We start from the raw sequence: 57,671 nt of genomic DNA on the forward strand, positions 1-57,671 counted from the left end.
GCTATAAGGGTAAGAGCGCAACTCCAGTGACGCTATCATACGCACTAATCAATGCGGCGCAAGACTGCGAAATTGTCTTTTTTTACGCTACAATCCCATAAATTTACCTGGTAAATAGTGAGCGAACGTTTCATCAATTTCGCTTTCGTGCACTCATTTTTAACGTTTTGATAATCATGATGAATTCCCGGGAATATAAATTATGAGGTATATAGTTGCCTTAACGGGAGGCATTGGCAGTGGCAAGAGTACCGTTGCCAATGCGTTTGCTGATCTCGGAATTAACGTCATTGATGCCGATATTATTGCGCGTCAGGTGGTTGAACCAGGTGCACCTGCGCTACATGCCATTGCTGATCACTTTGGCGCTAACATGATTGCTGCTGATGGAACATTGCAGCGCCGGGCCTTGCGCGAGCGGATCTTCGCCAACCCGGAAGAGAAAAACTGGCTTAACGCCCTGCTGCATCCGCTGATTCAGCAAGAGACGCAACACCAGATCCAGCAAGCTACTTCCCCCTATGTACTGTGGGTTGTGCCATTGCTGGTAGAAAACTCACTGTATAAAAAAGCGAATCGAGTGCTTGTGGTGGATGTCAGCCCAGAAACGCAACTTAAGCGCACCATGCAGCGCGATGATGTAACTCGCGAGCATGTCGAACAAATCCTTGCTGCTCAGGCAACGCGCGAAGCCCGCCTTGCCGTGGCAGATGACGTCATTGATAATAACGGCGCACCGGATGCTATCGCATCGGATGTTGCCCGCCTGCACGCACACTATTTGCAGCTTGCGTCGCAGTTTGTCTCACAGGAAAAACCGTAATGCAGACCCAGGTCCTTTTTGAACATCCACTAAATGAAAAAATGCGTACATGGCTGCGCATTGAGTTTTTGATTCAGCAACTCACCGTTAATTTACCCATCGTTGACCACGCTGGCGCGCTGCATTTCTTCCGTAATGTCAGTGAATTACTGGATGTTTTCGAGCGCGGCGAAGTCCGCACTGAGCTGTTGAAAGAACTTGACCGGCAGCAACGTAAACTCCAGACCTGGATTGGCGTGCCTGGCGTGGACCAGAGCCGTATTGAAGCATTAATTCAGCAGTTAAAAGCGGCGGGGAGCGTATTAATTTCCGCGCCGCGTATCGGGCAATTTCTGCGTGAAGATCGTTTGATTGCTCTGGTGCGTCAGCGACTGAGCATCCCAGGCGGCTGTTGCAGCTTTGATTTACCTACATTGCACATTTGGCTGCATCTACCCCAGGCGCAGCGCGACAGCCAGGTAGAAACCTGGATTGCCAGCCTGAACCCGCTCACCCAGGCACTTACCATGGTGCTGGATTTAATTCGCCAGTCGGCCCCCTTCCGTAAACAAACCAGCCTGAATGGTTTTTATCAGGATAACGGTGGCGATGCCGACTTGCTGCGCCTGAATCTGTCGCTCGATTCACAGCTTTATCCGCAAATTTCCGGACATAAGAGCCGTTTTGCCATTCGTTTTATGCCGCTGGACACTGAAAACGGACAGGTACCGGAACGTCTGGATTTCGAACTGGCCTGTTGCTAAGGAGTAAAAATGTCAGAAACTATTACGGTGAATTGCCCAACCTGCGGGAAAACGGTGGTGTGGGGTGAAATCAGCCCGTTTCGGCCATTTTGCTCCAAACGTTGTCAGCTGATCGACCTCGGAGAATGGGCTGCTGAAGAAAAACGAATCCCCAGCAGTGGCGATCTTTCCGAAAGCGATGACTGGAGCGAAGAACCAAAGCAGTGACATTTGTCTGATGCCGCACGTAGGCCTGATAAGACGCGGACAGCGTCGCATCAGGCATCTTGTGCAAATGTCGGATGCGGCGTGAACGCCTTATCCGACCTACAAAAACAAATTTATCAATGAGTTAGAAATCCCTTTAGGCCTGATAAGACGCGCCAGCGTCGCATCAGGCATCGTGTGCGAATGTCGGATGCGGCGAAAACGCCTTATCTGACCTACAGACGTTTAAGCTTCGCAATTACCGGTTCATTGGCTGGCGGAAAATCATCGGCATTAAGACCGACCAGCGACATCCACTCACCGGGTTGCCCTTCTTTACCCCACGGCTCCCCTTCCCAGCGTTCGACCAGCCAAAACCACAGTGTTATATGCCTGTCCGGGAATTCATATTCCAGTTTTTCAAATAGCGAAAAATGTTGGGGGGTAATCCCGACTTCTTCCTGAAGTTCACGCACCACCGCCTGTTCCGGCGTTTCACCCATTTCAATTTTACCGCCGGGAAACTCCAGTTTATTCGCCATGTGCGCATCTGCTGCGCGACGCGTTATAAAGATTTCATTGTTCTCGTTGCGAATAATACCTACCGCAATTTGCAGCTTTTTCATTGTCTTAAACCTATAAAAAAGGCGCAGAATCCTGCGCCTTTTACTTCAACAGTTAGCTTTTATTGCAGGCGGCCATGGCACTGCTTGTATTTTTTACCAGAACCGCACGGGCAAGGATCGTTACGTCCTACTTTGCGCTCTCCGGTTTGCGCCGCCAGTGCAGCTGCGGCTGCAGAGTCGTCATCCTGATGGCTAAGCTGCTGCATTTGCGCTAAACGCTCGGCTTCCATACGACGCTGTTGTTCCAGCTCCTCAACCTCTTCAGGCATACGTACCTGAACTTTGCTCAGCGTACTGATAACTTCATATTTCAACGACTCCAGCATCGCTGCAAACATGGAGAACGATTCACGTTTGTATTCCTGCTTCGGATCTTTCTGTGCGTAGCCACGCAGGTGGATACCCTGACGCAGATAGTCCATCGCTGCCAGGTGCTCTTTCCACAGGGAGTCAAGCGTTTGCAGCATGACGCCTTTCTCGAAGTGACGCATCATCTCAGCACCAACCACTTCTTCTTTACGCTGATACACTTCGATGGACTGCGCCAGAATGCGCTCACGCAGCGTCTCTTCATGCAGTTCTGGTTCTTTATCCAGCCACTCGGCAATTGGCAAATCGAGGTCGAAATCGTTCTTCAGACGTTCCTGCAGCCCCGGAATATCCCACATTTCTTCCAGCGACTGTGGTGGAATGTAGGCATCAATGGTCGCTTTGAACACATCTTCACGAATGCTGTTAATGGTTTCGCTCACATCGCTGACATCCAACAGTTCGTTACGCTGGGAGTAAATGGCGCGACGCTGATCGTTAGCCACGTCATCATATTCCAGCAGTTGCTTACGAATGTCGAAGTTACGGCTTTCAACTTTACGCTGGGCGTTGGCAATCGCTTTAGTCACCCACGGGTGTTCAATGGCTTCGCCTGGCTTCATACCCAGTTTACGCATCATGCCGGATACTCGGTCGGAAGCAAAAATACGCATCAGCGCATCTTCCATCGACAGGTAGAAACGGGAAGAACCAGCATCCCCCTGACGACCAGAACGACCGCGCAACTGGTTATCGATACGACGGGATTCGTGACGCTCGGTACCGATGATATGCAGGCCACCTGCTTCCAGTACCGCATCGTGACGTACCTGCCAGTCGGCTTTAATTTTTTCAATTTGCTCTGCGGTCGGATTTTCCAGCGCGGCAACTTCTGCCTGCCAGCTACCACCGAGCACAATATCTGTACCACGACCCGCCATATTGGTCGCGATAGTCACCGCAGCCGGATAACCTGCCTGAGCAACAATCGCCGCTTCGTTGGCGTGGAATTTGGCGTTCAGGACGTTGTGCTTAATACCGGCTTTGGTCAGTTCGTTTGACACCAGCTCCGATTTTTCGATGGAGATAGTACCCACCAGCACCGGCTGGCCTTTCGCAGTACGTTCTTTGATATCTTCAATGATCGCCTGAATTTTTTCCGCTTCAGTCATGTAGACCAGGTCCGGCAGATCTTTACGAATCATTGGACGGTTGGTCGGAACAACGACGGTATCCAGCTTGTAGATTGAGCTAAATTCGAAAGCTTCGGTATCAGCAGTACCGGTCATCCCCGCCAGTTTTTCATACAGACGGAAGTAGTTCTGGAAGGTGATCGAAGCCAGCGTTTGGTTTTCGTTCTGGATCTGCACACCTTCTTTCGCTTCCACAGCCTGGTGCAGACCATCGGACCAGCGACGGCCCTGCATGGTACGACCGGTGTGTTCGTCAACGATGATAACTTCACCATCTTTAACGATGTAGTCGACGTCACGGGTAAACAGCGCATGAGCGCGCAGCGCCGCCGTTACGTGGTGCATCAGCATGATGTTGGCCGGAGAGTACAGAGACTCCCCTTCATCCATGATGCCCTCTTTCACCAGCAGTTCTTCAATCAGCACCAGACCACGTTCGGTCAGGTTCACCTGGCGAGATTTTTCGTCCACCGAGAAGTGGCCTTCGCCCTGGAAGGTTTCGGAGTCTTCTTTTTCCTGACGGATCAGGTGCGGAATAATTTTATTCACGCGTTTATACATTTCCGAGCTGTCTTCTGCCGGGCCGGAAATGATCAGCGGTGTACGCGCTTCATCGATCAGGATGGAGTCCACTTCGTCCACCAGCGCATAGTGCAGTTTACGCTGTACACGTTCTTCAGGGCTGAACGCCATGTTGTCGCGCAGGTAGTCAAAGCCGTATTCGTTGTTCGTACCGTAAGTGATGTCAGCTGCGTAAGCTTCGCGCTTTGCCGGTGCTGGCATGCCCGGCAGGTTGATACCGACAGTCAGGCCAAGGAATTCAAACAGCGGACGGTTGTTTTCGGCGTCACGTTGCGCCAGGTAGTCGTTGACGGTAACTACGTGCACGCCTTTACCGGTTAGTGCGTTCAGGTAAGCAGGCAGCGTTGCGGTCAGGGTTTTTCCTTCACCGGTACGCATTTCGGCGATGCAGCGTTCGTTAAGAACCATACCGCCGAGTAACTGAACGTCGAAGTGACGCATACCAAAGACGCGCTTACTTGCCTCACGTACCACGGCGAAAGCTTCCGGGATCAGATTTTCCAGCACTTCGCCTTTTTCCAGACGTGCACGAAACTCTGCGGTTTTCCCTTTCAGTTCTTCGTCGGAGAGTTTTTCCATCTCCGGTTCCATGGCATTGATGATGTTGACCACTTTGCGCATCCGGCGCAGGGTGCGATCGTTACGACTACCGAAAACTTTAGTTAACAATTTGATTAGCATAATAAAATCTCAAACGCCCCGCGTTGCGGAGTTAATAAAATGAAGTAAAGGTTTATTGTTGTTAGGTGAGGCGTTGAGGGCCAGCACGGATGCCTTGCGCCTGGCTTATCCAGACGGGCGTGCTGAATTTTGCTTGTGGGGTAAAATGCGCATAATCAATGCGATAACCCTTTTCAGACGGCGTGCCTTCCTGGGTCAGCAGCGCGCTGAGCGTATCCAGTAATGCAAGATGTTGCGCCTGAAGAGGCAAAGATTCTTCAGCAACGGGCAGTGTTTGCGGTGCCATTGCGAAAGAAAGATGACGGATTACCGTGCGAATGGCATGTTGATGCCAGTAATCAACGGAATAGTTCGAATTCGGGCGGCGTGTGTTCGCTTCCAGCAAGGCCAATTGACCAAAGTTAACTTTGGCTGAAGGCTCGTGGTTGCGGGTTGTCGCTTTTGCGGGCGCGTTTGGTTCGGCGGCGTTGCTGAGCGCAGGCAAACCTAAACTCGCCGCAACCATCCCTAATAAGAGATGCGGCCAGAAGTAGCGTTTACCAAACTGTCGCCAGCGCGTCAGTATTCCACTCACGTTATTGCCATCCCGATCATATTCAAACGTATTTAGCGCACAAATCTTATCATTAAAGCCTGCAGTCCACAGCACGAATGAAGATAAGTTGTGCGGAAAAGTGCTTAAGAAAACAGCGTTCGCACCGTTTTTTATAGCTCTTATAAAATTCAAAAAAAAACGACTGGTTCACCTGGCCGGAGAGAGTGCCAGATTTGCCAGTCGAATTTTATACGACAGTATAAATGTCGTTATGCCAGTACAGCTGAAGGCGCTTTGAAGGCCAACGGCAGTTCTGCGTCGTCCTGGAAGGTCACATATTCCCAGGCTTCCTGTTTCGCCAGGACAGCCTGCAGCAGTTTGTTATTCAGTGCATGACCGGATTTATAAGCGGTAAATGCACCAATAATATTGTGACCACACATGAACAAGTCACCGATCGCATCGAGCATTTTGTGACGCACAAATTCGTCTTCAAAACGCAGGCCGTCTTCGTTCAGTACGCGATAATCGTCAACAACGATGGCACAATCGAAGCTGCCGCCCAGGCACAAACCACGGGACTGCAGATATTCGATATCACGCATGAAACCGAACGTACGCGCACGGCTGATCTGGCGCATAAACGCATCAGCGGAGAAGTTCATCGCATAGCGCTGGTTGCTGGAATCAATAGCCGGATGGTTAAAATCGATGGTGAAATCCAGCGAAAAACCATTGTACGGCTTAAATTCAGCCCACTTATCGCCATCTTCGACACGAACAGTCTCTTTGATGCGAACAAATTTTTTGGCGCAGTTCAACTCGTCGATACCGGCGTCAAGCAGCAGGTATACAAACGGAGCGGCGCTGCCGTCCATGATCGGGATTTCCGGCGCGTTAACTTCGATAACAATGTTATCGATGCCCAAGCCCGCGAGAGCAGCATTGAGGTGCTCTACGGTTGAAATCCGTACATCATGCTCGTTGACCAGACACGTACAGAGCATGGTATCACGCACAGATTTGGCATCGGCCGGGAAATCTACCGGTGGATTCAAGTCGGTGCGACGATAGATGACCCCGGTGTTGGCCGGCGCAGGGCGTAACGTCAGGGTGACTTTCTTGCCGGTATGTAAACCGACACCCGTCGCCTGAACGATACGTTTAAGTGTCCTTTGTTTGATCATCGTATTATCTCGCCAAATTACCTATCCAACCGAAGTGTACTATACATTCGGCGGGCCAGTTTAGCACAAAGAGCCTCGAAACCCAAATTCCAGTCAATTCTTAATCAGCTTGCTTACGCAGGAATGCTGGGATATCCAGATAATCCGGCTCTTTCGCAGTTTGCGGCGCATTGTCATTCACGACTTTAGCAACCGGCTTCTGCTCCTGGGTCAGCGGAGCCATCCCATGCTGCTGGTAGCGATCCATCACTGGCTGCTGAACCTGCTTATTGGTCACCAGAGTGATTTCAGGACGTTTGTCCATGCCGATACCTGTCGCAACAACGGTTACGCGCAGCTCGTCATTCATATCCGGGTCAAGAGAAGTACCGATAACCACAGTCGCGTTGTCGGAAGCAAATGCACGGATGGTGTTACCTACCGTTTCGAACTCATCCAGACGCAGGTCGAAGCCCGCCGTGATGTTAACCAGCACGCCGCGCGCGCCAGACAGGTCGATATCTTCCAGCAGCGGAGAAGAGATAGCCATTTCAGCAGCTTCTTCCGCACGGTCTTCACCGCTCGCCACGCCAGAACCCATCATTGCGTAGCCCATCTCAGACATTACGGTGCGTACGTCTGCAAAGTCCACGTTCATCAAACCCGGACGAGTAATCAGTTCAGCGATACCTTGCACAGCGCCTTTCAGTACATCGTTCGCTGCGCCAAACGCATCCAGCAGGGAGATACCGCGGCCCAGAACTTTCAGCAGTTTGTCGTTCGGGATAGTGATCAGAGAGTCCACATGCTTGGACAGTTCAGTGATCCCCTGCTCCGCGAATGCCATACGCTTCTTGCCTTCAAAGTTGAAAGGCTTAGTGACGACAGCAACGGTCAGGATACCCAAATCTTTTGCCACTTCAGCGACGACTGGTGCTGCACCTGTACCGGTACCACCACCCATACCCGCAGCAATAAAGACCATGTCTGCACCTTCCAGCGCCGCACGCAATGCATCGCGATCCTCATCAGCCGCATTGCGGCCAACTTCTGGATTAGCGCCAGCGCCCAGTCCTTTGGTGATACCGCTACCGATTTGAATCGTCTGTCCAACCGCTGTTTTACGCAGCGCTTGTGCATCGGTATTTACCGCGAAGAATTCAACACCTTCAATGCGCTCGCGCACCATGTGTTCAACAGCATTACCGCCGCCGCCGCCGACGCCGATGACTTTAATCACCGCGTCATTGGTAAGTTCCATTGGTTCAAACATAGTTTCTCTCCGATTTGTGCCTGTCGCCTGAGGCCGTAATCATCGTCGGCCTCATAAAAATTAAAACTCTTTTCGCAGCCAACTATTGAGTCGCTTGATCCACGAGCCAACTGATGCTGTAACACGTTTTTCTACTTCAGCTTCACCGTTAAGATGTGACTCTTTCCCATAGTGAAGCAATCCCACCGCCGTCGAATAATACGGCTCCTGAGCATAATCCGTTAAACCGGTAATGTTCAGCGGCGCGCCGATACGCACTTGCGTATGAAACACGCGCTGAGCACAGGCTGCAAGACCTTCGATCTGCGCTGCGCCACCGGTTAATACAATGCCTGCCGCCAGGTGATGTTTAACCCCTTGTTGGCGAAGCTTTTCCTGCAACTGCAATATCTCTTCGTTGACCAGGTTGAGCAGCTCGGTATAGCGCGGCTCGATCACCTCTGCCAGTGTCTGACGTTGCAGACTCCGTGGCGGACGACCACCTACGCTCGGCACTTCCACGCTCTCATCTTTTCCAACGATGGAACCCAGCGCACAACCGTGGCGAACTTTAATCGCTTCGGCGTCGCTTGGCGGCGTGCCAAAGGCGTAAGCGATATCACTGGTCACGACATTGCCAGCATAAGGAATTACCTTAGTGTGGCGCAATGCCCCACCGGTATAAACGGCGATATCCATTGTACCACCACCGATATCGACGACGCAGACACCCAGTTCACGTTCATCTTCCGTCAATACCGAATAACTTGATGCCAGTCCGGCAAATATCAGTTGGTCAACTTTCAGCCCACAACGTTCAACCGCTTTGACGATGTTTTTCGCCATATCGTTGTGACATGTGATCAGGTGCACTTTTGCCTGCATCCGCACGCCCGAAAGTCCTACCGGATTCTTGATCCCTTCCTGATAGTCAATCGCATACTCTTGCGGGATCACATGCAGCACACGATGCTCATCGCGCACACGCACCGATTTCGCGGTATGGACGACGTTTTCCACATCTTCTTGCGTCACTTCTTCTTCAGAAATAGGCACCATACCAATTTCATTCTGGCAGCTGATGTGCTTACCAGAAAGCGCCAGATATACCGAAGAGATCTGACAATCTGCCATCAATTCTGCCTGGTCAATGGCGCGTTGTACGCACTTGACCACGGATTCGAGGTCGTTCACCCCGCCTTTATCCATACCACGCGACGGGCAGCTGCCCACGCCAATGATATTGACCATACCGTCGGGCAGAACTTCCCCTACTAAAGCGGCAACCTTCGCGGTACCAATCTCCAGTCCTACTACCAGTTTTCTGTCCGTCGCCTTGATCATTGTTGTTCTGCCTGTGCCTGATTTTGTTGCTGAGTAGATTCCTCTGGCGGCAAGGGCGCCCAGCCTACTGCCGCTCCAGAGTCATAACGCAAATCAACGTAGCTAATCCGTTTGCCATCGGTTTGCGCCTGCTGCTGTAAAACCGGATAAAGTTCTACAAAGCGAGCCAAACGTTTCATCGTATCGCCCCGGCCAAGATTGAGCTTAATATCGTTATTCAGCGTCAACTGCCAGGAACGCCGCGCGGTCATCGCCGCTTCCTTCAGAGTAAATCTGTCCTTTGCCAGCATCTGCCCCATTTCGCGATAGCCCTGCAACACTTCATTGGCGCTGCCTTCCGGGCCATACAGCATTGGAAGCACCTGCTTGCTGGTGCGTTCTGGCGGCACGCTGAAGGTATTTCCTTCCGCGTCTACCATATGTTGATCATTCCACCGCGCAATCGGCACATATTCAACCAGATGAATCTTCAATTCATCAGGCCACTGCTTTCTGACGCTCACCTGCTTAATCCACGGCAGGCGTTGTTCTATTTGCGTCTGGATGATGTTGACATCCTGGGTCATAAAGGTACCCGGCTCACCCAATGCCAGGATCGACTGCCGGATATCGTCATTACGTGTGTAATGGCGTTCACCGGTCAACACCAGCTTTGAGAGCGGCAGGCGTTGCGCATCTTCCATCCAGCCCAACACGACCCAGCCGCTCACCAACACTGTCGTTAAAACGGTCAGCAGGAAAAGGATCCCCGCCAGACGCGTTCCATTATTGCGGCGAGAAGAAACCTCTTCTTCGCTGTTTCGCGTGTTCAGAGCAGCCTGCGACATATTAGTCCGCCAGTTCCAGAATTCGTACTACCAACTGCGAGAAGCTCATACCTGCCTGACGTGCCGCCATCGGCACCAGGCTGTGGCTGGTCATACCCGGTGAGGTATTGGCTTCCAGCAGATAAAACTGTCCATCGCTGTCCAGCATAACGTCAATACGTCCCCATCCTTTGCAACCTAACGTCGTCCATGCTTTCAGCACTAATGCCTGCAAATTGGCCTCTTGTGACGCTTCCAGACCTGCGGGGCAGAAATACTGTGTCTCATCAGAGAGATACTTCGCCTCATAATCATAGAAGGTTCCGGACGGTTGAATACGTATTGACGGTAAAATTTCTTCACCGAGTATCGCAACCGTGAACTCCGGCCCACTTAGCCATTTTTCAATCAATACTTCTTCATCGTGCTGAAATGCCAATCTTAATGCATCTTGTAGAGCATTTTCTGCTACTACTTTTGACATTCCCACACTGGAACCTTCGCGGCTCGGCTTAACGATAACCGGCAAACCCAGAGCAGAAATTTCTGCTAACTGCTTATCGCTCAGGCCTTTTTCAAACTCTGCGCGGGTTAACGCTACCCACGGCGCGACCGGTAAACCGGCACCTTGCCATAGAAGTTTGCTGCGTAGTTTATCCATTGAAAGCGCAGATGCCATCACTCCGCTTCCGGTATAAGGCAAGCCCATCAGCTCGAGCATCCCCTGCAGCGTACCATCTTCACCGCCGCGACCGTGTAGCGCGATAAACACTTTCTGAAAGCCCATCGACTTCAGTTGCGTCACGTCGACTTCTTTCGGGTCGACAGGATACGCGTCAATACCGCCTTCACGCAGTCCGGCTAACACCGCTGCGCCAGAATTCAGAGAAACTTCCCGCTCAGCGGAGGTCCCACCCAACAGGACCGCGATTTTATCAGTCATGTTGTTCTTCCTCCGGAGTTTGCGGCTTCAGTTTGATTTCAGCTAAAGAACGGGCAATTTTTCCAATATTACCAGCCCCCTGAACGAGAATCAGGTCGTTACCGGTTAATACCGGTGCCAGCATCTCGGCTACCCGCGCCGGATCCGGCACCAGAATGGGATCAATTTTCCCACGTCCACGAATTGTGCGACACAGCGAACGGCTGTCCGCTCCCGGAATTGGCGCTTCGCCAGCCGGATACACTTCCAGCATCAACAGGGTATCAACCTGCGTCAGCACATTGGCGAAATCATCATACAGGTCGCGCGTACGGGTAAAACGGTGCGGCTGAAACAGCATTACCAGGTTTTTATCCGGCCAGCCTGCGCGCGCCGCTTTAATGGTGGCGTCCACTTCCGTCGGGTGGTGGCCGTAGTCATCGACCAGCATTGCCGTACCGCTTTTACCATTCACTGGCTCCAGCGGGAATTCACCGAGGAAATCAAAACGGCGACCAGTCCCCTGGAAGCTTTCAAGCGCCCGCAAAATAGCCTCGTCGTCAATGCCCTCTTCCGTAGCAACCGCAACCGCAGCTGCGGCGTTCAGCGCGTTATGACGACCTGGCGCATTCAGGGTGACGCGCATCGGCTCTTTGTCCTGGCGCAGCAGCGTAAAGTGCCCCTGCGGGCCAATCTGCTGATAATCTTCTACACGCACGTCGGCATCTTCGCTGAAGCCGTAAGTCGTGGTCTGACGCCCCACTCGCGGTAACAATTCGCGGATCACCGGATCATCAACACACATCACCGCACGACCGTAAAACGGCAGGTTGTGCAGAAAATTAATAAAAGTCTGTTTTAAATTCTCAAAGTCGCCCTGGTAGGTATCCATGTGGTCGGCTTCGATATTGGTGACAATCGCCACCATCGGTTGCAGATGCAGGAACGATGCATCACTCTCATCTGCTTCGGCAATCAGGTACCGACCATGCCCCAAACGCGCATGAACCCCCGCCGCTTTTACCAGCCCGCCGTTAACGAAGGTTGGGTCGAGCCCCGCTTCTGCGTAGATGCTGGAAACCATCGCGGTGGTTGTCGTTTTGCCGTGCGTTCCGGCAATGGCGATGCCATGACGAAAACGCATTAACTCAGCCAGCATTTCGGCACGACGGATCACCGGAATACGCGCTTCATGAGCGGCGACAATTTCCGGGTTATCGGCAGAAATCGCGCTGGAAACAACGACCACGCTGGCATCACGTACGTTTTCCGGGCGATGGTTGAAATAAATCGTCGCACCCAGATTCATTAACTGCTGCGTGACCGGATTTGGCGCTAAATCGGAACCACTGATCTGATAACCTTCATTGGCCAGAACTTCGGCAATACCGCCCATACCGGCACCACCAATGCCGACAAAATGTATGTGCCGAACGCGACGCATTTCGGGCACGATGGAACGCAGTTTTGCCAATTGTTGTGTATTCATTCTTTACGCCATTAACTTCTTAAATTCATACGATGCAAAAGGCATCGCTACAATTACGCCCGGGCAACCCGGCTCACTTCATTTGCCACTCGCTCGGTGGCATCCGGAATGGATGCAGCGCGGGCGCGTTCTGCCATGGTTAATAAGGTTTCTCGCGACCACCCGGCCAGGGTGTTGGCGACAGCATCCACGCTAAGCTGTGGCTGCTCGATAATTTTGGCTGCGCCCGCTTTTTCCAGCGGTAGCGCATTCCAGTATTGCTGGCGGTCTTTATGTTGAAACGGCACAAACAACGCCGGTAGTCCTGCCGCGGCGATTTCACTCACCGTTAACGCACCGGAGCGGCAAACGACGACATCCGCCCACGCATACGCCGCCGCCATATCATCAATAAATTCCGTCACTTTATGCTGCGGTTGCCCCGCTTCGGCATACGCCTGTTCAACGGATTGTTGCGAACCTTTGCCGCTCTGATGCCAGATAGTGACTGAATCACCCAGTTTCGCAGCAACCTGCGGCATTGTCTGGTTAAGAATGCGTGCGCCCTGAGAACCACCCACTACCAGCACACGAACCGGACCTTCACGTCCAGCCAAACGTTGCTGCGGCAACGGCAGCGCCAACACATCGGTACGCACCGGGTTACCCACTACTTCCGCATTAGGGAAAGCACCTGGAAACGCCTGCATCACTTTGGTGGCAATCTTCGCCAGCCATTTATTGGTTAAGCCCGCAATACCGTTTTGTTCATGAAGTACAACCGGAATGCCTAACGACCACGCGGCCAGACCACCTGGACCTGACACGTAGCCTCCCATACCGAGCACCACGTCAGGTTTGTACGCTTTCATAATCGCCCGCGCCTGACGCCAGGCGTTGAAGATACGCAGCGGGGCAGCTATCAGTGCTTTTATACCTTTTCCACGCAGACCAGAGATACGAATGAAATCAATTTCGATGCCATGTTTTGGCACTAAGTCCGCTTCCATACGGTCGGCAGTCCCCAGCCAGCGAACTTGCCAACCCTGAGCCATTAGATGGTGCGCAACCGCCAGTCCCGGGAATACATGTCCACCGGTTCCGCCTGCCATCACCATTAATCGCTTTCCTTGACCACTCATCGTGAACCTCGTACAAACGCCTGCGCTTTCTCCAGACGCGTTTCATAATCAATACGCAACAGCATCATGATGGCTGTCGACATAATCAGTAAGCTCGAACCACCGTAACTGATCAGCGGCAATGTCAGACCTTTGGTCGGTAACATCCCCGCCGCCGCGCCTACGTTAACCAGCGCCTGGAAGCTAAACCAGATGCCAATAGAACAGGCGAGAAAACCGGAAAAACGGTGGTCAATTTCTAATGCTTTACGGCCAATCGACATCGCGCGAAAAGCGACGAAGAATACCATTAAAAGTGCCAGCACCACACCGACATACCCCAGTTCTTCGCCGATAATGGCGAAAATAAAGTCAGTGTGCGCTTCCGGCAGATACTCCAGTTTTTGTACCGAGTTACCTAAACCTTGCCCCCAAAGTTCGCCGCGACCAAACGCCATCAGCGATTGCGTTAACTGATAGCCGCTGCCAAAGGGATCTTCCCACGGGTTCCAGAATGCGGTAACACGGCGGATACGGTACGGTTCGGCGAGTATCAGCAACACAACCGCTGAAATGCCCATACCGATAATGGCAATGAACTGCCACAATTTCGCTCCCGCCAGGAACAACATCGCCAGCGTAGTCACAAACAACACCACCACCGTACCAAGGTCTGGCTGTGCCAGCAGTAACACTGCCAACACCAGAATCACGCCCATCGGTTTCAGGAAGCCGCGCAGGTTATTACGTACTTCGTCGCCTTTACGCACCAGATAGTTGGCGATATAGCAAAACAGCGACAGTTTTGTCAGCTCCGCAGGCTGGATACGCAGCAAACCGAGATCGATCCAACGCGATGCCCCTTTAACCGAGCTACCCACTACCAGGACGATCATCAGCAGGATGATAGATCCGAGCAGCATCGTGGCACTGTAGCGTTGCCAGAACTCCATCGGCAGACGCAGCGTAATGATCGCCAGAATAAACGCCAAAATCAGATAGACACCATCACGCTTCGCGAAGAAGAACGGATCGTTGGTTAAGCGTTGCCCTATGGGCATTGACGCCGAGGTCACCATGATAAAGCCAATCGCCGCGAGGCCGAAGGTCAGCCACAGTAAGGTGCGATCGTACATGATCAGGCTGTCGGTATCTTTTTCCCGCGAGCCCATCACCCAGCCCTTTAGCGCCGTGGAGATCCAGACCAGGATACTGAATCCTGGCAGGCGCGGCATTTTCAGGCGAGGGAGAGATAAACGCATCAACCTAACTCCTTCGCCAGACGGGCAAACTCATTGCCTCGTTGTTCAAAGTTCTTGAACTGATCAAGGCTGGCACAGGCTGGGGAGAGCAGAACCATATCGCCCGGCTGAACACGCGGAGCCAGCAAGCGCATCGCCTGTTCCATAGTTTCGGTTTGTTCTGCCACTTCCGGGCGTAGCGCCGCCAGCTGCGCGCCGTCACGACCGAAACAATACAGACGTACGTTATCGCCATTCAGGTAACGCGCCAGTGGGCTAAAGTCCGCCGATTTACCATCGCCACCCAGCAACAAATGCAGTGTGCCGTCTACGTGCAGGCCATTCAGCGCCGCTTCCGTACTGCCGACGTTGGTCGCTTTCGAATCGTTAATCCAACGTACGCCGTTATGCTCCAGCACAACTTCAAAGCGATGCGGCAGACCAGTGAATGTGGTTAACGCTTTCAGGCTGCTGGCACGCGGTAACCCTGCAGCATCTGCCAGCGCCAGCGCCGCCAGCGCATTGGTGTAGTTATGCTGCCCGGAAAGTTTCATCTCTTTCACATTCAGCACTTTCTCGCCTTTAACCCGCAGCCAGGTTTCGCCCTGCTGATGATTCAGGTGATAGTCACCCATGTTGACGCCAAAGCTGACGCAGCGTTCATCCGCACCGCGAATCGGCATTGTTAAGGCATCATCAGCATTAACCACGCAAACTTTCGCGTTTTCGTAAATGCGCAGTTTTGCTGCACGATACTGTTGTAAACCAAACGGATAGCGATCCATATGATCTTCAGTCACGTTCAGAATGGTCGCTGCTACCGCCTGTAAGCTGGAGGTGGTTTCCAGCTGGAAGCTCGACAGTTCCAGCACGTACAGTTCACACTCATCATCCAGTAGCATCAACGCAGGCAGGCCAATATTGCCACCCACACCAACGTTAACCCCCGCCGCTTTCGCCATTTCACCCACTAGCGTGGTGACCGTGCTTTTGCCGTTAGAACCGGTAATCGCCACAATCGGTGCTTGTGCTTCGCGACAGAACAGCTCGATATCGCCAACGATTTCGATTCCGGCATCAGCGGCAGCGCTTAAGGATGGATGCGCCAGTGCAATACCGGGACTGGCGACAATCAGATCTGCCGCCATCAGCCATTCATCATTCAGACTGCCCGTGTGGCGTTCTACGGCTTCGGGTAATTTATCCAGGCCAGGCGGTGTCATACGCGTATCCATAACGCGCGGCGTCACACCGCGAGCGAGGAAAAAGTCCACGCAGGAAAGCCCGGTGAGGCCCAGGCCGATAATGACGACATTTTTACCCTGATAATCAGCCATGATTAACGTACCTTCAGCGTTGCCAGACCAATCAGAACCAGCATCAGCGAAATAATCCAGAAACGCACAATGACGCGCGGTTCCGGCCAGCCTTTCAGTTCATAGTGGTGATGAATCGGTGCCATGCGGAAAATACGTTGTCCGCGCAGTTTAAAGGAGCCGACCTGCAGGATGACAGAAAGCGTTTCTACCACGAACACGCCCCCCATAATCACCAGCAGGAATTCCTGACGTAGCAGTACGGCGATAATGCCTAACGCACCACCTAACGCCAGCGAACCTACATCGCCCATAAAGACCTGCGCCGGATAGGTGTTAAACCACAGGAAGCCCAGTCCTGCCCCGACTATCGCGGTACAGACAATAACCAGTTCCCCGGCGTGTCGCAGATACGGTATATGCAAGTAGCTGGCAAAGTTCATATTGCCGGTCGCCCACGCCACCAGCGCAAAACCACCGGCGACAAATACGGTCGGCATAATTGCCAGGCCGTCGAGACCATCGGTCAGGTTTACCGCGTTGCCAGTACCCACAATGACGAAGTAAGCCAGCAGAATGTAGAACAGCCCCAGCTGCGGCATCACATCTTTAAAGAATGGGACCACCAGCTGCGTTGCGGGCGTGTCTTTGCCGGCAAGGTACAGGGCGAAGGCGACACCCAGCGCAATGACCGACATCCAGAAATACTTCCAACGAGCGATCAACCCTTTGGTGTCTTTACGCACCACTTTGCGATAATCATCAACAAAGCCAATAACACCGTAACCTACCAGCACCACCAACACGCACCAGACGTACGGATTGGACGGGTAAGCCCACAGCAGTACGGAGATCACAATCGCCGTCAGGATCATAATCCCGCCCATGGTCGGCGTACCGCGCTTGCTGAAGTGTGATTCAGGACCGTCGTTACGCACCACCTGACCAAAGGAAAGTTTTTGCAAATGAGCAATCATACGCGGGCCCATCCACAATGAGATGAACAGCGCGGTCAGCAGGCTGACGATGGCGCGAAACGTCAGATAGGAAAAGACGTTAAAGCCGGAATAATATTTGACCAAATGTTCGGCCAGCCAAACTAACATGTCCCATTCTCCTGTAAAGCGCGTACTACCTCTTCCATGGCGGCACTACGTGAACCCTTAACTAAAATCGTAATTACCTGTTGCTCAGCAATCAGTAATTTAAGACGCGTAATTAACGCAGTTTTATCAGCAAAATGTTCGCCAACGCCGCTGGCGGTGCTGATAGCATGGCTTTGTTTACCCACGCTTAACACGCGGTCAATACCAGCAGCTTTTGCCGCCTCGCCCACCTGTACATGGCAGGCTTCGCTTTCAGCGCCCAGTTCCGCCATATCGCCCACCACCAGCACGCGGTAGCCCGGCATTTCAGCCAGTACCTGGACTGCTGCAGTCATTGAACCGACATTGGCGTTGTAGGAGTCGTCGAGCAGCAACTGGTTTTCTGCCAGTTGGATGGGGAACAGACGGCCTGGAACAGCTTTCAGATTTGCCAGCCCCGCTTTGATAGCATCAAGCGTTGCGCCCACGGACATGGAGAGCGCAGCGGCTGCCAGCGCATTCGCAATATTGTGACGCCCCGGCAACGGCAGCAGAACATCGACGCTACCGGTTGGGGTTTGTAGGGTAAATTCCGTACCGTGCGAGGTCACATGGATATTGGTGGCGGTGAAATCGCTGTTGGCGGCATTGGGTGAGAAACGCCACACTTTGCGTGAGCCAATTACGCTCTGCCAGTTCAGCCAGTCGTTGTTGTCGGCGTTCATAATGGCGATACCGTTTTCCGGCAGGCCGCTAAAGATTTCACCTTTCGCTTTCGCGACACCCGCAAGCGAGCCAAAACCTTCCAGATGCGCCGCTGCCAGGTTGTTGACCAGCGCAGCTTCCGGGCGAGTCAGACTCACAGTCCAGGCTATTTCGCCCTGATGGTTCGCGCCAAGTTCAATAACTGCGTAATCGTATTCCGGCGTTAAGCGCAACAGCGTCATCGGTACACCGATGTCGTTGTTGAGATTGCCTGCCGTATAAAGCGTGTTGCCGCACTGGCTTAAAATCGCCGCCGTCATCTCTTTAACGGAGGTTTTGCCGGAGGACCCCGTCAGAGCAACCACGCGCGCCGGAACTTGCTGGCGAACCCATGCAGCCAGTTCACCAAACGCCAGACGCGTATCCTTGACGATTAACTGCGGCAGGTCGATGTCCAGCGGACGGCTAACCAGTAGTGCGCCTGCGCCGCCAGCTTTCGCCTGGTCGGCAAAATCGTGGGCATCAAAACGTTCGCCTTTCAGGGCAACAAACAGGCAGCCCGGCGTCAGTTTTCGGGTATCAGTGGTTACAGCATCAAGGGTGATATCTGCACCTTGCAGTTCACCGTTGAGAATGTCGGTAAGTTGGCTAAGGGTTACGCTAATCATGCAATCACCCCCAGCAGACGCGCCACCGTGACGCGATCGGAGTAGTCCAGACGCTGATTGCCAACAATCTGGTAATCTTCATGGCCTTTGCCCGCGACCAGTACCACATCATTCTCTTTAGCCTGCATAACGGCGCAAGTCACCGCTTCAGCACGGCCTTCCATCACTTTGGCATGTCCGGCATCTAACATTCCCGCCAGAATATCGTTGATGATGGCACGCGGTTCTTCGGTACGCGGGTTATCGTCCGTCACCACCGCCACGTCAGCAAACTCTTCGGCAATTGCGCCCATCAGTGGACGCTTACCTTTATCGCGATCGCCACCACAGCCAAAGACACACCACAGCTTGCCCGCACAGTGCAGACGCGCCGCCTGTAAGGCTTTTTCCAGTGCATCCGGCGTATGCGCGTAATCCACCACCACCGTCGGTTTGCCTGGCGCAGTGAACACTTCCATACGTCCGCAAACCGGTTGCAGACGCGCGGCGGTTTTCAGCAGATCAGCCAGTGGATAGCCGAGTGCCAACAGTGTCGCCAGCGCGAGCAGCAGGTTGCTGACGTTAAAAGCGCCCATCAGATGGCTTTCAATTTCGCCATCGCCCCAACTTGAGCTAAAGCGAATCGTCGCACCGCTGTCGTGATAGTTCACTTCGGTCGCTTTCAACCAGCGTCCGTGACAGTTCGGATTAATATGATCTTCCATTGATACCGCAACCGCGTCCGGCAGTTTTGCCAGCCAGCGGCGGCCCACTTCATCGTCGGCGTTAATAATCGCCTGACCGCAATGATGCTCAGAATAAAGCAGCCATTTCGCGGCTTCGTAGTGTTCCATATCACCATGATAATCAAGGTGATCGCGGCTTAAGTTGGTAAAGACCGACGCCGCAAATTTCAATGCCGCCACACGGTGCTGTACCAGCCCGTGGGAGGAAACTTCCATTGCGCAAAACGTCGCGCCCTGATCCACCAGCCCCGCCAGCTCATGCTGAACATCGACTGCCGAACCGGTTGTATTTTCTGTCGGGATCACTTTCCCCAGCAGGCCGTTACCAACGGTGCCCATTACCGCGCTGATTTCGCCAAGCAGTTGGCTCCACTGCGCCAACAGCTGGGTAGTCGTGGTTTTGCCGTTGGTGCCCGTTACGCCCACGAGACGTAAATTGTCAGAGGGTTCATGGTAAAAGCGGCCCGCCAGTGCAGATAAACGCTCGTTGAGCTGGCTGAGATAGATGACCGGTACGCCGTGCATTTCACGGATTTCACCATCGGTCGCCTCATCTTTCGCCTCTGCAATAATGGCAGCCACACCTTGCGCTATCGCCTGCGGGATATATCGACGCCCGTCCGCCTGATGACCTACTACAGCTACAAAGAGATCGCCCGCCGCAGCCACACGGCTGTCGAGTGTCATCTCTCGCAGTGCTCGCGAAGGTGCGTCTGGCACCCACGGAGCAAGAAGGTCGCGCAAATTACGATCTGCCACCTGTCCCCTCGCCTTGATTAATCACAAATTCATTTTTATCGCCCGTTGTCAGCGCATCCGGCTCGATGTTCATGGTACGCAATACGCCGCCCATGATGGCACCAAAGACCGGCGCGGAAACGGCGCCGCCGTAGTATTTACCCGCCTGCGGATCGTTGATAACAACAACCAGCGCGAAGCGCGGCTGACTCGCAGGCGCAACGCCTGCGGTATAAGCAATATATTTATTGATGTAGCGACCGTCCGGCCCGACCTTTTTCGCGGTACCGGTTTTAATGGCGATACGATAGCCTTTAATCGCCGCCTTCACGCCGCCGCCGCCTGGTAGCGCCACGCTTTCCATCATATGCACCACAGTGCGGACAATGGATTCCGGGAAGACACGTTCACCGGGAACCGGGGGGTCAACTTTGGTAATCGACAGTGGGCGATAAATGCCGTAGCTGCCGATAGTTGCGTAGACTCGCGCTAACTGTAATGGTGTTACCATTAGCCCGTAGCCGAAAGAGAAGGTGGCCCTCTCTATGTCAGACCACCGTTGTTTTTGAGGATATAAGCCACTGCGTTCTCCGACCAACCCCAAATTGGTCGCTTTTCCCAGTCCAAAACGTGAGTAAGTATCTACTAACGCTGAGGACGGCATCGCTAACGCCAGCTTGGAAACACCGACGTTACTCGACTTCTGTAATACCCCGGTCAGGGTTAATTCGCTGTAGCGTGCCACGTCTTTGATTTCGTGGCCGTTAATTCGATAAGGAATGGTATTGAGTACCGAGTTTTCCCGCACCACGCCACGTTGCAACGCGGTCATTACCACCATCGGTTTAACCGTTGAGCCCGGTTCAAACACGTCGGTGATGGTACGGTTACGCATCGCCTCTTTCGGCGTGCCGCTCAGATTGTTAGGGTTGTATGACGGGCTGTTAGCCATCGCCAGCACTTCACCGGTGTTGACATCCACCAGCACGGCGCTACCAGATTCAGCCTTGTTAAAGGCCACCGCGTTGTTCAGTTCGCGATAAACCAGCGCCTGCAGGCGTTCATCAATACTCAGCGCCAGGTTGTGCGCTGCCTGGCTGTCAGTAGAAGAAATATCTTCAATTACGCGACCATAGCGGTCTTTACGCACAATGCGCTCACCCGGCTGCCCGGTAAGCCATTTATCGAAACTCTTCTCAACGCCCTCAATCCCTTGACTATCGACGTTAGTAAAGCCGATGAGGTGAGCAGTCACTTCGCCGGACGGATAGTAACGGCGAGACTCTTCACGCAGATGAATCCCCGGCAGTTTCAGTTTTTTGATGTAGTCCGCCATGTCAGGGTTCACCTGACGCGCCAGATAAATAAAGCGCCCTTTCGGGTTGGCGTTAATGCGGGCTGAAAGCTGATCCAGCGGAATATTGAGCGCGTTAGCCAGCGCCTTCCAGCGGTCACCGACGCTGATACCGCCAGCGTCATGCACTTCTTTCGGGTCAGCCCAAATCGCTTTTACCGGCACGCTCACCGCTAACGGGCGACCAGAACGGTCAGTAATCATGCCGCGGGAGGTGGAAACTTGCTGAACGCGAAGAGAACGCATGTCGCCCTCTTTCACCAGCATATCCGGGGAGATAACTTGTAACCACGCTACGCGTCCGAGCAGAAAAGCCAGCGCCAGGAGAATACAGCCGCATAACAACGCAAAACGCCAACTGATAAAGTTGGCATGTTCTTCCTGACGTTTTGGTTTCTGCGTTTTCGCCGCTGCTTTCATGCGTCGCGTTTATCCTTATTTTTGCACTACGATATTTTCTTGTGACGGATCAACATGCTGCATTTGCAGCTTTTCCGTGGCGATCCTTTCCACCCGGCTATGGTCGCCGAGCGCATTCTCTTCAAGGATCAGGTTGCGCCATTCAATGTCTAAAGCATCTCGCTCCAGCACCAGTTGTTCGCGCTGAGCGGTCAGTAAACGGGTATGGTGCGCCGTGGTTACCACAGTCACCGCCGTCAAAATAATGCAAATGAACAGGCAGAGTGGCAGCTTCCCAAATCGCAAAAGATCGTCACCGATAACACCAGGCAATGCATGGCGCTCGTGGCTTCCCATCGATCCTTTAACTTTGCTTAGAGCTTCTGTCACTCTGCTGATCATGCATTCGTCCTCTCTGCAATACGCAGAACTGAACTACGGGCACGAGGGTTCTCAGCCACCTCTTCTTCGCCCGGCATTAACTTGCCTAGTGCTCGCAGCTGACGGCCACCCAGTTTTTTGAGCTGCTCTTCAGTCATCGGTAACCCTGCCGGAACTTGCGGACCGCGGCTGTTTTCACGCATAAAACGTTTCACAATACGGTCTTCCAGCGAGTGGAAGCTGATGATCGAAAGCCGCCCACCCGGGGCCAGCACGTTGAGCGAGCTTTTTAGCGCCTGCTCTATCTCCTCCAGTTCACTGTTTACCCAAATGCGCACCGCCTGGAAGGTACGGGTCGCGGGATGTTTAAACTTATCTTTCACCGGCGTTGCAGCAGCCACGACTTCCGCCAGTTCTTTGGTGCGGGTCATCGGCTGTTCGCGGTTACGCTCGACAATGGCGCGGGCAATGCGTTTGGCAAAACGCTCTTCACCATAGGTTTTCAATACCCAGGCGATATCGGCTTCTTCTGCGGTTTGTAGCCATTCAGCGGCTGACTGCCCACGGGTTGGGTCCATACGCATGTCCAGCGGACCATCGCGCATAAAGGAAAAGCCACGTTCAGCATCATCAAGTTGCGGTGAAGAGACGCCAAGATCGAGGAGAATGCCGTCGATCTTGCCGATAAGATCGCGCTCGGCAACGTATTCGCCCAGCGCGGAGAAAGGTCCGTGGATGATGGAGAAGCGCGGATCATCAATAGTCTTCGCAACGGCGATAGCCTGCGGGTCGCGATCGATCGCCAGCAAACGCCCCTCTTCGCCAAGCTGCGAGAGGATCAGACGTGAGTGACCACCGCGACCAAAAGTCCCATCAATGTAGATGCCATCAGGACGGATATTGAGGCCATTAACGGCTTCATCCAGCAGCACCGTAGTATGTTTATAGTTTTCCATCATTTTATAGAGACAAGTCCTGCAGTCGCTCCGATAAGTCTCCGGTAGCCAACTGCTCTGCGTCGATATCTTCCTTGACCTGTTGATGCCAGGTTGTTTCATCCCACAGCTCAAACTTGTTGAACTGTCCAACCAGCATCACTTCTTTTGTCAGCCCGGCATGTTGCCGCAGTACTGGCGCGATTAACAATCGACCTGCGCCATCCATCTGACATTCGCTGGCATGACCTAACAGTAGGCGCTGCACACGGCGCTCAACCGGGTTCATGCTCGACAGACGCGATAATTTTTGCTCGATAATTTCCCATTCAGGCAGGGGGTAAAGCAGCAGGCACGGGTGATAAATGTCAATGGTGCAAACCATTTGACCGGCAGCGTTCTCAAGCAGCTGTTCCCGATAACGGGTAGGCACTGATAAGCGCCCTTTGCTGTCGAGATTGACTAACGTTGCTCCCCGGAACATGCCAGCCTCACCCCTTATTCCCACTTTGCCCCACAATTTCCCACTGAAAGGAGTTTACGGAGCTGAGGAAAAGCTTGTCAAGCCAGTCACAAGGCATACCGAGGTAAAAAACCCGATGTTTACGGCTAATATCAGCGTTGTTTATTTTACGTCCAACGTGCGAAGCAAATTAACGTTATGAATAGCTGTAAGAAAAAATCCCTCATCGTCATCACCGTTTTAAAATGACTCACTATTTTCCACAGCAAATATAAAGTGTCAGTTTGCGACGCGAGCGGCATTTTAGGACATATCTTCCCCGGTTAACAGTCCTTGTTACGTCTGTGTGGCGCTTGATGCCAGCGGGTTTGCGCAAAAGCAAAGAAAAGTGTTTGTTAAATCGGCAATTCATCGCCGCATGTAACAAAATAATGCAAAAACGCGCTGTCGATATCACTTAATTATTGTGAATTTCAGCTGGTGAGTTAATTAACGGGCGGGTTTAAAAGCATTTATCAATAATAGTCAGGAATAGTCTTATTTACTTTAAGCATATTGATGTCCAGTCCCGTACTCTACGCGCCAGAGGGAAATTCACCTGGCGCGTATTTTTGTTCGCGGCTTAGCTACGGCTGAGCACGCCGCGGCGATAGAGATTACGTTTAATGCGCGTTAAACCAGGTTTTGGCTTACGCGGTTCGTCCAGGCTTGCCAGGACAATCTCCAGCACACGCTCTGCGACATCGCGGTGACGTTGAGCCACTGCCAGCACCGGACACTGTAAGAAGTCGAGCAGTTCGTTATCGCCAAAGGTGGCAATTGCCAGGTCAGAAGGCAGTTTGCCGTCGCGACGCAGCGTGACATCCATCACTCCTTGCAACAACGCAAACGACGTTGTGAACAGCGCCTGCGGCATCGGATGCGTTTCCAGCCATTTTTCGAATAACTGGGCAGCCGCCTCCCGCTCATAGCTGTTGGCATACAGGAAATGCACTTCGCGCGGATCATCTTTCCAGGCAGTACGGAAACCTTGTTCACGCAGGAAGCTGACAGAAAGCTCCGGTAGCGCACCAAGATAAAGCACCGTCTCGGCGGGAAACTTACGTAACTCTTCCGCCAGCATTTCGGCATCATCCTGATCGGCACCAACCACGCTGGTGAAGTGTTCACGATCGAGGGCGCGGTCCAGCGCGACAATCGGGAACGGGTCGTTAGCCCAGCGTTGATAAAAAGGATGCTCAGGAGGCAACGACGTCGAAACAATAATGGCATCAACCTGACGCTGTAAAAGGTGCTCAATGCACCGCATTTCGTTGTCTGGCTGATCTTCTGAGCAGGCAATCAGCAGTTGATAACCCCGTTGCCGCGCCTGGCGTTCAAGATAGTTAGCGATGCGGGTATAGCTGGTGTTCTCCAGATCGGGGATCACAAGACCAATAGAACGTGTGCGTCCAGCACGAAGCCCAGCTGCCACGGCGTTCGGGTGGTAATTGTGCTCACGCACCACAGCCATGACTTTTTCAACGGTTTTGTCGCTCACACGGTATTGCTTCGCTTTGCCGTTAATAACATAGCTTGCAGTGGTCCGCGACACTCCCGCCAGCCGAGCGATTTCATCCAGTTTCACAATTGCCCCTTGCGTAAAATGTAAAAACCATAGCCATTGTACTGGTATGGGTTAAATTCATTAACATCTAAGCGCAGAAAATTAACTGCGGCAACTGCTTTTATTCCAGGTTCCCACTGATTTCGCAAAAAAAGCCCAACGTGACATGTTGGGCTGTAAATTGCGCATTGAGATCATTCTCAACGCATTATTTTATCGCCGCGCGAAAGTCCGACCACACCAGAGCGAGCAACCTCCACAATTTTCGCCACATCGCGAATCGATGCTAAAAATGCATCAAGCTTACCGCTGGTGCCTGCTAATTGAACGGTATAAAGCGAGGGTGTGACATCGATAATTTGCCCACGGAATATTTCCGTATTACGTTTCACTTCGTCACGCCCGTAACCGCTGGCCTGAATTTTCACCAGCATGATTTCCCGCTCAACATGCGCGCCCTGCCCCAACTCACTCACGCGCAAGACATCGACCAGTTTGTGTAATTGCTTTTCGATCTGCTCAAGTACTTTTTCATCGCCCACGGTCTGGATGGTCATACGCGATAATGTCGGATCGTCGGTTGGCGCAACGGTCAGGCTTTCAATGTTGTAGCCACGCTGGGAAAAAAGGCCAATCACGCGGGATAACGCGCCTGATTCATTTTCGAGTAAGACTGATAATATCCGGCGCATAATCAGGTTCTCTCCGTTTTGCTTAACCACATTTCATCCATTCCGCCCCCGCGAATCTGCATCGGGTAGACGTGCTCGCTGCCATCGACGGTAACATCAACAAACACCAGGCGATTATTGCGCACCTGTTCCAGCGCCTCGCTAAGTTTGCTTTCCAGCTCATGCGGATGAGAAATCTGGATCCCGACATGCCCATAGGCTTCCGCCAGACGGACGAAATCGGGTAGCGATTGCATATAAGATTGTGAATGACGGCCGGAATAGATCATGTCCTGCCACTGCTTCACCATCCCCAGATAGCGGTTATTGAGATTCACCACCAGTACGGGCAACTCGTATTGCAACGCGGTAGACAGTTCCTGGATGTTCATCTGAATACTGCCGTCGCCAGTGACGCAAACCACGGTTTCTTCTGGCAACGCCATTTTGACGCCCAGTGCCGCAGGTAAACCAAAACCCATCGTGCCGAGGCCACCGGAATTGATCCAGCGACGCGGTTTGTCGAATGGATAATAAAGTGCAGCAAACATCTGGTGCTGCCCGACATCGGACGTCACGTAAGCGTCTCCCTTCGTCAACCGCCAAAGAGTCTCGATCACCGCCTGCGGTTTAATCTTTTCACTGTGAGTGTCATATTTCAGGCACTGACGAGCGCGCCACTGTTCAATTTGCTGCCACCAGTCGCGGATCTCATCCAGTGGTTGATGGGCGGATTCTTGCGACAAGAGTTCAAGCATTTGTTCGAGGACCTGGCGAGCATCCCCCACAATCGGGATATCCGCAGTCACGGTTTTAGAAATGGAAGTAGGATCAATATCGATATGCAGAACAGTGGCATTTGGGCAGTACTTTGCCAGATTGTTCGTCGTTCGGTCATCAAATCGTACCCCGACGGCGAAAATCACATCCGCGTTATGCATCGTCATATTGGCTTCGTAGGTACCGTGCATTCCCAGCATGCCCAGTGCCTGACGATGCGTTGCCGGAAACGCCCCCAGCCCCATCAATGAGCAAACAACGGGCAGATTCAACGCCTCCACCGTTTCTTTCAACTGCTGATGGCAGCCCGCCGTGATTGCCCCACCGCCTACGTAGACAACCGGTTTTTTTGCCGCTACCAGCGTTTGCAGAGCACGCTTAATTTGCCCTTTATGTCCGGTAGTAGTGGGATTGTAAGAACGCATACTGACCGACTCCGGCCAGACATAGGGTAATTTGTTCGCCGGATTAAGAATATCTTTCGGTAAATCAACGACTACTGGTCCTGGGCGACCACTTGCCGCCAGCCAGAAAGCCTTTTTCAGCACCTGCGGAATGTCTTCCGTTTGCTTAACCAGAAAACTGTGTTTAACCACCGGTCGCGAAATCCCCACCATGTCGCACTCCTGAAAGGCATCGTAACCTATCAACGAGGTCGCTACCTGCCCGGAAAGGACAACTAATGGAATGGAATCCATATAAGCGGTGGCGATGCCAGTAATCGCATTGGTCGCCCCTGGACCCGACGTTACCAGCACGACGCCGACTTCCCCGGTCGCGCGCGCCAGGCCATCGGCCATATGCACCGCCGCCTGCTCATGACGAACTAATACATGATCAATACCACCCACGGTATGCAATGCATCATAAATATCAAGGACTGCGCCTCCGGGATAACCGAATACTTGTTTAACGCCCTGATCGATAAGCGATCGGACGACCATCTCGGCTCCAGACAACATCTCCATGGCCTGCCTCACTGTTTGACGGAAAAAATGTGTAAAACACATTAACCGTCCGATCTTGCTTAAGCAATTGGCAGCCAGAGACATAAACACGGGGTAATAAGAATAAACAGGAGGAAAGGTGAAAAGAAACGATAAAATCCTCCATTACAGAGGATTAAATTGATAATAAATCGGCTGAATCCCACAACTTACAGCAATTTCTCTATTTTTTTAATTAATCCTAAAATAGAGAGCCCACACATTCAGAATAAAATTCTACATTCAATAAAAAATGCAGAATAAACCAGACATTCATGTCTGACCTATTCTGCAATCAGTTAGCGTTTGCAAATTGAGACTAATTGCTCTTCCATCCACTGATGGCCTTTATCGCGCCCGGCAGCTTCATGCCAGGAGAGATAACAGGTTCTGCTGTTTTGTTTTAACGGCAGCGGTAATACCTGTAATTCTAAGGATTCAGCGAACTCTTCAGCCAGCCAACGCGGCGCAATAGCGACCAAATGCGTTTGCGACACCACGCTAAGTACGCTCATCATTGCCATGCCCTGATACGCGATACTGGCTTGCTTATCTACCGTGTCATACCAAGGTTGACTAAATGACGCGAAACGATCGAGCGAAACCGCCGCATGTTGTTCGTTATAAACATCATGTTTCAGTAACGGGCCCTTAATTGTTGGATGATTTTTGCTGGCTACCAGCACCATTTCATCTTTAAATAATGGTACGCTGGTAAATTCAGGACGATGGAAGTCTTCATAACTAATCACAAACTCCGTTTCCTGATAACGCAGCTGATGTTCAGTGTTCTGATTTAATGAAGACTTGAACATAACATGTATATTTGGCGCAATCTGCTCAATGTGATTATAAATCTGCGAGGTCAGAATGCTGTCTAACGGGCTGCAAACACAAAGATGAAATACACGTTCACTGCTCGCGGGTTCAAAACCTGAACCAGGCAATTCATTTTGTACTAGTTGCAATGCCTGACGAACTGAACCAAAAAGTTGAAATGCGCGAGCAGTCGGTTGAATACCACGGCCATAACGAACAAAAAGCTCGTCATTAAACATCACCTTCAGGCGTGCAACAGCGTTACTGACCGCAGGTTGCGACATTCCCAGAACATGAGCGGCACGAGTAATGTTTTGCTCCTGCATCACGGCATCGAAAACGGTTAATAAGTTGAGATCGACCATGCGTAGCTGTGGTTTGCTTAACTCCGCCGTCTCTGGATGATCTGTTTGTACCTCTGGCATACTTAACTCCACTGTCACACTTAACTCCCTTTCCCTTATTGGAATGCAGAGAAATAATCCTGAAGAATATGATTTATCATGCATATAAAATAAGAAAAAGCAAAATGAGTAAAATTCGGAAAACATAAAGATACGGGTTCTGATAAAAACAGAATCCATTGCCGTGGAATGAGTCATTTACCACAGCATAATAATCCATAATGTTTTTGTTGCGAAAACAATCTAATCATAACTACCGCGAATACTCAATCATCTACAAAATGGATTAAATGTGCTTATTTAATAATTAATTTATATATTTAATGCATTAATTCTTAACATTAATTGATCAATAATATTCACCAAATCAATATCAAAAAAAATCGCAAAACATATAATTCAATACAAATCATCAGGATAGGTTTTGCAACGCGTGCATTTTGTCCCCTTTTTCCTCGTTGATTAGATGCAAAAATTTATGCTGAAATATGTCAACCGATGAAAAGCGTCGGTAGTTAAGCAGAAATTAATATCGCTTACTTTAACCACCGCAGCACAATTAGCTAATTTTACGGATGCAGAACTCACGCTGGCGGGACGTTTTTATTGCGTCAGGGTTGACATCCGTTTTTGTATCCAGTAACTCTAAAAGCATATCGCATTCATCTGGAGCTGATTTAATGACTCACATCGTTCGCTTTATCGGTCTACTACTACTAAACGCATCTTCTTTGCGCGGTAGACGAGTGAGCGGCATCCAGCATTAAGCCAGCACGCAGTCAAACAAAAAACCCGCGCCATTGCGCGGGTTTTTTTATGCCCGAAGCGAGGCGCTCTAAAAGAGACAAGGACCCAAACCATGAGCCAGCAAGTCATTATTTTCGATACCACATTGCGCGACGGTGAACAGGCGTTACAGGCAAGCTTGAGTGTGAAAGAAAAACTGCAAATTGCGCTGGCCCTTGAGCGTATGGGTGTTGACGTGATGGAAGTCGGTTTCCCCGTCTCTTCGCCGGGCGATTTTGAATCGGTGCAAACCATCGCCCGCCAGGTTAAAAACAGCCGCGTATGTGCGTTAGCTCGCTGCGTGGAAAAAGATATCGACGTGGCGGCCGAATCCCTGAAAGTCGCCGAAGCCTTCCGTATTCATACCTTTATTGCCACTTCGCCAATGCACATCGCCACCAAGCTGCGCAGCACGCTGGACGAGGTGATCGAACGCGCTATCTATATGGTGAAACGCGCCCGTAATTACACCGATGATGTTGAATTTTCTTGCGAAGATGCCGGGCGTACACCCATTGCCGATCTGGCGCGAGTGGTCGAAGCGGCGATTAATGCCGGTGCCACCACCATCAACATTCCGGACACCGTGGGCTACACCATGCCGTTTGAGTTCGCCGGAATCATCAGCGGCCTGTATGAACGCGTGCCTAACATCGACAAAGCCATTATCTCCGTACATACCCACGACGATTTGGGCCTGGCGGTCGGAAACTCACTGGCGGCGGTACATGCCGGTGCACGCCAGGTGGAAGGCGCAATGAACGGGATCGGCGAGCGTGCCGGAAACTGTTCCCTGGAAGAAGTCATCATGGCGATCAAAGTTCGTAAGGATATTCTCAACGTCCACACCGCCATTAATCACCAGGAGATATGGCGCACCAGCCAGTTAGTTAGCCAGATTTGTAATATGCCGATCCCGGCAAACAAAGCCATTGTTGGCAGCGGCGCATTCGCACACTCCTCCGGTATACACCAGGATGGCGTGCTGAAAAACCGCGAAAACTACGAAATCATGACACCAGAATCTATTGGTCTGAACCAAATCCAGCTGAATCTGACCTCTCGTTCGGGGCGTGCGGCGGTGAAACATCGCATGGATGAGATGGGGTATAAAGAAAGTGAATATAATTTAGACAATTTGTACGATGCTTTCCTGAAGCTGGCGGACAAAAAAGGTCAGGTGTTTGATTACGATCTGGAGGCGCTGGCCTTCATCGGTAAGCAGCAAGAAGAGCCGGAGCATTTCCGTCTGGATTACTTCAGCGTGCAGTCTGGCTCTAACGATATCGCCACCGCCGCCGTCAAACTGGCCTGTGGCGAAGAAGTCAAAGCAGAAGCCGCCAACGGTAACGGTCCGGTCGATGCCGTCTATCAGGCAATTAACCGCATCACTGAATATAACGTCGAACTGGTGAAATACAGCCTGACCGCCAAAGGCCACGGTAAAGATGCGCTGGGTCAGGTGGATATCGTCGCTAACTACAACGGTCGCCGCTTCCACGGCGTCGGCCTGGCTACCGATATTGTCGAGTCATCTGCCAAAGCCATGGTGCACGTTCTGAACAATATCTGGCGTGCCGCAGAAGTCGAAAAAGAGTTGCAACGCAAAGCTCAACACAACGAAAACAACAAGGAAACCGTGTGATGTCGAAGAATTACCATATTGCCGTATTGCCGGGGGACGGTATTGGTCCGGAAGTGATGACCCAGGCGCTGAAAGTGCTGGATGCCGTGCGCAACCGCTTTGCGATGCGCATCACCACCAGCCATTACGATGTAGGCGGCGCAGCCATTGATAACCACGGGCAACCACTGCCGCCTGCGACGGTTGAAGGTTGTGAGCAAGCCGATGCCGTGCTGTTTGGCTCGGTAGGCGGCCCGAAGTGGGAACATTTACCACCAGACCAGCAACCAGAACGCGGCGCGCTGCTGCCTCTGCGTAAGCACTTCAAATTATTCAGCAACCTGCGCCCGGCAAAACTGTATCAGGGGCTGGAAGCATTCTGTCCGCTGCGTGCAGACATTGCCGCAAACGGCTTCGACATCCTGTGTGTGCGCGAACTGACCGGCGGCATCTATTTCGGTCAGCCAAAAGGCCGCGAAGGTAGCGGACAATATGAAAAAGCCTTTGATACCGAGGTGTATCACCGTTTTGAGATCGAACGTATCGCCCGCATCGCGTTTGAATCTGCTCGCAAGCGTCGCCACAAAGTGACGTCGATCGATAAAGCCAACGTGCTGCAATCCTCTATTTTATGGCGGGAGATCGTTAACGAGATCGCCACGGAATACCCGGATGTCGAACTGGCGCATATGTACATCGACAACGCCACCATGCAGCTGATTAAAGATCCATCACAGTTTGACGTTCTGCTGTGCTCCAACCTGTTTGGCGACATTCTGTCTGACGAGTGCGCAATGATCACTGGCTCGATGGGGATGTTGCCTTCCGCCAGCCTGAACGAGCAAGGTTTTGGACTGTATGAACCGGCGGGCGGCTTGGCACCAGATATCGCAGGCAAAAACATCGCCAACCCGATTGCACAAATCCTTTCGCTGGCACTGCTGCTGCGTTACAGCCTGGATGCCGATGATGCGGCTTGCGCCATTGAACGCGCCATTAACCGCGCATTAGAAGAAGGCATTCGCACCGGGGATTTAGCCCGTGGCGCTGCCGCCGTTAGTACCGATGAAATGGGCGATATCATTGCCCGCTATGTAGCAGAAGGGGTGTAATCATGGCTAAGACGTTATACGAAAAATTGTTCGACGCTCACGTTGTGTACGAAGCCGAAAACGAAACCCCACTGTTATATATCGACCGCCACCTGGTGCATGAAGTGACCTCACCGCAGGCGTTCGATGGTCTGCGCGCCCACGGTCGCCCGGTACGTCAGCCGGGCAAAACCTTCGCTACCATGGATCACAACGTCTCTACCCAGACCAAAGACATTAATGCCTGCGGTGAAATGGCGCGTATCCAGATGCAGGAACTGATCAAAAACTGCAAAGAATTTGGCGTCGAACTGTATGACCTGAATCACCCGTATCAGGGGATCGTCCACGTAATGGGGCCGGAACAGGGCGTCACCTTGCCGGGGATGACCATTGTCTGCGGCGACTCGCATACCGCCACCCACGGCGCGTTTGGCGCACTGGCCTTTGGTATCGGCACTTCCGAAGTTGAACACGTACTGGCAACGCAAACCCTGAAACAGGGCCGCGCAAAAACCATGAAAATTGAAGTCCAGGGCAAAGCCGCGCCGGGCATTACCGCAAAAGATATCGTGCTGGCAATTATCGGTAAAACCGGTAGCGCAGGCGGCACCGGGCATGTGGTGGAGTTTTGCGGCGAAGCAATCCGTGATTTAAGCATGGAAGGTCGTATGACCCTGTGCAATATGGCAATCGAAATGGGCGCAAAAGCCGGTCTGGTTGCACCGGACGAAACCACCTTTAACTATGTCAAAGGCCGTCTGCATGCGCCGAAAGGCAAAGATTTCGACGACGCCGTTGCCTACTGGAAAACCCTGCAAACCGACGAAGGCGCAACTTTCGATACCGTTGTCACTCTGCAAGCAGAAGAAATTTCACCGCAGGTCACCTGGGGCACCAATCCCGGCCAGGTGATTTCCGTGAACGACAATATTCCCGATCCGGCTTCGTTTGCCGATCCGGTTGAACGCGCGTCGGCAGAAAAAGCGCTGGCCTATATGGGGCTGAAACCGGGTATTCCGCTGACCGAAGTGGCTATCGACAAAGTGTTTATCGGTTCCTGTACCAACTCGCGCATTGAAGATTTACGCGCGGCAGCGGAGATCGCCAAAGGGCGAAAAGTCGCGCCAGGCGTGCAGGCACTGGTGGTTCCCGGCTCTGGCCCGGTAAAAGCCCAGGCGGAAGCGGAAGGTCTGGATAAAATCTTTATTGAAGCCGGTTTTGAATGGCGCTTGCCTGGCTGCTCAATGTGTCTGGCGATGAACAACGACCGTCTGAATCCGGGCGAACGTTGTGCCTCCACCAGCAACCGTAACTTTGAAGGCCGCCAGGGGCGCGGCGGGCGCACGCATCTGGTCAGCCCGGCAATGGCTGCCGCTGCTGCTGTGACCGGACATTTCGCCGACATTCGCAACATTAAATAAGGAGCACACCATGGCAGAGAAATTTATCAAACACACAGGCCTGGTGGTTCCGCTGGATGCCGCCAATGTCGATACCGATGCAATCATCCCGAAACAGTTTTTGCAGAAAGTGACCCGTACGGGTTTTGGCGCGCATCTGTTTAACGACTGGCGTTTTCTGGATGAAAAAGGCCAACAGCCAAACCCGGACTTCGTGCTGAACTTCCCGCAGTATCAGGGCGCTTCCATTTTGCTGGCACGAGAAAACTTCGGCTGTGGCTCTTCGCGTGAGCACGCGCCCTGGGCATTGACCGACTACGGTTTTAAAGTGGTGATTGCGCCGAGTTTTGCTGACATCTTCTACGGCAATAGCTTTAACAACCAGCTGCTGCCGGTGAAATTAAGCGATGCAGAAGTGGACGAACTGTTTGCGCTGGTGAAAGCTAATCCGGGGATCCATTTCGACGTGGATCTGGAAGCGCAAGAGGTGAAAGCGGGAGAGAAAACCTATCGCTTTACCATCGATGCCTTCCGCCGCCACTGCATGATGAACGGTCTGGACAGTATTGGGCTTACCTTGCAGCACGACGACGCCATTGCCGCTTATGAAGCAAAACAACCTGCGTTTATGAATTAATCCCCTTGCCCGGTCAAATGACCGGGCTTTCCGCTATCGTCCACGTCATCAAACGTCTTTAACCTTTGCGGTTAAAAATAATGCGACAACAGAAATAACCGCAATTACCCAGTAGACAGCAAAGTGCCCCCAACTTTGTGCAATTGCTCCCTGAATAACGCCAGCCAGAATTACCCCGGTAGAAATACTGTTAGTAAATAAGGTGGTAGCTGCCCCCGCTCTTCCAGGCATTAAATCCTGAAACCATAGCATCCCAATACCCGCAACAATGCCGATAAATACAGCGTTAAAAAGTTGCAGCGTCATCAACGCCATACGGCTATTAAAGAAAATCAATCCGGTGTAAAACAGTACTCCTGCCGCCACTGCTATGACCATCATTCGCCGCTTACCATAACGTTTGACATAGTAGCCAGCCAGAATCATTGCTGGTATTTCCAGTCCAGCTGCCGTCCCCATCAGGAAACCCGCCAGTTTGTCTGGCAATCCTAACTCGCTACTGATCCACAACGGCATATCAATAATGTACATGGTGTTGCAGGTCCACATTAACGTCGAGGCGACAAATAACATCCGTACGTTACTATCCTGCCAGCCACCTTGCATTGATAAAGCATTTTCCGACGGCAGTTCTACCCGCGCCACAGACGGAAGCATAAATGCAATCAATACCAGACTGAGTGTGAATATCCCGGCGGCAATCGAAAACATCACCGTAAAGCCGTAATTCAACGCCAGCATAAAGGCCAACGGTGGACCGATAACCCATGCCAGAGAAAGCTGCGCACGCATCACCGAGCTAAACATCACCACTTCTCGCGCCGAGTTATCCGCATATTCCCGCGCCAGAGCAAATAACTGTGGCATTGCCGTATTGGCCAGAGATGCCAGAAGCACACCACAGGTGATAAGCGTCAGATAATGACGATTAAATGCAAACAATAGCGCATTGCCGATAGCCATCAAACAGCAAAATATAATCAGTTTTCGCCGATCGCCCTGACTGTCAGAACGTTTTGCCAACCAGAGGCTTACGCCGATCCCAGCAATAGCATTCACCGTATAAAAGAGGCCGATCCAGAAAGGTTGCGCGCCAACCTCACGACTCAGAAATAAGCTCAATGTAGGAGCCTGTAGCGCCCCGGCCACCCCCATCATAAAAGCGACCAGCATAAATGCCGCGTAAACACCGTTCATACGGCGAGCCATCGTCATTATCCAGATCATACGTTCCCTTTTTAGCGCGGCGAGAATAAAAAAAACCAGCAGGTATAATCTGCTGGCGGGTGATTTTACACCAATACTCAGTCACACATGATGCAGGCAAGTCAACTTTCAGAATTGCGGTCATCCCACTGCATCAGTCCTTCAAGCATGGTTAATCGTTGTGGGACGCTTAACCAACGCAACCAGCACAACTTCGCTGTCGCGGTAAAATAGTGCTGATAAAACTGACGCATGGGGCACCCCCTTGCTTCATCGTTAGGAATTATTGACTTAATATAGGGAAAATAAAATTGCTGTCTTTTGCACAGGAGTTCCCCTTTTATGCCATCTGCTCGTCTGCAACAACAGTTCATCCGCCTGTGGCAATGCTGCGAGGGTAAATCGCAGGACACAACGCTCAACGAACTGGCAGCGTTATTGAGCTGCTCGCGTCGTCATATGCGCACCCTGCTCAACACCATGCAGGATCGCGGCTGGCTGACGTGGGAAGCGGAAGTCGGGCGCGGTAAACGCTCGCGTCTGACATTCCTCTATACCGGGCTGGCGCTTCAGCAACAGCGGGCGGAAGACCTGCTGGAGCAGGATCGTATCGATCAACTGGTGCAGTTGGTTGGCGACAAAGCGACTGTGCGGCAAATGCTGGTTTCTCATCTGGGCCGCAGCTTCCGCCAGGGGCGGCACATCCTGCGCGTGCTCTACTATCGTCCGTTGCGTAATCTGCTACCTGGCAGCGCATTGCGCCGTTCCGAAACCCATATCGCCCGGCAAATCTTCAGTTCGCTAACGCGCATAAATGAGGAAAATGGGGAACTGGAAGCAGACATCGCCCACCACTGGCAGCAAATTTCACCGCTTCACTGGCGTTTCTTTTTGCGTCCAGGAGTCCATTTTCACCATGGTCGTGAACTGGAAATGGACGATGTGATCGCCTCTTTAAAACGAATCAATACGCTGCCGCTCTATTCGCATATTGCTGACATTGTGTCGCCGACGCCCTGGACGCTGGATATCCATCTCACGCAACCGGACCGCTGGTTACCGTTACTGCTGGGGCAAGTTCCGGCGATGATCCTGCCGCGCGAATGGGAAACCCTCAGTAACTTTGCCAGCCATCCCATCGGCACCGGTCCGTATGCGGTGATTCGCAACAGCACCAATCAACTGAAAATTCAGGCATTCGATGACTTCTTCGGTTACCGGGCATTAATCGACGAAGTTAACGTCTGGGTTCTGCCGGAAATTGCCGACGAGCCAGCCGGAGGGCTGATGCTAAAAGGTCCACAGGGCGAGGAAAAAGAGATTGAAAGCCGCCTGGAGGAAGGTTGCTACTATTTACTGTTCGACAGCCGCACCCATCGCGGGGCGAATCAGCAAGTCAGGGACTGGGTAAGCTATGTGCTTTCTCCAACTAATCTGGTCTATTTCGCTGAGGAACAGTACCAGCAACTGTGGTTCCCGGCTTATGGACTGCTCCCCCGTTGGCACCATGCCCGCACCATAAAGAGCGAAAAACCGGCTGGCCTGGAAAGCCTCACCCTAACCTTTTATCAGGATCACAGTGAGCATCGGGTGATTGCCGGGATCATGCAGCAGATTCTGGCAAGTCACCAGGTCACGCTGAAAATCAAAGAGATCGACTACGATCAGTGGCATACAGGAGAGATCGAAAGTGATATCTGGCTAAACAGCGCCAACTTTACCCTGCCGCTGGACTTCTCTGTTTTCGCACATTTATGCGAAGTGCCACTGCTACAACATTGCATTCCCATTGACTGGCAAGCCGACGCTGCTCGCTGGCGCAATGGCGAGATGAATCTGGCGAACTGGTGCCAGCAACTGGTCGCCAGCAAAGCGATGGTGCCATTATTGCACCACTGGCTGATCATTCAGGGGCAACGCAGTATGCGCGGCCTGCGCATGAATACCCTCGGCTGGTTCGATTTTAAATCAGCGTGGTTTGCGCCACCGGATCCATGATTGCTGGTTGATAACAAAATCACTACACTAACGCCGTTCTCAACGGGGTGCCACGCGTACGCGTGCGCTGAGAAAATACCCGTCGAACCTGATCCGGATAACGCCGGCGAAGGGATTTGAGGCTCCTTCTCAAGTCCTTTGCCACTCTTTTTTGAGGTGCAAAGTGTTAAAAAAATGTCTGCCCCTGCTGTTGCTGTGCACAGCGCCCGTTTTCGCTAAACCCGTTCTGACTGTTTATACCTACGATTCCTTCGCCGCCGACTGGGGGCCTGGTCCGGTGGTTAAAAAAGCCTTTGAAGCCGACTGTAATTGCGAACTGAAACTGGTGGCGCTGGAAGATGGCGTTTCGCTTCTCAACCGTCTACGGATGGAAGGCAAAAACAGTAAAGCCGATGTGGTGCTGGGGCTGGATAACAACCTGTTAGACGCCGCCAGTAAAACCGGACTGTTTGCCAAAAGCGGTGTGGCAGCGGATGCCGTTAACGTTCCCGGCGGCTGGAATAATGACACTTTCGTACCGTTTGATTATGGCTACTTCGCCTTCGTTTATGACAAGAACAAACTGAAAAACCCGCCACAAAGCCTGAAAGAACTGGTTGAGAGCGATCAAAACTGGCGGGTGATTTATCAGGATCCGCGCACCAGTACACCGGGGCTGGGTCTGTTGCTATGGATGCAAAAAGTCTATGGCGATGACGCCCCACAAGCCTGGCAGAAACTGGCGAAGAAAACGGTCACGGTCACCAAAGGCTGGAGCGAAGCCTACGGCCTGTTTTTAAAAGGTGAAAGCGATCTGGTACTGAGTTACACCACCTCTCCGGCTTATCACATTCTCGAAGAGAAGAAAGATAACTACGCCGCCGCGAACTTCAGCGAAGGTCACTATCTGCAAGTGGAAGTCGCCGCCCGCACCGCTGCCAGCAAGCAGCCGGAGCTGGCGCAAAAATTCCTCCAGTTTATGGTTTCTCCGGCTTTCCAGAATGCGATCCCAACCGGCAACTGGATGTATCCGGTGGCAAACGTCACGCTGCCTGCCGGTTTTGAAAAATTGACCAAACCCGCAACCACGTTGGAGTTCACGCCAGCCGAAGTGGCGGCACAACGTCAGGCATGGATTAGCGAATGGCAACGCGCCGTCAGCCGTTAATTCCCGGCTGGTTAATTCCAGGTGTAAGCGCCACCACGCTGGTGGTAGCGGTTGCGCTGGCGGCGTTTCTCGCCCTGTGGTGGAACGCGCCGCAGGATGACTGGGTGGCAGTCTGGCAGGACAGCTATCTGTGGCATGTGGTGCGCTTCTCCTTCTGGCAGGCGTTTCTCTCGGCACTGCTCTCTGTCATACCCGCGATATTCCTCGCCCGCGCGCTCTATCGCAGGCGCTTTCCGGGTCGGCTGGCGCTGTTGCGTCTGTGTGCAATGACCTTGATCCTCCCGGTGTTGGTCGCTGTTTTCGGCATTCTTAGCGTCTATGGTCGCCAGGGCTGGCTGGCAACACTCTGCCAATCGCTCGGTCTGGAGTGGACCTTTTCGCCCTACGGCCTGCAAGGTATTTTGCTGGCCCATGTGTTTTTTAATCTGCCGATGGCGAGCCGCTTATTACTCCAGGCACTGGAAAACATCCCCGGCGAACAGCGTCAACTTGCCGCCCAGCTTGGGATGCGTAGCTGGCATTTTTTCCGCTTCGTCGAATGGCCGTGGTTACGGCGACAAATCCCGCCGGTTGCTGCGCTTATCTTTATGCTCTGTTTCGCCAGCTTCGCCACCGTGCTATCGCTGGGGGGCGGTCCGCAGGCGACCACTATCGAGCTGGCAATCTATCAGGCGCTGAGTTACGACTACGATCCTGCCCGCGCGGCAATGCTGGCGCTGCTCCAGATGGTGTGCTGCCTCGGGCTGGTGCTGTTGAGTCAGCGATTGAGTAAGGCCATTGCGCCCGGCACCACGCTGCTGCAAGGCTGGCGCGACCCGGACGATCGTCTGCATAGCCGCATTTGCGACACGGTGTTAATTGTGCTGGCGCTGCTGCTGTTGCTGCCACCGTTACTGGCGGTGATCGTCGATGGGGTAAATCGCCAGTTGCCGGAAGTGCTGGCACAACCGGTGCTGTGGCAGGCGCTGTGGACCTCGTTGCGTATTGCGCTGGCGGCAGGTGTATTGTGCGTAGTGCTGACCATGATGCTGCTATGGAGCAGTCGCGAACTGCGGGCGCGGCAGAAAATGCTGGCGGGTCAGGTGCTGGAGATGAGCGGCATGTTGATCCTCGCCATGCCGGGGATTGTGCTGGCTACCGGCTTCTTTTTACTGCTCAACAACACTATCGGCCTGCCACAATCTGCTGACGGCATTGTGATTTTCACCAATGCGTTAATGGCGATCCCTTATGCGCTGAAAGTGCTGGAAAACCCGATGCGCGATATCACCGCCCGCTACAGCATGTTATGTCAGTCGCTGGGGATTGAAGGCTGGTCACGCTTAAAAGTGGTGGAGCTGCGCGCCCTGAAACGTCCACTGGCGCAGGCGCTGGCCTTTGCATGCGTGCTGTCGATTGGTGATTTTGGCGTGGTGGCGTTGTTCGGTAACGATGATTTCCGCACCCTGCCGTTTTATCTCTACCAGCAAATTGGCTCCTATCGCAGCCAGGACGGTGCGGTCACCGCGTTAATTCTGCTGCTGCTCTGTTTTCTGCTGTTTACCGTGATTGAAAAACTACCGGGGCGAAATGTTAAAACTGACTGATATCACCTGGCTTTACCACCATTTGCCGATGCGTTTTAGCTTAACGGTGGAACGCGGCGAGCAGGTGGCGATCCTCGGGCCAAGCGGCGCGGGTAAAAGTACCCTGCTGAATTTGATCGCCGGTTTTCTGACGCCAGCCAGCGGTTCGCTGACTATCGATGGCGTAGATCACACAACTATGCCGCCGTCACGCCGTCCGGTGTCGATGCTGTTTCAGGAGAACAACCTGTTCAGCCACCTGACGGTCGCACAGAACATCGGGCTGGGGCTAAATCCGGGATTGAAACTGAACGCGGTACAGCAGGGGAAAATGCACGCTATCGCCCGCCAGATGGGGATTGATAATTTAATGGCGCGGTTACCGGGCGAGCTTTCCGGCGGTCAGCGACAGCGAGTGGCGTTAGCGCGTTGTCTGGTACGCGAACAGCCGATTTTATTGCTCGATGAACCGTTCTCTGCGCTCGATCCGGCGTTACGTCAGGAGATGTTGACGCTGGTGAGCACGAGCTGCCAGCAGCAAAAAATGACGCTATTGATGGTGTCGCACAGCGTGGAAGATGCGGCGCGGATCGCCACGCGCTCGGTAGTAGTCGCCGACGGGCGCATCGCCTGGCAGGGTATGACCAATGAGTTGTTGAGCGGTAAGGCGAGTGCTTCGGCACTATTGGGGATTACGGGTTAGTATGCACTGTCGGATGCGGCGTGAACGCCTTATCCGACCTACGGGTAGTGCGTTTTGTAGGCCTGATAAGACGCGGCAAGCGTCGCATCAGGCAACCCGCACAAGACTATCTCCTAAACCCCAACCACTTTACGCAAAATATCGATATACACCGGCATCAACGGGTGGCGAATTAACACCACCAGCGCCACCACGCCGATGGCAGAAATCAACGGCGTCAGCCACAACAAACGACCGCGGGACAAATAATGACTCAAACGGTCAGTCGCTTTACCGCTGCGCCATAACCGCCAGCACAGCCAGCCACCAACCCACAAAAACACCGCTGTTGCCAGCAGCAACCATTTAAACTCACCGCTCTGCATTCCGGCAGGAATATCGATCGCCGCGCCCGCCAGAATCCCTGGCAGGAAGTAAAACGGCGGCCACAGCAGGCAGCCGATAATATTCGGCGTAATAAATTTAGCCACCGGCAGATCCAGCATTCCCGCCACCATTGGCACCAGCGGACGCGTCGGGCCAACAAAACGACCGACCAGAATGGTGAACATGCTGTGTTGATGCAACGCATGTTCAGTTTTATCAAGTAGTGCTTTGTTTTTCTTCAGAAATGACCAGCGATGCAACGGCTTTTTAAAACGCCAACCCAGCCAGAAAGAAATCCAGTCGCCCATCAAGCAGCCAATAATCCCTGCCAGCCAGGCGTGCCAGAAACTTAACTCGCCGCTGCCAATCAGCGCTCCCAGCCCCGCCATCAGCACCGTACCGGGTAGAATCAAACCGACCAGCGCCAGCGACTCCAGAAAGGCCACCAACACCACCGCCATCAATGAATACACGGTGGATTGGGTAATAAAGTGTTCCAGCAATGCTTGCATAATGTGCCTGTCAAATGGACGAAGCAGGGATTCTGCAAACCCTATGCTACTCCGTCAAGCCGTCAATTGTCTGATTCGTTACCAATTATGACAACTTGACGGCTACATCATTCACTTTTTCTTCACAACCGGCACGAAACTCGCTCGGGCTGGCCCCGGTGCATTTTTTAAATACTCGCGAGAAATAGAGTTGATCGTCAAAACCAACATTGCGACCGACGGTGGCGATAGGCATCCGGGTAGTGCTCAAAAGCAGCTTCGCCTGACTAATGCGTTGGTCCTCGCGCCAGCTTAAGACGCTAATCCCTAACTGCTGGCGGAAAAGATGTGACAGACGCGACGGCGACAAGCAAACATGCTGTGCGACGCTGGCGATATCAAAATTGCTGTCTGCCAGGTGATCGCTGATGTACTGACAAGCCTCGCGTACCCGATTATCCATCGGTGGATGGAGCGACTCGTTAATCGCTTCCATGCGCCGCAGTAACAATTGCTCAAGCAGATTTATCGCCAGCAGCTCCGAATAGCGCCCTTCCCCTTGCCCGGCGTTAATGATTTGCCCAAACAGGTCGCTGAAATGCGGCTGGTGCGCTTCATCCGGGCGAAAGAAACCCGTATTGGCAAATATTGACGGCCAGTTAAGCCATTCATGCCAGTAGGCGCGCGGACGAAAGTAAACCCACTGGTGATACCATTCGCGAGCCTCCGGATGACGACCGTAGTGATGAATCTCTCCTGGCGGGAACAGCAAAATATCACCCGGTCGGCAGACAAATTCTCGTCCCTGATTTTTCACCACCCCCTGACCGCGAATGGTGAGATTGAGAATATAACCTTTCATTCCCAGCGGTCGGTCGATAAAAAAATCGAGATAACCGTTGGCCTCAATCGGCGTTAAACCCGCCACCAGATGGGCGTTAAACGAGTATCCCGGCAGCAGGGGATCATTTTGCGCTTCAGCCATACTTTTCATACTCCCACCATTCAGAGAAGAAACCAATTGTCCATATTGCATCAGACATTGCCGTCACTGCGTCTTTTACTGGCTCTTCTCGCTAACCCAACCGGTAACCCCGCTTATTAAAAGCATTCTGTAACAAAGCGGGACCAAAGCCATGACAAAAACGCGTAACAAAAGTGTCTATAATCACGGCAGAAAAGTCCACATTGATTATTTGCACGGCGTCACACTTTGCTATGCCATAGCATTTTTATCCATAAGATTAGCGGATCCTACCTGACGCTTTTTATCGCAACTCTCTACTGTTTCTCCATACCCGTTTTTTTGGATGGAGTGAAACGATGGCGATTGCAATTGGCCTCGATTTTGGCAGTGATTCTGTGCGAGCTTTGGCGGTGGACTGCGCTACCGGTGAAGAGATCGCCACCAGCGTAGAGTGGTATCCCCGTTGGCAGAAAGGGCAATTTTGTGATGCCCCGAATAACCAGTTCCGTCATCATCCGCGTGACTACATTGAGTCAATGGAAGCGGCACTGAAAACCGTGCTTGCAGAGCTTAGCGTCGAACAGCGCGCAGCTGTGGTCGGGATTGGCGTTGACAGTACCGGCTCGACGCCCGCACCGATTGATGCCGACGGAAACGTGCTGGCGCTGCGCCCGGAGTTTGCCGAAAACCCGAACGCGATGTTCGTATTGTGGAAAGACCACACTGCGGTTGAAGAAGCGGAAGAGATTACCCGTTTGTGCCACGCGCCGGGCAACGTTGACTACTCCCGCTACATTGGTGGTATTTATTCCAGCGAATGGTTCTGGGCAAAAATCCTGCATGTGACTCGCCAGGACAGCGCCGTGGCGCAATCTGCCGCATCGTGGATTGAGCTGTGCGACTGGGTGCCAGCTCTGCTTTCCGGTACCACCCGCCCGCAGGATATTCGTCGCGGACGTTGCAGCGCCGGGCATAAATCTCTGTGGCACGAAAGCTGGGGCGGCCTGCCGCCAGCCAGTTTCTTTGATGAGCTGGACCCGATCCTCAATCGCCATTTGCCTTCCCCGCTGTTCACTGACACTTGGACTGCCGATATTCCGGTGGGCACCTTATGCCCGGAATGGGCGCAGCGTCTCGGCCTGCCTGAAAGCGTGGTGATTTCCGGCGGCGCGTTTGACTGCCATATGGGCGCAGTTGGCGCAGGCGCACAGCCTAACGCACTGGTAAAAGTTATCGGTACTTCCACCTGCGACATTCTGATTGCCGACAAACAGAGCGTTGGCGAGCGGGCAGTTAAAGGTATTTGCGGTCAGGTTGATGGCAGCGTGGTGCCTGGATTTATCGGTCTGGAAGCAGGCCAATCGGCGTTTGGTGATATCTACGCCTGGTTTGGTCGCGTACTCGGCTGGCCGCTGGAACAGCTTGCCGCCCAGCATCCGGAACTGAAAACGCAAATCAACGCCAGCCAGAAACAACTGCTTCCGGCGCTGACCGAAGCATGGGCCAAAAATCCGTCTCTGGATCACCTGCCGGTGGTGCTCGACTGGTTTAACGGCCGCCGCACACCGAACGCTAACCAACGCCTGAAAGGGGTGATTACCGATCTTAACCTCGCTACCGACGCTCCGCTGCTGTTCGGCGGTTTGATTGCTGCCACCGCCTTTGGCGCACGCGCAATCATGGAGTGCTTTACCGATCAGGGGATCGCCGTTAATAACGTGATGGCACTGGGCGGCATCGCGCGGAAAAACCAGGTCATTATGCAGGCCTGCTGCGACGTGCTGAATCGCCCGCTGCAAATTGTTGCCTCTGACCAGTGCTGTGCGCTCGGTGCGGCGATTTTTGCTGCCGTCGCCGCGAAAGTGCACGCAGACATCCCATCAGCTCAGCAAAAAATGGCCAGTGCGGTAGAGAAAACCCTGCAACCGTGCAGCGAGCAGGCACAACGCTTTGAACAGCTTTATCGCCGCTATCAGCAATGGGCGATGAGCGCCGAACAACACTATCTTCCAACTTCCGCCCCGGCACAGGCTGCCCAGGCCGTTGCGACTCTATAAGGACACGATAATGACGATTTTTGATAATTATGAAGTGTGGTTTGTCATTGGCAGCCAGCATCTGTATGGCCCGGAAACCCTGCGTCAGGTCACCCAACATGCCGAGCACGTCGTTAATGCGCTGAATACGGAAGCGAAACTGCCCTGCAAACTGGTGTTGAAACCGCTGGGCACCACGCCGGATGAAATCACCGCTATTTGCCGCGACGCGAATTACGACGATCGTTGCGCTGGTCTGGTGGTGTGGCTGCACACCTTCTCCCCGGCCAAAATGTGGATCAACGGCCTGACCATGCTCAACAAACCGTTGCTGCAATTCCACACCCAGTTCAACGCGGCGCTGCCGTGGGACAGTATCGATATGGACTTTATGAACCTGAACCAGACTGCACATGGCGGTCGCGAGTTCGGCTTCATTGGCGCGCGTATGCGTCAGCAACATGCCGTGGTTACCGGTCACTGGCAGGATAAACAAGCCCATGAGCGTATCGGCTCCTGGATGCGTCAGGCGGTCTCTAAACAGGATACCCGTCATCTGAAAGTCTGCCGATTTGGCGATAACATGCGTGAAGTGGCGGTCACCGATGGCGATAAAGTTGCCGCACAGATCAAGTTCGGTTTCTCCGTCAATACCTGGGCGGTTGGCGATCTGGTGCAGGTGGTGAACTCCATCAGCGACGGCGATGTTAACGCGCTGGTCGATGAGTACGAAAGCTGCTACACCATGACGCCTGCCACACAAATCCACGGCAAAAAACGACAGAACGTGCTGGAAGCGGCGCGTATTGAGCTGGGGATGAAGCGTTTCCTGGAACAAGGTGGCTTCCACGCGTTCACCACCACCTTTGAAGATTTGCACGGTCTGAAACAGCTTCCTGGTCTGGCCGTACAGCGTCTGATGCAGCAGGGTTACGGCTTTGCGGGCGAAGGCGACTGGAAAACTGCCGCCCTGCTTCGCATCATGAAGGTGATGTCAACCGGTCTGCAGGGCGGCACCTCCTTTATGGAGGACTACACCTATCACTTCGAGAAAGGTAATGACCTGGTGCTCGGCTCCCATATGCTGGAAGTCTGCCCGTCGATCGCCGCAGAAGAGAAACCGATCCTCGACGTTCAGCATCTCGGTATTGGTGGTAAGGACGATCCTGCCCGCCTGATCTTCAATACCCAAACCGGCCCAGCGATTGTCGCCAGCTTGATTGATCTCGGCGATCGTTACCGTCTACTGGTTAACTGCATCGACACGGTGAAAACACCGCACTCCCTGCCGAAACTGCCGGTGGCGAATGCGCTGTGGAAAGCGCAACCGGATCTGCCAACTGCTTCCGAAGCGTGGATCCTCGCTGGTGGCGCGCACCATACCGTCTTCAGCCATGCACTGAACCTCAACGATATGCGCCAATTCGCCGAGATGCACGACATTGAAATCACGGTGATTGATAACGACACACGCCTGCCAGCGTTTAAAGACGCGCTGCGCTGGAACGAAGTGTATTACGGGTTTCGTCGCTAAGTAGCCGCATCCGGTATGTAACGCCTGATGCGACGCTGACGCGTCTTATCTGGCCTACACGCTGCGATTTTGTAGGCCGGATAAGCAAAGCGCATCCGGCATTCAACGCCTGATGCGACGCTGGCGCGTCTTATCAGGCCTACGCGCTGCGATTTTGTAGGCCGGATAAGCAAAGCGCATCCGGCATTCAACGCCTGATGCGACGCTGGCGCGTCTTATCAGGCCTACACGCTGCGATTTTGTAGGCCGGATAAGCAAAGCGCATCCGGCACGAAGGAGTCAACATGTTAGAAGATCTCAAACGCCAGGTATTAGAAGCCAACCTGGCGCTGCCAAAACACAACCTGGTCACGCTCACATGGGGCAACGTCAGCGCCGTTGATCGCGAGCGCGGCGTCTTTGTGATCAAACCTTCCGGCGTCGATTACAGCGTCATGACCGCTGACGATATGGTCGTGGTTAGCATCGAAACCGGTGAAGTGGTTGAAGGTACGAAAAAGCCCTCCTCCGACACGCCAACTCACCGGCTGCTCTATCAGGCATTCCCCTCCATTGGCGGCATTGTGCATACGCACTCGCGCCACGCCACCATCTGGGCGCAGGCGGGTCAGTCGATTCCAGCAACCGGCACCACCCACGCCGACTATTTCTACGGCACCATTCCCTGCACCCGCAAAATGACCGACGCAGAAATCAACGGCGAATATGAGTGGGAAACCGGTAACGTCATCGTAGAAACCTTTGAAAAACAGGGTATCGATGCAGCGCAAATGCCCGGCGTTCTGGTCCATTCCCACGGCCCGTTTGCATGGGGCAAAAATGCCGAAGATGCGGTGCATAACGCCATCGTGCTGGAAGAGGTCGCTTATATGGGGATATTCTGCCGTCAGTTAGCGCCGCAGTTACCGGATATGCAGCAAACGCTGCTGGATAAACACTATCTGCGTAAGCATGGCGCGAAGGCATATTACGGGCAGTAATGACTGTATAAAACCACAGCCAATCAAACGAAACCAGGCTATACTCAAGCCTGGTTTTTTGATGGATTTTCAGCGTGGCGCAGGCAGGTTTTATCTTAACCCGACACTGGCGGGACACCCCGCAAGGGACAGAAGTCTCCTTCTGGCTGGCGACGGACAACGGGCCGTTGCAGGTTACGCTTGCACCGCAAGAGTCCGTGGCGTTTATTCCCGCCGATCAGGTTCCCCGCGCTCAGCATATTTTGCAGGGTGAACAAGGCTTTCGCCTGACACCGCTGGCGTTAAAGGATTTTCACCGCCAGCCGGTGTATGGCCTTTACTGTCGCGCCCATCGCCAATTGATGAATTACGAAAAGCGCCTGCGTGAAGGTGGCGTTACCGTCTACGAGGCCGATGTGCGTCCGCCAGAACGCTATCTGATGGAGCGGTTTATCACCTCACCGGTGTGGGTCGAGGGTGATATGCACAATGGCACTATCGTTAATGCCCGTCTGAAACCGCATCCCGACTATCGTCCGCCGCTCAAGTGGGTTTCTATAGATATTGAAACCACCCGCCACGGTGAGCTGTACTGCATCGGCCTGGAAGGCTGCGGGCAGCGCATCGTTTATATGCTGGGGCCGGAGAATGGCGACGCCTCCTCGCTTGATTTCGAACTGGAATACGTCGCCAGCCGCCCGCAGTTGCTGGAAAAACTCAACGCCTGGTTTGCCAACTACGATCCTGATGTGATCATCGGTTGGAACGTGGTGCAGTTCGATCTGCGAATGCTGCAAAAACATGCCGAGCGTTACCGTCTTCCGCTGCGTCTTGGGCGCGATAATAGCGAGCTGGAGTGGCGCGAGCACGGCTTTAAAAACGGCGTCTTTTTTGCCCAGGCTAAAGGTCGGCTAATTATCGACGGTATCGAGGCGCTGAAATCCGCGTTCTGGAATTTCTCTTCATTCTCGCTGGAAACTGTCGCTCAGGAGCTATTAGGCGAAGGAAAATCTATCGATAACCCGTGGGATCGAATGGACGAAATTGACCGCCGTTTCGCCGAAGATAAACCTGCGCTGGCAACTTATAACCTGAAAGATTGCGAGCTGGTGACGCAGATCTTCCACAAAACTGAAATCATGTCATTTTTACTCGAACGGGCAACGGTGAACGGCCTGCCGGTGGACCGACACGGCGGTTCGGTGGCGGCATTTGGTCATCTCTATTTTCCGCGAATGCATCGCGCTGGTTATGTCGCGCCTAATCTCGGCGAAGTGCCGCCGCACGCCAGCCCTGGCGGCTACGTGATGGATTCACGGCCAGGGCTTTATGATTCAGTGCTGGTGCTGGACTATAAAAGCCTGTACCCGTCGATCATCCGCACCTTTCTGATTGATCCCGTCGGGCTGGTGGAAGGCATGGCGCAGCCTGATCCAGAGCACAGTACCGAAGGTTTTCTCGATGCCTGGTTCTCGCGAGAAAAACATTGCCTGCCGGAGATTGTGACTAACATCTGGCACGGGCGCGATGAAGCCAAACGCCAGGGTAACAAACCGCTGTCGCAGGCGCTGAAAATCATCATGAATGCCTTTTATGGCGTGCTCGGCACCACCGCCTGCCGCTTCTTCGATCCGCGGCTGGCATCGTCGATCACCATGCGTGGTCATCAGATCATGCGGCAAACCAAAGCGTTGATTGAAGCACAGGGCTACGACGTTATCTACGGCGATACCGACTCAACGTTTGTCTGGCTGAAAGGCGCACATTCGGAAGAAGAAGCGGCGAAAATCGGTCGTGCACTGGTGCAGCACGTTAACGCCTGGTGGGCGGAAACGCTGCAAAAACAACGGCTGACCAGCGCATTAGAACTGGAGTATGAAACCCATTTCTGCCGTTTTCTGATGCCAACCATTCGCGGAGCCGATACCGGCAGTAAAAAGCGTTATGCCGGACTGATTCAGGAGGGCGACAAGCAGCGGATGGTGTTTAAAGGGCTGGAAACCGTGCGCACCGACTGGACGCCGCTGGCCCAGCAGTTTCAGCAGGAGCTATACCTGCGCATCTTCCGCAACGAGCCATATCAGGAATATGTACGCGAAACCATCGACAAACTGATGGCGGGTGAACTGGATGCGCGACTGGTTTACCGTAAACGCCTTCGCCGTCCGCTGAGCGAGTATCAGCGTAATGTGCCGCCTCATGTACGCGCCGCTCGCCTTGCCGATGAAGAAAACCAAAAGCGTGGTCGCCCCTTGCAATATCAGAATCGCGGCACCATTAAGTACGTATGGACCACCAACGGCCCGGAGCCGCTGGACTACCAACGTTCACCACTGGATTACGAACACTATCTGACCCGCCAGCTACAACCCGTGGCGGAGGGAATACTCCCTTTTATTGAGGATAATTTTGCTACACTTATGACCGGGCAACTTGGGCTATTTTGAGCAAAAAAAAGAGTTCGCCAGATACCATTTTGATGCGTGACGAATGCTTTGCCATCCAGTACCATAGCGCCCTTTCCATTCCTGGACCTGAATAACACCACTACCTCATAAGCACGGTAGCGGGTGGTTATTGCCTGCAATTAAAGATATAGAGCCGAACACATATGCCTTTTACACTTGGTCAACGCTGGATCAGCGATACAGAAAGCGAATTGGGACTTGGAACCGTTGTCGCGGTGGATGCGCGAACTGTCACTTTACTTTTCCCATCTACTGGTGAAAACCGTCTGTACGCACGCAGTGATTCCCCCGTGACCCGCGTGATGTTCAACCCTGGTGATACCATTACCAGCCATGACGGCTGGCAGATGCAAGTCGAAGAAGTAAAAGAAGAAAATGGCTTGCTGACCTATATCGGTACTCGCCTGGATACTGAAGAGTCCGGCGTAGCCCTGCGTGAAGTTTTCCTTGATAGCAAACTGGTGTTCAGCAAACCGCAGGACCGTCTGTTTGCCGGGCAGATTGACCGTATGGACCGCTTTGCGCTGCGTTATCGCGCGCGTAAATATTCCAGCGAACAGTTCCGTATGCCGTACAGCGGCCTGCGCGGTCAGCGTACCAGCCTGATCCCGCATCAGCTCAACATCGCTCATGATGTTGGTCGCCGCCACGCGCCGCGCGTCCTGCTGGCTGACGAAGTGGGTTTAGGGAAAACCATTGAAGCCGGGATGATCCTGCATCAGCAACTGCTCTCTGGCGCTGCTGAACGTGTGCTAATTATCGTCCCGGAAACCTTACAGCATCAGTGGCTGGTAGAAATGCTGCGCCGTTTCAACCTGCGCTTTGCGCTATTTGATGATGAGCGTTATGCCGAAGCTCAGCACGATGCTTACAACCCGTTTGACACCGAACAGCTGGTGATTTGCTCGCTGGATTTTGCCCGTCGTAGCAAACAGCGCCTGGAACATCTCTGTGAAGCCGAATGGGACCTGCTGGTGGTCGATGAAGCGCATCACCTGGTGTGGAGCGAAGATGCGCCAAGCCGTGAATATCAGGCCATTGAACAACTGGCAGAGCACGTGCCGGGCGTTCTGCTGCTGACCGCGACCCCGGAACAGCTGGGGATGGAAAGCCACTTCGCCCGTCTGCGTCTGCTGGACCCGAACCGTTTCCACGATTTTGCGCAGTTCGTTGAAGAGCAGAAAAATTATCGTCCGGTTGCGGACGCCGTTGCCATGCTGCTGGCAGGTAACAAACTGAGCAATGACGAACTGAACATGCTCGGCGAGATGATCGGCGAGCAGGATATCGAGCCGCTGTTGCAGGCAGCAAACAGCGACAGCGAAGATGCCCAGAGCGCCCGTCAGGAGCTGGTTTCGATGCTGATGGATCGCCACGGCACCAGCCGCGTGCTGTTCCGTAACACGCGTAACGGTGTGAAAGGATTCCCGAAACGCGAGCTGCACACCATTAAGCTGCCGCTACCGACGCAGTATCAGACGGCTATTAAAGTCTCCGGCATTATGGGCGCACGTAAAAGTGCGGAAGATCGTGCTCGCGATATGCTCTACCCGGAGCGTATTTATCAGGAATTTGAAGGTGATAACGCCACCTGGTGGAACTTCGATCCGCGCGTTGAGTGGCTGATGGGCTACCTGACCAGCCATCGCTCTCAGAAAGTGCTGGTGATCTGCGCCAAAGCTGCCACTGCGCTGCAACTGGAGCAGGTACTGCGCGAACGTGAAGGTATTCGCGCTGCGGTGTTCCACGAAGGTATGTCGATTATCGAACGTGACCGCGCTGCCGCCTGGTTTGCCGAAGAAGACACCGGCGCACAGGTACTGCTGTGCTCAGAAATCGGTTCTGAAGGACGTAACTTCCAGTTCGCCAGCCACATGGTGATGTTTGACCTGCCATTCAACCCGGATCTACTGGAGCAGCGTATTGGTCGTCTGGATCGTATCGGCCAGGCGCACGATATTCAGATCCATGTGCCTTATCTGGAGAAAACCGCTCAGTCGGTGCTGGTGCGCTGGTATCACGAAGGTCTGGATGCATTTGAGCACACCTGCCCGACCGGACGCACTATTTACGATAGCGTATACAACGATCTGATTAACTATCTGGCTTCACCGGATCAAACCGAAGGCTTTGACGATCTGATCAAAAACTGCCGCGAGCAACATGAAGCGCTGAAAGCACAGCTGGAACAGGGTCGTGACCGCCTGCTGGAAATCCACTCCAACGGTGGCGAAAAAGCCCAGGCACTGGCAGAAAGCATTGAAGAGCAGGATGACGATACCAACCTGATCGCCTTCGCCATGAACCTGTTCGATATTATCGGTATCAATCAGGACGATCGCGGCGACAACATGATCGTGCTGACGCCGTCCGATCATATGCTGGTGCCGGACTTCCCTGGCCTGTCGGAAGATGGCATCACCATCACCTTTGATCGTGAAGTGGCGCTGGCGCGTGAAGATGCACAGTTTATTACCTGGGAGCATCCGCTGATCCGCAACGGTCTGGATCTGATCCTTTCTGGCGATACCGGTAGCAGCACGATTTCACTGTTAAAAAACAAAGCGTTGCCGGTAGGTACGCTGTTGGTGGAACTGATTTATGTGGTTGAAGCCCAGGCTCCGAAGCAGTTGCAGCTCAACCGCTTCCTGCCACCGACGCCGGTACGTATGCTGCTGGATAAAAACGGCAACAACCTGGCGGCGCAGGTAGAGTTTGAAACCTTTAACCGCCAGCTTAACGCGGTTAACCGTCACACCGGCAGCAAACTGGTTAACGCCGTGCAGCAGGATGTTCACGCTATCCTTCAACTGGGTGAAGCGCAGATCGAGAAATCTGCCCGTGCATTGATTGATGCAGCGCGTAACGAAGCCGACGAAAAACTGTCTGCCGAGCTGTCTCGTCTGGAAGCTCTGCGTGCAGTGAACCCGAACATTCGTGACGACGAACTGACCGCCATTGAGAGCAACCGTCAGCAGGTAATGGAAAGCCTGGATCAGGCAGGTTGGCGTCTGGATGCCCTGCGTTTGATCGTTGTAACGCATCAGTAACGGAGCCGAAAATGGGGATGGAAAACTACAATCCACCGCAGGAACCCTGGTTGGTTATCCTGTATCAGGATGACCATATTATGGTGGTCAACAAGCCGAGCGGTTTGTTGTCAGTGCCGGGTCGTCTGGAAGAGCACAAAGACAGCGTGATGACGCGCATTCAGCGTGATTATCCGCAGGCAGAATCGGTGCATCGTCTGGATATGGCTACCAGCGGCGTGATTGTAGTGGCGCTGACCAAAGCCGCGGAGCGGGAGTTAAAACGCCAGTTCCGCGAGCGCGAGCCGAAAAAGCAGTATGTGGCCCGCGTCTGGGGGCATCCATCCCCCGCAGAAGGTCTGGTGGATCTGCCGCTGATTTGCGACTGGCCAAACCGCCCGAAACAGAAAGTCTGTTACGAAACGGGTAAACCTGCGCAGACGGAATATGAAGTGGTGGAGTATGCGGCGGATAACACGGCAAGAGTGGTGTTAAAACCGATTACCGGGCGTTCGCATCAATTGCGTGTGCATATGCTGGCGCTGGGTCATCCGATTCTCGGCGATCGTTTTTATGCATCACCAGAAGCGAGAGCGATGGCACCACGTTTGTTGCTACATGCAGAGATGTTGACGATTACCCATCCGGCGTATGGCAATAGTATGACGTTTAAAGCGCCAGCGGATTTTTAACCTTTCCTGTACGTTTATACCCTCATCCTAAGGGCTGCCTCTTGTACATAAATCCCCGAGTCCGGGGATTTTTTGTTTCTGCCAAACTGCTTTCAGTTGTTGCGTGTGGCTACGCTTTCCATTCGGTAATTCCCTTCCTGCTCCACAGCGAATTTTTGAACTTTTTCTTCACCCGTTGACCGTCTCTTATATTTCATTTTAACGGGTCTGTTATGGTCCTTTCTGATTGTTATTCATGGGCTAATTAGCAGTCTGGTTGGCGATGCCCATCTCGGTGATCCGTGTCCTGCACGACGCCTTGCGTCACTAGCCTCTTCTCTAGCTCATCATGCAGGTCTTTCTAATTGTGAAATCATCCCACGCTACTGCTAAGGTTGAAGGGGCGTTCCAGCCCCTTCAACCTTAGCTTATTCTGGCTCATTCAATAATTGCGTTGTCAGTAATTTGTTCAGCAGTACTTTTTTAGTAGCAACTTCTTCAGTAGCAACTCCTTTAGTATCAATTTTTTTGGGGGGGATTTTATTAATAATAATTACCTCATCATATAAGGAGGTAGCACCGTTCACGGTAGCACCGTCCAGGTTAGCACCGTCCGGGTTAGCACCGTCCGGGGTAGCACCGTCCGGGGTAGCACGCCCAGGTTAGCATTCCACCCAGGTCTCTCATAAAGGATATCATTGCTACCTTTCATTGTTTTTTTACCAAGGTAACAATCCCTCATGTCAACGCCGGGAAGGTAAGCCTTTCTAAGATCAACGCCCAAGTTACCTTGGCCCTTATGCAGCTGCAACGTCTGAGTACATATCTTATTCTTTTCAATGAAAAAAGTGACACTTAACTCGATATCCCCGAAGGTCTGGGCGACCCAGCGCATATTGCCCTTTGCGACCAACTCATCCGGATTTTTTGCGCATGTTTTAAGTTTATTGAATAATTCCAGGCTATTGATAAACTTTTCTCTCTCATTCTCGTTGATAGCCCCAGTAAAGTATTCTGAGGCGTTGATGTTGCCAGTCTGGTTATTCACGAAATTGAACAGAAGTTTATAAGCCTCAGTCTGTTTATCTGACCAGAACAGATGGCGTAACGTCTCCCACAAGCGTTGAAAGATATTCATCTTCACGTCCATCTTGTCCCCGCTCACCATCTTATAAATATCGTTCTTGCTCATATTTAAAAGTGTAACCGGCATGCCTGGAACTGATACTTTCATGGTAATAGCCTCGCATTGAGTTAAAAACTCATGATGCGCGTTCTGAATAAATATACTTTCAAAAATCGCTCATTCAGGTATGTGTTTTTTATTTTTAAGACGTAAAAATATAATTCCGCTCGTCGTAAAGCTCTCAACCTTAAGCAGGGTCAACGCGATAAAACCTACAGAACCCCTCCCGTAAACCGTGCATTGAGCCTGTCCACCATTCTGAGTAAACGCCTTTTCTCAAAGAAGTGACCGCCAGGGCGGCCACCTTTAATCGTGGGCAGTTACTCAGCATCATTTACAGGGTCATTTAAACCCTTTCTGCTGCTTTATCAGCTCATATGCCTGCTGAATTTCCTGCGCTTTCTGCTTCGCCATCTCCATCATCTCAGGCGGCAAACCTTTCGCCACCAGCTTATCGGGATGGTGTTCACTCATCAGCTTACGGTAGGCACGTTTGATGGTGGTCGCATCATCCGTCGGCTTCACGCCCAGCACATTACAGGCATCTTCCAGCGTTGGGCCACGCTGCGCTTGCTGCCAGTTACCACCGCCAGTTTGCTGCTGATAACCGCCGCCAAACTGTGCACCGCCCTGCATCATGCGCAAAAACTGGTCAAACTGAGCGCGGGAGATCCCTAATTCTTCTGCAATGACATACAGCACCGCCCGTTCATTCGGGTGCAGTGAACCATCAGCAAACGCCGCCTGAATCTGGATCTCCAGAAACATACGAATTAAGTCAAAACGACCAAAGCAGACACTGCGAAACTGGCGCATCTTTTCGCGCAGCGGGTAATTGTCTGATTTTCCCACCCGGAACGCATTTTGCGCCGCAGTACGGGAAGCGCCATGAAGATTCATTCGGTCCATCAACTGGCTGGCGATATGAATATCAGCCTCCGTGACGCGACCTTTGGATTTGGTTAAATGCCCCATCACTTCAAAAGTGGTGGCAAAAAACAGCGCCTGACGCTCACGCTGGTTGGCGAACCACGCCATTTTACGGCTACGGGCTTTATCAAACATATGGCCAATTAACAGGCCTAACACTACGCCCCAAAAGCCGCCGCCCATCAGTAAGGCCACGGCCACGCCAATGATTTTTCCCCAATACTGCATATATTCCCCAAATCGACACACGGATATCAGGGCTATCTCCCACAATATAAAGGTGCTTTTACCGTTTTCCGGCTGCGGTCAATTGTGGGACATCGCCTATAATTTGCATTATCATACCTGTCATTCAATGCCGTGCCTAACACCACTGACGCTATTCGGACAGGATTAACACTAGCGTAGAGATGACGAGTACGTTAGTCTCTGACCGTTTGTCACGCGCAACGTTACCGATGATGGAACAATAAAATCAACGTATGAAAAAACGTATCCCCACTCTCCTGGCCACCATGATTGCCACCGCCCTTTATAGTCAACAGGGACTGGCAGCCGACCTCGCCTCACAGTGCATGTTGGGCGTGCCAAGCTATGACCGTCCTCTGGTACAGGGCGATACCAATGACTTACCCGTGACTATCAATGCTGACCACGCGAAAGGGGACTACCCGGATGACGCCGTGTTTACTGGCAGCGTGGATATCATGCAGGGTAACAGCCGTCTGCAGGCCGACGAAGTGCAGCTCCATCAAAAAGAGGCACCAGGACAACCGGAGCCGGTACGTACCGTTGATGCGCTCGGTAATGTCCATTACGACGATAACCAGGTGATCCTCAAAGGGCCGAAAGGCTGGGCGAATCTGAACACCAAAGATACCAACGTCTGGGAAGGTGATTACCAGATGGTGGGTCGCCAGGGTCGCGGTAAAGCGGACCTGATGAAACAACGTGGCGAAAACCGCTATACCATTCTGGATAACGGTAGCTTTACCTCCTGTCTGCCGGGTTCTGACACCTGGAGCGTGGTAGGTAGCGAAATTATTCATGACCGCGAAGAACAAGTTGCGGAGATCTGGAACGCCCGCTTTAAGGTGGGTCCGGTACCGATCTTTTATAGCCCCTATTTGCAGTTGCCGGTGGGTGACAAACGTCGCTCTGGTTTCTTGATCCCGAACGCCAAGTACACCACCACCAACTACTTTGAGTTCTACCTGCCATATTACTGGAACATCGCGCCAAATATGGATGCCACCATCACGCCGCATTATATGCATCGTCGTGGCAACATCATGTGGGAGAACGAATTCCGCTACCTCTCCCAGGCGGGCGCTGGCTTGATGGAACTGGACTATCTGCCTTCAGATAAAGTCTATGAAGATGAACACCCGAACGATGACAGTTCACGTCGTTGGTTATTCTACTGGAACCACTCCGGGGTCATGGATCAGGTGTGGCGTTTCAACGTCGACTACACCAAGGTCAGCGATCCTAGCTACTTCAATGATTTCGATAACAAGTACGGTTCCAGTACTGACGGCTACGCAACGCAAAAATTCAGCGTTGGCTATGCGGTGCAAAACTTCAATGCCACCGTTTCAACCAAGCAGTTCCAGGTTTTCAGCGAACAGAACACCAGTAGCTACTCGGCAGAGCCGCAGTTAGACGTTAATTACTACCAGAATGATGTTGGTCCGTTTGATACGCGTATTTACGGCCAGGCAGTGCACTTTGTTAACACCAGAGACGACATGCCTGAAGCAACCCGTGTTCACCTGGAACCGACCATCAATTTGCCGCTCTCTAATAACTGGGGCAGCATCAATACCGAAGCGAAGTTG

Annotated in this window: 52 protein-coding genes, 1 pseudogene and 1 riboswitch (1 of these 54 cut by a window edge); of the genes and pseudogenes, 21 read left to right on the top strand and 32 right to left on the bottom strand. The window is 52.8% G+C overall.

Translation table 11 applies throughout. The features are described 5' to 3' along the window. Positions 1 to 133 precede the first annotated feature (133 nt). On the bottom strand, positions 134 to 178 hold the full coding sequence (locus KXD89_RS18175; protein WP_120795372.1) for a protein YacM: 45 nt from the start codon (positions 176 to 178) through the stop codon (positions 134 to 136). A 24-nt stretch (positions 179 to 202) separates the two neighbouring features. Between KXD89_RS18175 and coaE the strand changes: the two genes are divergently transcribed. From coaE to yacG, 3 genes are read left to right on the top strand one after another with little or no spacing between them, the layout of a single operon-like run. Beyond that, entirely contained in the window at positions 203 to 823 is a 621-nt protein-coding gene (coaE, locus tag KXD89_RS18180; RefSeq protein ID WP_001269520.1) for a dephospho-CoA kinase, read from the top strand. Then, complete coding sequence (gene zapD / locus KXD89_RS18185) at positions 823 to 1,566, top strand: cell division protein ZapD (RefSeq protein ID WP_001194734.1); 744 nt, start codon at positions 823 to 825, stop codon at positions 1,564 to 1,566. Before coaE ends, zapD begins: the two co-directional genes overlap by 1 nt. A gap of 9 nt (positions 1,567 to 1,575) precedes the next feature. Further along, positions 1,576 to 1,773, top strand: a complete 198-nt coding sequence (yacG, locus tag KXD89_RS18190; protein WP_000005042.1) for a DNA gyrase inhibitor YacG — start codon at positions 1,576 to 1,578, stop codon at positions 1,771 to 1,773. Positions 1,774 to 1,988: 215 nt separating this feature from the next. Here yacG and mutT read toward each other — a convergent pair whose 3' ends face one another. The 23 genes from mutT to ilvI form a co-directional block, all read right to left on the bottom strand. After that, positions 1,989 to 2,378, bottom strand: coding sequence for an 8-oxo-dGTP diphosphatase MutT (gene mutT, locus KXD89_RS18195; protein ID WP_000736007.1), 390 nt, complete (start codon positions 2,376 to 2,378; stop codon positions 1,989 to 1,991). Between the two features lie 59 nt (positions 2,379 to 2,437). Further along, complete coding sequence (gene secA / locus KXD89_RS18200) at positions 2,438 to 5,143, bottom strand: preprotein translocase subunit SecA (RefSeq protein WP_000905789.1); 2,706 nt, start codon at positions 5,141 to 5,143, stop codon at positions 2,438 to 2,440. A 61-nt stretch (positions 5,144 to 5,204) separates the two neighbouring features. Further along, a complete protein-coding gene (gene secM, locus KXD89_RS18205) occupies positions 5,205 to 5,717 on the bottom strand; it encodes a secA translation cis-regulator SecM (RefSeq protein ID WP_000014321.1) in 513 nt (170 codons plus the stop codon). 230 nt (positions 5,718 to 5,947) lie between these two features. Continuing rightward, positions 5,948 to 6,865, bottom strand: coding sequence for a UDP-3-O-acyl-N-acetylglucosamine deacetylase (gene lpxC, locus KXD89_RS18210; protein WP_000595482.1), 918 nt, complete (start codon positions 6,863 to 6,865; stop codon positions 5,948 to 5,950). 100 nt (positions 6,866 to 6,965) lie between these two features. Further along, a complete protein-coding gene (gene ftsZ / locus KXD89_RS18215) occupies positions 6,966 to 8,117 on the bottom strand; it encodes a cell division protein FtsZ (RefSeq protein WP_000462776.1) in 1,152 nt (383 codons plus the stop codon). Between the two features lie 60 nt (positions 8,118 to 8,177). Beyond that, positions 8,178 to 9,440, bottom strand: a complete 1,263-nt coding sequence (gene ftsA, locus KXD89_RS18220; RefSeq protein WP_000588474.1) for a cell division protein FtsA — start codon at positions 9,438 to 9,440, stop codon at positions 8,178 to 8,180. After that, positions 9,437 to 10,267: a cell division protein FtsQ gene (gene ftsQ / locus KXD89_RS18225; protein WP_000075748.1), complete on the bottom strand. Its 831-nt coding sequence runs from the start codon at positions 10,265 to 10,267 to the stop codon at positions 9,437 to 9,439. The genes ftsA and ftsQ overlap by 4 nt, the downstream gene beginning before the upstream one ends. Before the next feature lies 1 nt (position 10,268). Further along, positions 10,269 to 11,189: a D-alanine--D-alanine ligase gene (ddlB, locus tag KXD89_RS18230; protein ID WP_000130056.1), complete on the bottom strand. Its 921-nt coding sequence runs from the start codon at positions 11,187 to 11,189 to the stop codon at positions 10,269 to 10,271. Beyond that, a complete protein-coding gene (gene murC / locus KXD89_RS18235) occupies positions 11,182 to 12,657 on the bottom strand; it encodes a UDP-N-acetylmuramate--L-alanine ligase (protein WP_001096049.1) in 1,476 nt (491 codons plus the stop codon). The genes ddlB and murC overlap by 8 nt, the downstream gene beginning before the upstream one ends. A gap of 53 nt (positions 12,658 to 12,710) precedes the next feature. Beyond that, positions 12,711 to 13,778 carry an undecaprenyldiphospho-muramoylpentapeptide beta-N-acetylglucosaminyltransferase gene (gene murG, locus KXD89_RS18240; RefSeq protein WP_000016560.1) on the bottom strand — a complete coding sequence of 356 codons (1,068 nt, stop codon included), beginning with the start codon at positions 13,776 to 13,778 and terminating at the stop codon, positions 12,711 to 12,713. Beyond that, the gene (gene ftsW / locus KXD89_RS18245) at positions 13,775 to 15,019 is read right to left on the bottom strand and encodes a cell division protein FtsW (RefSeq protein ID WP_001295532.1); all 1,245 of its coding nucleotides are present in this window, start codon (positions 15,017 to 15,019) and stop codon (positions 13,775 to 13,777) included. Before ftsW ends, murG begins: the two co-directional genes overlap by 4 nt. Beyond that, positions 15,019 to 16,335, bottom strand: coding sequence for a UDP-N-acetylmuramoyl-L-alanine--D-glutamate ligase (murD, locus tag KXD89_RS18250; protein ID WP_000796481.1), 1,317 nt, complete (start codon positions 16,333 to 16,335; stop codon positions 15,019 to 15,021). The genes ftsW and murD overlap by 1 nt, the downstream gene beginning before the upstream one ends. Positions 16,336 to 16,337: 2 nt before the next feature. Next, positions 16,338 to 17,420, bottom strand: coding sequence for a phospho-N-acetylmuramoyl-pentapeptide-transferase (gene mraY, locus KXD89_RS18255; RefSeq protein WP_000964131.1), 1,083 nt, complete (start codon positions 17,418 to 17,420; stop codon positions 16,338 to 16,340). Continuing rightward, positions 17,414 to 18,772: a UDP-N-acetylmuramoyl-tripeptide--D-alanyl-D-alanine ligase gene (murF, locus tag KXD89_RS18260; RefSeq protein WP_000626685.1), complete on the bottom strand. Its 1,359-nt coding sequence runs from the start codon at positions 18,770 to 18,772 to the stop codon at positions 17,414 to 17,416. Before murF ends, mraY begins: the two co-directional genes overlap by 7 nt. Beyond that, the gene (murE, locus tag KXD89_RS18265; RefSeq protein WP_000775093.1) at positions 18,769 to 20,256 is read right to left on the bottom strand and encodes a UDP-N-acetylmuramoyl-L-alanyl-D-glutamate--2,6-diaminopimelate ligase; all 1,488 of its coding nucleotides are present in this window, start codon (positions 20,254 to 20,256) and stop codon (positions 18,769 to 18,771) included. The genes murF and murE overlap by 4 nt, the downstream gene beginning before the upstream one ends. Beyond that, positions 20,243 to 22,009, bottom strand: a complete 1,767-nt coding sequence (ftsI, locus tag KXD89_RS18270) for a peptidoglycan glycosyltransferase FtsI (RefSeq protein ID WP_000642196.1) — start codon at positions 22,007 to 22,009, stop codon at positions 20,243 to 20,245. Before ftsI ends, murE begins: the two co-directional genes overlap by 14 nt. A 15-nt stretch (positions 22,010 to 22,024) precedes the next feature. Next, entirely contained in the window at positions 22,025 to 22,390 is a 366-nt protein-coding gene (ftsL, locus tag KXD89_RS18275) for a cell division protein FtsL (RefSeq protein WP_000625658.1), read from the bottom strand. After that, entirely contained in the window at positions 22,387 to 23,328 is a 942-nt protein-coding gene (gene rsmH / locus KXD89_RS18280; protein ID WP_000970479.1) for a 16S rRNA (cytosine(1402)-N(4))-methyltransferase RsmH, read from the bottom strand. The genes ftsL and rsmH overlap by 4 nt, the downstream gene beginning before the upstream one ends. Position 23,329: 1 nt before the next feature. After that, positions 23,330 to 23,788, bottom strand: coding sequence for a division/cell wall cluster transcriptional repressor MraZ (mraZ, locus tag KXD89_RS18285; RefSeq protein ID WP_001295533.1), 459 nt, complete (start codon positions 23,786 to 23,788; stop codon positions 23,330 to 23,332). A gap of 601 nt (positions 23,789 to 24,389) precedes the next feature. Then, positions 24,390 to 25,394 carry a catabolite repressor/activator gene (gene cra, locus KXD89_RS18290; protein ID WP_000762401.1) on the bottom strand — a complete coding sequence of 335 codons (1,005 nt, stop codon included), beginning with the start codon at positions 25,392 to 25,394 and terminating at the stop codon, positions 24,390 to 24,392. An 81-nt stretch (positions 25,395 to 25,475) separates the two neighbouring features. After that, on the bottom strand, positions 25,476 to 25,562 hold the full coding sequence (locus KXD89_RS18295; RefSeq protein ID WP_001303787.1) for a fruR/shl operon leader peptide: 87 nt from the start codon (positions 25,560 to 25,562) through the stop codon (positions 25,476 to 25,478). Positions 25,563 to 25,573: 11 nt separating this feature from the next. Further along, positions 25,574 to 26,065, bottom strand: a complete 492-nt coding sequence (gene ilvN, locus KXD89_RS18300) for an acetolactate synthase small subunit (protein ID WP_001300383.1) — start codon at positions 26,063 to 26,065, stop codon at positions 25,574 to 25,576. Positions 26,066 to 26,067: 2 nt separating this feature from the next. Then, the gene (gene ilvI, locus KXD89_RS18305) at positions 26,068 to 27,792 is read right to left on the bottom strand and encodes an acetolactate synthase 3 large subunit (protein ID WP_001295534.1); all 1,725 of its coding nucleotides are present in this window, start codon (positions 27,790 to 27,792) and stop codon (positions 26,068 to 26,070) included. Between the two features lie 118 nt (positions 27,793 to 27,910). Here ilvI and KXD89_RS18310 point away from each other — a divergent pair, with 118 nt between their 5' ends. Next, positions 27,911 to 27,955: a protein YabR gene (locus KXD89_RS18310; protein WP_120795371.1), complete on the top strand. Its 45-nt coding sequence runs from the start codon at positions 27,911 to 27,913 to the stop codon at positions 27,953 to 27,955. A gap of 154 nt (positions 27,956 to 28,109) precedes the next feature. Here the strand turns inward: KXD89_RS18310 and leuO are convergent, their stop codons facing one another. Continuing rightward, a complete protein-coding gene (gene leuO, locus KXD89_RS18315) occupies positions 28,110 to 29,054 on the bottom strand; it encodes a transcriptional regulator LeuO (RefSeq protein ID WP_001115472.1) in 945 nt (314 codons plus the stop codon). Between the two features lie 659 nt (positions 29,055 to 29,713). On the opposite strand from leuO, the gene leuL reads away from it, so the two are divergent. From leuL to leuD, 5 genes are all read left to right on the top strand, one after another. Further along, on the top strand, positions 29,714 to 29,800 hold the full coding sequence (gene leuL, locus KXD89_RS18320) for a leu operon leader peptide (protein ID WP_001300467.1): 87 nt from the start codon (positions 29,714 to 29,716) through the stop codon (positions 29,798 to 29,800). A 92-nt stretch (positions 29,801 to 29,892) separates the two neighbouring features. Continuing rightward, a complete protein-coding gene (gene leuA, locus KXD89_RS18325; protein ID WP_000082850.1) occupies positions 29,893 to 31,464 on the top strand; it encodes a 2-isopropylmalate synthase in 1,572 nt (523 codons plus the stop codon). After that, a complete protein-coding gene (gene leuB, locus KXD89_RS18330) occupies positions 31,464 to 32,555 on the top strand; it encodes a 3-isopropylmalate dehydrogenase (RefSeq protein ID WP_001698010.1) in 1,092 nt (363 codons plus the stop codon). Before leuA ends, leuB begins: the two co-directional genes overlap by 1 nt. A 2-nt stretch (positions 32,556 to 32,557) precedes the next feature. Beyond that, positions 32,558 to 33,958, top strand: coding sequence for a 3-isopropylmalate dehydratase large subunit (leuC, locus tag KXD89_RS18335; protein WP_001140652.1), 1,401 nt, complete (start codon positions 32,558 to 32,560; stop codon positions 33,956 to 33,958). A 10-nt stretch (positions 33,959 to 33,968) separates the two neighbouring features. After that, entirely contained in the window at positions 33,969 to 34,574 is a 606-nt protein-coding gene (leuD, locus tag KXD89_RS18340) for a 3-isopropylmalate dehydratase small subunit (protein WP_000818228.1), read from the top strand. Between the two features lie 48 nt (positions 34,575 to 34,622). On the opposite strand, the gene setA is transcribed toward leuD, so the two are convergent. Beyond that, positions 34,623 to 35,801, bottom strand: coding sequence for a sugar efflux transporter SetA (gene setA / locus KXD89_RS18345; RefSeq protein ID WP_000637847.1), 1,179 nt, complete (start codon positions 35,799 to 35,801; stop codon positions 34,623 to 34,625). A gap of 101 nt (positions 35,802 to 35,902) precedes the next feature. Next, positions 35,903 to 36,034, bottom strand: coding sequence for a glucose uptake inhibitor SgrT (sgrT, locus tag KXD89_RS18350; RefSeq protein WP_001248770.1), 132 nt, complete (start codon positions 36,032 to 36,034; stop codon positions 35,903 to 35,905). A gap of 88 nt (positions 36,035 to 36,122) precedes the next feature. Between sgrT and sgrR the strand changes: the two genes are divergently transcribed. The 4 genes from sgrR to thiQ all read left to right on the top strand — a co-directional run bounded on the left by sgrR (position 36,123) and on the right by thiQ (position 41,193). Then, positions 36,123 to 37,778, top strand: a complete 1,656-nt coding sequence (gene sgrR / locus KXD89_RS18355) for a DNA-binding transcriptional regulator SgrR (protein ID WP_001138624.1) — start codon at positions 36,123 to 36,125, stop codon at positions 37,776 to 37,778. 33 nt (positions 37,779 to 37,811) lie between these two features. Then, positions 37,812 to 37,911, top strand: a riboswitch (TPP riboswitch). A gap of 30 nt (positions 37,912 to 37,941) precedes the next feature. After that, positions 37,942 to 38,925, top strand: a complete 984-nt coding sequence (thiB, locus tag KXD89_RS18360) for a thiamine ABC transporter substrate binding subunit (protein ID WP_001301364.1) — start codon at positions 37,942 to 37,944, stop codon at positions 38,923 to 38,925. Continuing rightward, entirely contained in the window at positions 38,901 to 40,511 is a 1,611-nt protein-coding gene (gene thiP / locus KXD89_RS18365) for a thiamine/thiamine pyrophosphate ABC transporter permease ThiP (RefSeq protein WP_000235721.1), read from the top strand. The genes thiB and thiP overlap by 25 nt, the downstream gene beginning before the upstream one ends. Further along, a complete protein-coding gene (gene thiQ, locus KXD89_RS18370; protein WP_000916281.1) occupies positions 40,495 to 41,193 on the top strand; it encodes a thiamine ABC transporter ATP-binding protein ThiQ in 699 nt (232 codons plus the stop codon). Before thiP ends, thiQ begins: the two co-directional genes overlap by 17 nt. A 113-nt stretch (positions 41,194 to 41,306) precedes the next feature. Here thiQ and KXD89_RS18375 read toward each other — a convergent pair whose 3' ends face one another. After that, positions 41,307 to 42,071: a DedA family protein gene (locus KXD89_RS18375; protein ID WP_001148390.1), complete on the bottom strand. Its 765-nt coding sequence runs from the start codon at positions 42,069 to 42,071 to the stop codon at positions 41,307 to 41,309. A gap of 85 nt (positions 42,072 to 42,156) precedes the next feature. Continuing rightward, on the bottom strand, positions 42,157 to 43,035 hold the full coding sequence (gene araC, locus KXD89_RS18380; RefSeq protein ID WP_001300811.1) for an arabinose operon transcriptional regulator AraC: 879 nt from the start codon (positions 43,033 to 43,035) through the stop codon (positions 42,157 to 42,159). A gap of 338 nt (positions 43,036 to 43,373) precedes the next feature. Between araC and araB the strand changes: the two genes are divergently transcribed. The 7 genes and pseudogenes from araB to KXD89_RS18415 all read left to right on the top strand — a co-directional run. Then, the gene (gene araB, locus KXD89_RS18385; protein ID WP_000951856.1) at positions 43,374 to 45,074 is read left to right on the top strand and encodes a ribulokinase; all 1,701 of its coding nucleotides are present in this window, start codon (positions 43,374 to 43,376) and stop codon (positions 45,072 to 45,074) included. A gap of 10 nt (positions 45,075 to 45,084) precedes the next feature. Then, positions 45,085 to 46,587, top strand: coding sequence for an L-arabinose isomerase (gene araA / locus KXD89_RS18390; protein ID WP_000151748.1), 1,503 nt, complete (start codon positions 45,085 to 45,087; stop codon positions 46,585 to 46,587). Between the two features lie 284 nt (positions 46,588 to 46,871). Further along, positions 46,872 to 47,567 (top strand): L-ribulose-5-phosphate 4-epimerase, encoded by a 696-nt coding sequence (gene araD, locus KXD89_RS18395; protein ID WP_000888666.1) that lies wholly within the window; start codon positions 46,872 to 46,874, stop codon positions 47,565 to 47,567. Between the two features lie 74 nt (positions 47,568 to 47,641). After that, a complete protein-coding gene (gene polB, locus KXD89_RS18400; RefSeq protein ID WP_072647336.1) occupies positions 47,642 to 49,993 on the top strand; it encodes a DNA polymerase II in 2,352 nt (783 codons plus the stop codon). Between the two features lie 164 nt (positions 49,994 to 50,157). Next, positions 50,158 to 53,064 carry an RNA polymerase-associated protein RapA gene (rapA, locus tag KXD89_RS18405; protein WP_001117011.1) on the top strand — a complete coding sequence of 969 codons (2,907 nt, stop codon included), beginning with the start codon at positions 50,158 to 50,160 and terminating at the stop codon, positions 53,062 to 53,064. 11 nt (positions 53,065 to 53,075) lie between these two features. Next, positions 53,076 to 53,735: a bifunctional tRNA pseudouridine(32) synthase/23S rRNA pseudouridine(746) synthase RluA gene (gene rluA / locus KXD89_RS18410; protein ID WP_000525176.1), complete on the top strand. Its 660-nt coding sequence runs from the start codon at positions 53,076 to 53,078 to the stop codon at positions 53,733 to 53,735. A 212-nt stretch (positions 53,736 to 53,947) separates the two neighbouring features. Next, positions 53,948 to 54,126, top strand: a pseudogene (locus KXD89_RS18415) (transposase DNA-binding-containing protein); the annotation flags it as partial. Between the two features lie 16 nt (positions 54,127 to 54,142). Here the strand turns inward: KXD89_RS18415 and KXD89_RS18420 are convergent. The 3 genes from KXD89_RS18420 to djlA form a co-directional block, all read right to left on the bottom strand. Continuing rightward, the gene (locus KXD89_RS18420; protein WP_001393554.1) at positions 54,143 to 54,301 is read right to left on the bottom strand and encodes a protein YabQ; all 159 of its coding nucleotides are present in this window, start codon (positions 54,299 to 54,301) and stop codon (positions 54,143 to 54,145) included. Further along, positions 54,298 to 54,948 (bottom strand): protein YabP, encoded by a 651-nt coding sequence (yabP, locus tag KXD89_RS18425; protein ID WP_001393555.1) that lies wholly within the window; start codon positions 54,946 to 54,948, stop codon positions 54,298 to 54,300. The genes KXD89_RS18420 and yabP overlap by 4 nt, the downstream gene beginning before the upstream one ends. Before the next feature lie 294 nt (positions 54,949 to 55,242). After that, positions 55,243 to 56,058 carry a co-chaperone DjlA gene (gene djlA, locus KXD89_RS18430; RefSeq protein ID WP_001200579.1) on the bottom strand — a complete coding sequence of 272 codons (816 nt, stop codon included), beginning with the start codon at positions 56,056 to 56,058 and terminating at the stop codon, positions 55,243 to 55,245. 254 nt (positions 56,059 to 56,312) lie between these two features. On the opposite strand from djlA, the gene lptD reads away from it, so the two are divergent. Further along, a protein-coding gene (lptD, locus tag KXD89_RS18435) for an LPS assembly protein LptD (protein WP_000746151.1) crosses the window boundary here: on the top strand, positions 56,313 to 57,671 show its 5' portion. The gene runs 996 nt beyond the window's last position; only the first 1,359 of its 2,355 coding nucleotides appear in the window; its start codon is at positions 56,313 to 56,315; its stop codon lies off the right edge, out of view.

It is taken from the genome of Escherichia sp. TC-EC600-tetX4, assembly GCF_019356055.1.
Taxonomy (GTDB): Bacteria; Pseudomonadota; Gammaproteobacteria; order Enterobacterales; family Enterobacteriaceae.

What these genes read in the sequence shown, in the direction of transcription:
- coaE (WP_001269520.1), top strand. Translation starts at nt 203, where the DNA reads ATGAGGTATATAGTTGCCTTAACGGGAGGCATTGGCAGTGGCAAGAGT.
- zapD (WP_001194734.1), top strand. Translation starts at nt 823, where the DNA reads ATGCAGACCCAGGTCCTTTTTGAACATCCACTAAATGAAAAAATGCGT.
- yacG (WP_000005042.1), top strand. Translation starts at nt 1,576, where the DNA reads ATGTCAGAAACTATTACGGTGAATTGCCCAACCTGCGGGAAAACGGTG.
- mutT (WP_000736007.1), bottom strand. Translation starts at nt 2,378, where the DNA reads ATGAAAAAGCTGCAAATTGCGGTAGGTATTATTCGCAACGAGAACAAT.
- secA (WP_000905789.1), bottom strand. Translation starts at nt 5,143, where the DNA reads ATGCTAATCAAATTGTTAACTAAAGTTTTCGGTAGTCGTAACGATCGC.
- lpxC (WP_000595482.1), bottom strand. Translation starts at nt 6,865, where the DNA reads ATGATCAAACAAAGGACACTTAAACGTATCGTTCAGGCGACGGGTGTC.
- ftsZ (WP_000462776.1), bottom strand. Translation starts at nt 8,117, where the DNA reads ATGTTTGAACCAATGGAACTTACCAATGACGCGGTGATTAAAGTCATC.
- ftsA (WP_000588474.1), bottom strand. Translation starts at nt 9,440, where the DNA reads ATGATCAAGGCGACGGACAGAAAACTGGTAGTAGGACTGGAGATTGGT.
- ftsQ (WP_000075748.1), bottom strand. Translation starts at nt 10,267, where the DNA reads ATGTCGCAGGCTGCTCTGAACACGCGAAACAGCGAAGAAGAGGTTTCT.
- ddlB (WP_000130056.1), bottom strand. Translation starts at nt 11,189, where the DNA reads ATGACTGATAAAATCGCGGTCCTGTTGGGTGGGACCTCCGCTGAGCGG.
- murC (WP_001096049.1), bottom strand. Translation starts at nt 12,657, where the DNA reads ATGAATACACAACAATTGGCAAAACTGCGTTCCATCGTGCCCGAAATG.
- murG (WP_000016560.1), bottom strand. Translation starts at nt 13,778, where the DNA reads ATGAGTGGTCAAGGAAAGCGATTAATGGTGATGGCAGGCGGAACCGGT.
- ftsW (WP_001295532.1), bottom strand. Translation starts at nt 15,019, where the DNA reads ATGCGTTTATCTCTCCCTCGCCTGAAAATGCCGCGCCTGCCAGGATTC.
- murD (WP_000796481.1), bottom strand. Translation starts at nt 16,335, where the DNA reads ATGGCTGATTATCAGGGTAAAAATGTCGTCATTATCGGCCTGGGCCTC.
- mraY (WP_000964131.1), bottom strand. Translation starts at nt 17,420, where the DNA reads ATGTTAGTTTGGCTGGCCGAACATTTGGTCAAATATTATTCCGGCTTT.
- murF (WP_000626685.1), bottom strand. Translation starts at nt 18,772, where the DNA reads ATGATTAGCGTAACCCTTAGCCAACTTACCGACATTCTCAACGGTGAA.
- ftsI (WP_000642196.1), bottom strand. Translation starts at nt 22,009, where the DNA reads ATGAAAGCAGCGGCGAAAACGCAGAAACCAAAACGTCAGGAAGAACAT.
- ftsL (WP_000625658.1), bottom strand. Translation starts at nt 22,390, where the DNA reads ATGATCAGCAGAGTGACAGAAGCTCTAAGCAAAGTTAAAGGATCGATG.
- rsmH (WP_000970479.1), bottom strand. Translation starts at nt 23,328, where the DNA reads ATGATGGAAAACTATAAACATACTACGGTGCTGCTGGATGAAGCCGTT.
- mraZ (WP_001295533.1), bottom strand. Translation starts at nt 23,788, where the DNA reads ATGTTCCGGGGAGCAACGTTAGTCAATCTCGACAGCAAAGGGCGCTTA.
- KXD89_RS18295 (WP_001303787.1), bottom strand. Translation starts at nt 25,562, where the DNA reads ATGCGCAATTTACAGCCCAACATGTCACGTTGGGCTTTTTTTGCGAAA.
- ilvN (WP_001300383.1), bottom strand. Translation starts at nt 26,065, where the DNA reads ATGCGCCGGATATTATCAGTCTTACTCGAAAATGAATCAGGCGCGTTA.
- ilvI (WP_001295534.1), bottom strand. Translation starts at nt 27,792, where the DNA reads ATGGAGATGTTGTCTGGAGCCGAGATGGTCGTCCGATCGCTTATCGAT.
- leuO (WP_001115472.1), bottom strand. Translation starts at nt 29,054, where the DNA reads ATGCCAGAGGTACAAACAGATCATCCAGAGACGGCGGAGTTAAGCAAA.
- leuL (WP_001300467.1), top strand. Translation starts at nt 29,714, where the DNA reads ATGACTCACATCGTTCGCTTTATCGGTCTACTACTACTAAACGCATCT.
- leuA (WP_000082850.1), top strand. Translation starts at nt 29,893, where the DNA reads ATGAGCCAGCAAGTCATTATTTTCGATACCACATTGCGCGACGGTGAA.
- leuB (WP_001698010.1), top strand. Translation starts at nt 31,464, where the DNA reads ATGTCGAAGAATTACCATATTGCCGTATTGCCGGGGGACGGTATTGGT.
- leuC (WP_001140652.1), top strand. Translation starts at nt 32,558, where the DNA reads ATGGCTAAGACGTTATACGAAAAATTGTTCGACGCTCACGTTGTGTAC.
- leuD (WP_000818228.1), top strand. Translation starts at nt 33,969, where the DNA reads ATGGCAGAGAAATTTATCAAACACACAGGCCTGGTGGTTCCGCTGGAT.
- setA (WP_000637847.1), bottom strand. Translation starts at nt 35,801, where the DNA reads ATGATCTGGATAATGACGATGGCTCGCCGTATGAACGGTGTTTACGCG.
- sgrT (WP_001248770.1), bottom strand. Translation starts at nt 36,034, where the DNA reads ATGCGTCAGTTTTATCAGCACTATTTTACCGCGACAGCGAAGTTGTGC.
- sgrR (WP_001138624.1), top strand. Translation starts at nt 36,123, where the DNA reads ATGCCATCTGCTCGTCTGCAACAACAGTTCATCCGCCTGTGGCAATGC.
- thiP (WP_000235721.1), top strand. Translation starts at nt 38,901, where the DNA reads ATGGCAACGCGCCGTCAGCCGTTAATTCCCGGCTGGTTAATTCCAGGT.
- thiQ (WP_000916281.1), top strand. Translation starts at nt 40,495, where the DNA reads ATGTTAAAACTGACTGATATCACCTGGCTTTACCACCATTTGCCGATG.
- KXD89_RS18375 (WP_001148390.1), bottom strand. Translation starts at nt 42,071, where the DNA reads ATGCAAGCATTGCTGGAACACTTTATTACCCAATCCACCGTGTATTCA.
- araC (WP_001300811.1), bottom strand. Translation starts at nt 43,035, where the DNA reads ATGGCTGAAGCGCAAAATGATCCCCTGCTGCCGGGATACTCGTTTAAC.
- araB (WP_000951856.1), top strand. Translation starts at nt 43,374, where the DNA reads ATGGCGATTGCAATTGGCCTCGATTTTGGCAGTGATTCTGTGCGAGCT.
- araA (WP_000151748.1), top strand. Translation starts at nt 45,085, where the DNA reads ATGACGATTTTTGATAATTATGAAGTGTGGTTTGTCATTGGCAGCCAG.
- araD (WP_000888666.1), top strand. Translation starts at nt 46,872, where the DNA reads ATGTTAGAAGATCTCAAACGCCAGGTATTAGAAGCCAACCTGGCGCTG.
- rapA (WP_001117011.1), top strand. Translation starts at nt 50,158, where the DNA reads ATGCCTTTTACACTTGGTCAACGCTGGATCAGCGATACAGAAAGCGAA.
- rluA (WP_000525176.1), top strand. Translation starts at nt 53,076, where the DNA reads ATGGGGATGGAAAACTACAATCCACCGCAGGAACCCTGGTTGGTTATC.
- yabP (WP_001393555.1), bottom strand. Translation starts at nt 54,948, where the DNA reads ATGAAAGTATCAGTTCCAGGCATGCCGGTTACACTTTTAAATATGAGC.
- djlA (WP_001200579.1), bottom strand. Translation starts at nt 56,058, where the DNA reads ATGCAGTATTGGGGAAAAATCATTGGCGTGGCCGTGGCCTTACTGATG.